The sequence below is a fragment of the Streptomyces sp. NPDC043878 genome, assembly GCF_056435735.1.
The window spans coordinates 1-57,006 of sequence record NZ_JBWKDW010000025.1; the positions used below are offsets into that span (position 1 = coordinate 1).

Genomic DNA, 57,006 nt, shown 5'->3' on the forward strand with positions numbered 1-57,006 from the left:
CCCCCCCCCCCCCCCCCTCCCCCCCCCCCCCCCCCCCCCCCCCCCCCCCCCCCCCCCCCCCCCCCCCCCCCCCCCCCCCCCCCCCCCCCCCCCCCGGGCCGCCGTTCAGGCCACCGTGGCGATCCGCGTCTTGATGTCGTCCGGCGACAGCGCCCCCTTGGCGATCACATGGTCCCCGGACGACTCGCCGCGCAGCCGGCGGCCGATCCACGGGACCAGGTACTCGCGCGCCCAGTGGACATCGTCCCGCCGGACGTCGAAGGTGCCGCGGGGCGGGAGCAACGGCCAGGGCTGCTCCGGGTCGGCCGGGATCTCCAGGCCGAGGGCCTGGCCGGCGCGCAGTGCCACGCGTGTGTGCCCCTCGGGCGACAGGTGGAGGCGGTCGCCGTCCCAGGCCCGGCGGTCCTGGATGGTCTTCAGGGACCACAGGTCGAGCACCGGACAGCCGTACCGGTCGGCCACGGCCCGCACATGGCCGTTGTAGGTGGCGATCTTGCCGCGCAGATGCCTGAGCACGGGGACGCCACGGGTGTCGAAGCCGGTGGTCACCATGACGGTGCCGGCGACCGCGGCGAGCCGGGCGACCGCCCGCTCGAAGCGCTCGGCGACCTCGTCGGGGTCGGTACCGGGTCGGATGATGTCGTTGCCGCCGGCACTGAACGACACCAGGTCCGGGGCCATGTCGACGGCCTGCGGAAGCTGGTCCTCGATGATCTGGTCGAGGAGCTTGCCGCGCACCGCGAGGTTCGTGTAATCGAAGTCGCCCTCGGGACGCCGGTCCGCGAGAAGCACCGCGAACCGGTCGGCCCAGCCGACGAAGGCCCCGTCGGGGCCCCGGTCACCGACGCCCTCGGTGAAGCTGTCCCCCAGCGCCACGTACGACCCGATCACTGATGTGTTGTCACTCTTCGAATCGTCTGCCACATCGGCCCATGATTCACCTTCGGATGTGACCTACGCGATCGTAGGAAGGGATTGACTACCGGTGAGATAAGCCACTCGTAAAGTGTTCCCCAAGCCCGGAATAGGCTGCCGGTCAGGGCTGTTGACGCGACGACCGCCACACCCGGAAGCCGCTGATCCGGAAATGGCTCCAGGTGGTCCGGAAGGCGAAGTGCCCACTCGTGTACGGCTCGGGGTCGCGGTAGTCGAAGACGAGCCGTCCGTTGTTCCACCATCGCACCGTGGAACCGTCGGACACGATCCGCACGTGGTGGGGCCGGTTCGCCACCAGCAGCGGCTCGGTGTAGTCGTAGACCAGCGGGCGCACGCCGGGTTCGCCGACATAGCGCCGCAGGCGGGTCGTGGTGTTGCCGTTGGCGCCGTAGCCGACGTAGTACGTCGTGAGGTGGTCGTACTCCGCGAGCGCCCCGCTCCTCGGAGTCGCGAAGAGGTCGCCGGGCGAGCGGACGTCGACCGCGTTCCAGAAGTTGTTGAGGTCGGAGACCCGGTCGTTGACCCCGCCCCACGCCACGGGCGTGGCCGTGTACTCGATGACATGGGGGCCTTCGAGTCGCTGCCGGAACCAGATCGTCGCCCCGGCGGGCACGTCGACCTCCAGGGTGCCGCGGGAGGCGGTGACGGTACCGCCCTGCTCCAGTTCGACGGCCCACCGGCCGAGCCCGTGGCGGAAGTCGTCGTGGGCGATCAGACGGTGGTGGCGCGGGGCGGCGCTCGCGTCCGCGGCGGGAGCGAGGGCGGCCAGGGCGGCCCCCGCGGTGAGGGCGCCGAAGGCTCTGCGCGTGGTCGTCACGGGGTACGGCTCCTTCGCTGGGCGGGGCGGTTGGCGGCTCCGGGACAGGGCGGCTCCCCATGCCGCCGGGATCGACAGGATGTCCGGCGACGGGGAGAAAGCGCTTGCCCCGCAACGGAGTTACTCTGTCCCGCGCGACCCCGCCTGTCGACACCGACGGGCGTCCTGCCACACGACCGCAACACGAACGATCACGGCCGCCGTCCGCCCGGGGCGACGCGGTGCGGACAGGCGGACAGGCGGACAGGCGGACATGCCGAAGGCCGGACCCAGGGGATAGGGGTCCGGCCTTCGGCAGCGTGTCAGTCAGGGATGGTGCGGGTGGTGCGGGTGGGTCAGCCGACAGCGACGCCGTGCGCGCGCAGGTAGGCGACGGGGTCCACGTCGGAGCCGTAGTCCGGCGTGGTGCGGATCTCGAAGTGCAGGTGAGGGCCGGTCACGTTGCCGGTCGCCCCGGAGAGGCCGACCTGCTGTCCGGCGCTGACGGTCTGGCCCGCCGAGACGGAGAGCTGGGACAGGTGGCCGTACTGCGCGTAGTAGCCGTCGGCGAGCTTGATGACGACCTGGTTGCCGTAGGCGCCGCCCCAGCCCGCGGAGACGACCGTGCCCGCGCCGACGGCCTTCAGCGAGGTGCCGGTCGGGACGACGAAGTCGACGCCGGTGTGGTAGCCGCTGGACCACATGCTGCCGGCCACGTGGTAACCGGTGCCGACGGCGCCACCGCTCACGGGGAGCGTGTAACCGCTGGAGGTGCCGGTGGACTCGGCGGCCTGGGTGGCGACCGTCGCCTTCGACGAGGACGAGGCGGACGACGAGGAGGACTTCGCGGTCGGCTTCGAGGACGACCGGGACTGCGTGGTGCCCGTCGTGCCGGCCGCCGCCTTCTTGCCGATGCTCAGCTTCAGGCCCGGGTGGATCAGCGAGGGGTCCTCGCCGACGGCCGTCCGGTTGTCCTGGTAGAGCTTGTGCCAGCCGCCGCCGACGTGCTGCGCGTCGGCGATCTTCGACAGGGAGTCGCCGGCCCGGACCGAGTAGGTCCGCGTGCCGGCGTCGTGCCGGGTGCTCTTCTTCGAAACGGCCTTCGCCCCGGCGGGAACGGACTGCGGGGCCTTTTCCGCCGCGTGCCGCGGAACCGACTGCGCGGTGGCCGCGTGGGCACCGGTGGCGCCGAGAAGCGGGAGGGCGAGCGCGGCGCCTCCGGTTCCGGCGACGGCGATCGTGCGGGTGAAACGCTGGGACTTGGGACGGCGGTGCTTACCCTTCGCGGGCATGGCGAATTCCTCTCCGGCGCCTGCGAGGTGAGCTGTCGGGTGCGGACTGGAGATGCCCGGCCGCGCCGAAACGCGGCTTTACCCCTAGCCGTTCCGGAGACCGGAACAGGCGGTTCTACCTGTGGGTCCCCCGCTCCTGCCGTGGACGGGTGAGTGTGCGGGCTCCGGGCGGCGGCAGGATTGGGCGTCCGTCCGGATCGGTGGTGAACGTAAGCGACCGGGACGCGAGGGAACAAGCGACGGTTCCTTCTGCATGTGTTTCGTTTGCGCGTTTCCGGGAATTAACGGTCACCCTCCGTCAATCCATGGGCGGTCGGTTCCCGCGAATACCCTTGCGACACATGCGAATTACGTGAGCATGACGGGCGACGCACGGTCACGAATATGACGCTGCTCACGCGCCTCCACCCAGGAGCCCCCATTCCAGGTGGAGTTGGAATGAAGGCTCCATAGGGCTCAATTGGGACAGAAGCATCAGATGCGGCGGAGTCGGAAGACCGCGGCGTCGAGGTCGCCTCGCAACCCCGTGCGCAGTCCGTGGTGCAACAGCACCGCCCCCCGGTGAACTTCGCCCGTTTCGCGGCATTCGTACGTACCTGTGGGATCCAGCCCGCGCAGCCGGAGCGCCGGTACGGGCTCACCGTGGTGCTGCGCCTGAAGGCAGGCGAGTACGACGGCCTCGTCACCGCGCACGTACTGCACGGCGCTCAGCCCGCCGTCCGGCGGGCGCAGCCGGTACTGGTCGCCGCGCTGCACCAGGGGCCTGATCTCCTTGTAGAGCTCCACCCACTCCCGGGCCTCCTCGAGTTCCTCCTCGCTCCACCGGGTGAGGTCTCCGCCGACCCCGAGCACGCCCGCCATCGCGCTCACGAACCGGAAGCGCAGCGAGCTGACCCGTCCGTTGAGCTGCGTGTTGGGGCTGTCGGTGACCCAGGCGGCCATCACGCGGGCGGGGTGGAGCTGGCTGAAACCGTGCTGGATGCCGAGCCGGTCGAGCGGGTCGGTGTTGTCGGAGGTCCACACCTGGTCGCTGCGGCCGAGGACACCGAGGTCGATCCGGCCGCCGCCGCCGGAGCAGGACTCGAAGGCGACCCCGGGGTGGGCCGCGCGCAGCCGGTCCAGCAGGGCGTACAGGGCCTGCACGTGGTCGACCCACAGGCGCTGCGGGTACGGCTCGCCGGGCCAGCCGGCGTCGGTGAAGCAGCGGTTGAAGTCCCACTTGACGTAGTCGACGGGGGCGCTGGAGAGGAGTCCGTGGAGTTTGTCCCAGAGGTGTTCCCGGACGTCCTCGCGGGCGAGGTTCAGGACGAGCTGGTTGCGCAGTTCCGTCCGCTTCCGTCCCGGCTGGAACTGCACCCAGTCCGGGTGGGCCCGGTACAGGTCGCTGTCCGGGTTGACCATCTCCGGCTCGACCCAGATGCCGAACTGCATGCCGAGCGCGTGCACATGGTCGGCCAGGGGGGTGAGGCCGCCGGGGAACCGGTCCGGGTTGGGCGTCCAGTCGCCGAGCCCGGCGCGGTCACTGGTGCGGGCCCCGAACCAGCCGTCGTCGACCACGAACAGCTCCACGCCGATCGACGCGGCCCGCCGCGCCAGCGTGCCCTGCTGCTCCTCGGAGATGTCGAACTCGGTCGCCTCCCAGGAGTTGAAGAGCACGGGCCGCTCCCGGTCGGCGTCCGGGATGACGTACGCGCGCTGGTAGGCGTGCCAGGCGCGGCTCGCCCCGCCGAAACCGCCGTCGCTCCACAGGCCGGCGAAGACCGGTGTGGTGAAGGACTCGCCGGCGTCCAGCCGGAGCAGTCCGGAGTCGTCGTAGCCCGCGCCGCCGCTGATCTGCACGCGCGCGTCGGGCAGTTGGGCCACCGCTATCCGCCAGGAACCCGACCAGCCGAGCGCGCAGCCGTAGACCTCGCCGCGCTCCTCGGTCGCGTCGGTGTCGAGCGCGACCCAGGGCAGGTGCTGGTGACCGGTGTGGCCGCGGCGGCTGCCGATGACCTTCTCGCCGTAGGTGAGCTCGCCGCGCACGAGCCGGGACTCGGCGGCCCAGCGGCCGTGCAGCTGGGACAGGCGCCAGCCGTCCCGGTCGGGCAGCGTCCAGGTCGCGGAGTCGGCGCGCAGCAGCTCCAGCGCGGGCCCCTCGTTGGCCAGCGTCACCCGGCGCTCCACGACGTCGTCGCGCATCCGGTAGTGCAGGGTGACGGCGAGGCCGCCGTCCCGGAAGCGCAGCCGCAGCTCCTCGTCCTCGACCTCGTGGCGTTCGAAGGTCCACTCGGTGCCGCGTCGCTCGTCGGTGCGCACGGACAGCGCGGGTCGCACGAAGCGGGGGCCGCCCTCGACCGGGTACTCCTCGCGGCCGTCGAGCGGGGACTCGAAGGGCCAGTAGTCGGGCAGCGGACGGACGGCCAGGGCCTCCGCGTCGGCGAGCGCGATCCGCGGACCCCAGTGCAGGTGCAGCAGCTCGTCGGCCTCGGTCAGGTGGACGGCGTAACTGCTGGCCGGCCCGGACAGCAGCCACGTACGGCCGTTTTCGGCGATCTCCAGCATCAAGCCCTCACAGATACGAACAGGTGCACTCAAGGACCGACATCATCAAGGGCCGTGGGCCTGCGAGGCAACGCCTGTGGACAACTCATTGCCCCGGGAACCCATGTCGTATGGTCGACACCGAGCCCGCCGGTGAGCCGCGTCGGCGGGGCCGACCGGGAGGAGTCCCCGTGACGCAGCAGGTCCCGTCCACCGAGCCCGAGCTGGCCGGTGTGCGCAACTTCCGTGACGTGGGCGGGCTGCCGACGGTGGACGGCCGCCGGGTGCGCCACGGCGTGCTGTTCCGCAGCGGTCACCTCGCGCACGCCACAGCGGAGGACGCGGCCTTCCTGGGCACCCTGGGCCTGCACACGGTCTTCGACTTCCGCAACGCGGCCGACCAGAAGCTGGAAGGCCCCGACGTCGAACTGCCGGGCGTGCGCAACGTGAACCTGCCGCTGAGCGACCCGGCCGACGGTGCCGAGTTCTGGAAGCTGGTGCGTGACGGAGAGATCGACCAGCTGCGGGCGATCCTCGACGACGGCAAGGCGGCGAACCGGATGATCAACTCGTATCGCGCGATCATCAGGGACCGCACCGCCGAGCACGCCCAGGTGCTGCGCTCGCTGGCCGAGGACAGCGTCCCGGCCCTGATGCACTGCGCGGCCGGCAAGGACCGCGCGGGTCTGTCCGTGGCGGTGACCCTGCTCGCGCTGGGCGTGGAGCGGGAGGCGATCGTCGCCGACTACCTGGAGTCCAACGCCAGGCACCGCCGCTACAAGGTGCGCCGCAGCGGCGGTTCCTCCTCGGCCTACTCCGCCGAGGTCATGGAGCTGCTGAGCCCCCTGTTCGACGCGCGCGCCGAGTACCTGGCGGCGGCCTTCGACACCATCGAGGAGACCTGGGGCGGCGTCGACGCCTACCTGGAACAGGGGCTGGGGATCACCCCGGAGATCCGCGAGCGCCTGCGGGAGCGGCTGCTCGACTGAGGCAGGCCCGGCCGGCCTGCGGCTACTTGGCGCCGACCGAGAACAGCAGGTAGATGAAGGCGGCGAAGAGGTGTCCCACCGCGATGTAGATGATCAGGCGCACCCACAGGGCGCGGGGGAACGTCTCCTCCATGTCGCGTTCGCTCATGGTGTCTCTCCGGTGACAGGGCCCAGGCACAGCGCGGCCGTGGGACTTTGCAGCAGGGTGTGGACGAACAGGAGGTCGACGCCGTCCGGGTCGACGGCGGCGATGCGGTGCGGGGTCAGCGAGTCGAAGTGCGCGCTGTCGCCCGGGTCGAGCCGGTGCGTGGCGTCTCCCAGGCGCAGCCGCAGTCGGCCGTGGAGGACGTACAGCCACTCCTCGCCGGGGTGCACGCGCACGATGTCGCCCTGCGAGCCGTCCGGGACGTGCACGCGCAGGGCCTGCATGCCGCGGCCCGGCGCGCCGGCCTGCCAGTAGGTCCAGCCACCCGCCTCGGTGGGTTCCATGGAGGTGGCGCGTACGACGGCGTCGCGTTCGGCGACCGTCTCGCCCAGCAGCTCGGAGACCGTCGTACCGTAGATTCGGGCGAGCGCCAACAGCATGGGCAGGGACGGCTGCCGCTGCCCCGTCTCCAGCCGGGAGAGGTGGGCGGGCGACAGGCCGGCGGCGCGGGCCGCGGCCTCCAGGGTGAGGGAGGCCCGGCGGCGCAGCGAGCGGAGCTGGGGGGCGACGGCGGGCAGATCGGTGACCGGCCCGGTCGGCGGCGGGGTGTCGGCTTCCGGAGGGCTCATGTACTCCATTGAGCCGCGGACTTGCCTCTGCGGCAAGTTTTTTGCCTCAGAGGCAAGAGGGCTGGGTCTACCGGTTGGCGACCGCCTGCTTGACGAGGGTCCGGCTGAAGTCCCACATCAGGCCGCCGCCGGTGTGCGCGTCGTCCATGACCGCCGTGAACGCGTCCACGAACCGGTCCACCTCCGGCTCCCCGATCACCAAGGGCGGGATCAGCTTGATCACTTCGAGGTGGTCGCCGGACACCTGGGTCAGGATGCGGTGCCGCTGGAGCAGCGGTACGACCACCATCTGCGCGAACAGTCCCTTGCGCGCGGCCTGCAGCATGGTCCAGCGGCTGCGCAGTTTCAGGGACCTGGGCCTGCCGAACTCGATGCCGATCATGAGGCCGCGGCCGCGGACGTCGGCCAGCAGCTCGTACGTGTCGGTCAGGGCCGCGAGCCGGGACCTGAGCAGGTCGCCCGTGCTGCGGGCGTTCGCGACGATCTGCTCGTTCTCCATGACGGACAGCACCGCCAGGCCCGCCGTCATGGCCTGCGCGTTGGACCCGAAGCTCGCCGAGTGGACCAGGACCCGGTCCATGGACGAGTAGACCTTCTTGAAGATCCAGTCCTTGCCGAGGGTCGCCCCGACCGGCACGTAGCCGCCCGAGAGCGCCTTCGCCACGCACACCAGGTCCGGTTCGACGCCCTCCTCGTGCTGGTAGGCGTAGAAGTCGCCGGTACGGCCCAGACCCGTCTGCACCTCGTCCGCGATGAGCAGGGCCTTGTGCCGGCGCAGCAGTTCCTGGGCGGCGCGCAGGTAGCCGGGCGGTGCCTCGTGCACGCCCTTGCCCTGGATCGGCTCGACGACCAGGGCGGCCACGTCGCCCTTCTTCAGCTCCCGCGCCAGGGCGTCGAGATCGCCGAGCGGCAGGGCCGTGTCGGGCAGCAGCGGGGCGAAGCCGTCCCGGAAGCCGTCCTCGCCGTTGACCGACAGCGCTCCGGTCGTCAGGCCGTGGAAGGCGTGCTCGCAGTACAGGATCCGGGGCCTGCCGGTGGCGTAGCGGGCGAACTTCAGCGCGGTCTCGACCGCCTCCGTACCGCTGTTGCCGAAGAACACCCGGTCCAGGTGCGGGCTGTGCGCGAGGAGCTTCTCGGCCAGCAGCCCGGGCAGCGGCTGGCAGTCGAAGCGGGTGAGGTCGGCGAGCTGGGCGTCGAGGACGTCGTGCAGCGCCTTGCGGACGACGGGGTGGTGACGGCCGAGGCCCATCACGCCGAACCCGGCGAGCATGTCCAGGTAGTCGTTGCCGTCCGCGTCCCAGAAGTGGGCGCCCTCGGCCCGCTCGTAGACCTTGTCGAAGCCGATGGTGTGCAGCATGCGCGGGAGCTGGTGGTTGAGGTACCGGGTGTGCAGCTCGTAGCGCTCGGCTCCCCGTTCGGCCAGCAGCGCGCCGAGGTCGAACTCCTTGGTCATTCGGCTTTCTCCTTGACTGGCGCGACGGCGACGGGCCGGGCGGTGGCCGACGCGGCGGCGTCCGGCTCTACGGCGTCCGTGGCGGTGGCGTCCGGCTCTACGGCGTCCGTGGCGGTGGCGTCCGGCTCTACGGCGTCCGTGGCGGCGGGAGCGTCCGGGCCGCTCCCGGTCTGCGCGCGGACCGCCAGACTGGCGCTGATCCGGCTCGCCACCTCGACGGGGGTGAGGCCGATGTCGGCGAGCACCTCCGCGCGTTTGGCGTGCGCGAGAAACTGTTCCGGGATGCCGAACCGCCGTACGGGTACGTCGACTTCGGCGTCGCCCAGGGCCAGCTCCACCGCGGCGCCGACCCCGGCCGCCCGGCTGTTGTCCTCCACGACGGCGACCAGCCGGTGGGCGGCGGCGAGGGCGGCGAGCGCCGGGTCGACGGGCTTGACCCAGCGGGGGTCGACGACCGTGCAGGGAATGCCGCGGGCCTCCAGCAGCTCGGCGGCCTGCAGGCACACCGGCGCCATCACGCCGACGGCGACCAGCAGGACCTGCGGCGGCCGCGGGGAGCGGTGCAGGACGTCCATGCCGCCGACCCGGTCGAGGGCCGGTATCCGGGGCCCCACCGACTCCTTCGGGAAGCGGACCAGGGTGGGCGCGTCGTCGACGGCGACCGCCTCCCGCAGCTGCGCCCGCAACTGGTCGGCGTCGCGGGGCGCGGCGATCCTGAGGCCCGGCACGACCTGGAGGATCGACAGGTCCCACATGCCGTTGTGGGAGGGGCCGTCGACCCCGGTGATCCCGGCGCGGTCCAGGACGAAGGTGACCCCGCAGCGGTGCAGCGCCACGTCCATCAGCAGCTGGTCGAAGGCGCGGTTGAGGAACGTGGCGTAGACGGCGACGATCGGGTGCAGTCCACCGGTCGCCAGGCCGGCCGCGGAGACCGCCGCGTGCTGTTCGGCGATGCCGACGTCCCACACCCGGTCGGGGAAGCGGGCGGCGAACCGGCCGAGACCCACCGGGTGCAGCATGGCCGCCGTGATCGCCACGACGTCCTCGCGTTCCTCCCCGATACGCACGATCTCCTCGCCGAACACGGAGGTCCAGGAGGGTCCGGCGGAGGGCACGAGGGGTTCGCAGGTCAGCGGGTCCATCACACCGACGGTGTGGAAGTGGTCCTCCTCGTGGGCGAGGGCGGGTTCGTAGCCGCGCCCCTTCTCCGTGAGGCAGTGCACGAGGACCGGGCCGTGGAAGCGCTTGGCGCGCCGCAGCGCCGACTCGACGGCGCCGACGTCGTGTCCGTCGATCGGGCCCACGTACTTCAGCCCCAGGTCCTCGAACATGCCCTGCGGCGCGAACGCGTCCTTGAACCCCTTCTTCGCGCCGTGCAGCGACTCGTAGACGGTGTGGCCGACGACCGGCGTCCGCAGCAGCACGTCCTTGCCCCAGGCGAGCACCTTCTCGTAGCCGTCGGTGGTCCGCAGGGTGGCCAGGTGGTTGGCGAGTCCGCCGATGGTCGGGGAGTACGACCGCTCGTTGTCGTTGACGACGATGATCAACGGACGGTCCCTGGCGGCCGCGATGTTGTTGAGGGCCTCCCAGGCCATGCCGCCGGTCAGCGCGCCGTCGCCGATCACCGCGACGACGTGGCCCTTCTCGCCCTGCACCTGGCGGGCCTTGGCGAGTCCGTCGGCCCAGCCGAGGACGGTGGAGGCGTGACTGTTCTCGATGACGTCGTGCTCTGACTCCTCGCGCGAGGGGTAGCCGGACAGGCCGCCCTTGCCCCGCAGCTTGGAGAAGTCCTGACGCCCCGTCAGGAGCTTGTGGACGTAGCTCTGGTGGCCGGTGTCCCACAGGATGCGGTCGACCGGCGACTCGAAGACCCGGTGGAGCGCGACGGACAGTTCCACCACCCCCAGGTTGGGTCCGAGGTGTCCGCCGGTCCTCGCGACCGCGTGCACCAGGAACTCCCGGATCTCCTCGGCCAGTTCACCGATCTCCGCCTCGGACAGCGCCTTCAGGTCGCGCGGCCCCCGGATGTTCTCCAGAATCGACACGCTCGGGCCCCCTCTCGGTCCGTGCCTTGTTTCACATCACTGTCACTGCCGGTGTCCCCGTGCCGCCGGGGGCGCCGGACCCGGCGCCGTCCCGCTCGATCCGTTCGGCCAGCTTCATGGCCTCCTCGATGAGGGTCTCCACGATCTTCGACTCGGGGACGGTCTTGATGACCTCGCCCCTGACGAAGATCTGCCCTTTGCCGTTGCCGGAGGCGACGCCGAGGTCGGCCTCGCGGGCCTCGCCGGGCCCGTTGACCACGCAGCCCATGACGGCCACCCGCAGCGGGACCTCCATGCCCTCCAGGCCCGCCGTCACCTCGTCGGCCAGCTTGTACACGTCGACCTGGGCCCGCCCGCAGGACGGGCACGAGACGATCTCCAGCCGGCGCTGCCTCAAACCCAGCGACTCCAGGATCTGGATGCCGACCTTGACCTCCTCCACGGGAGGCGCCGACAGGGAGACGCGGATCGTGTCGCCGATGCCCTGGGAGAGCAGCGCGCCGAAGGCGACAGCCGACTTGATGGTGCCCTGGAAGGCCGGGCCGGCCTCCGTCACCCCGAGGTGCAGCGGGTAGTCGCACCGGGCGGCGAGCTGACGGTACGCCTCGACCATCACGACCGGGTCGTTGTGCTTGACCGAGATCTTGAGGTCCCGGAAACCGTGCTCCTCGAACAGGGACGCCTCCCACAGGGCGCTCTCCACGAGCGCCTCGGGCGTCGCCCGGCCGTACTTCTTCAGCAGCCGCCGGTCCAGCGAACCGGCGTTGACGCCGATCCGGATCGGCGTGCCGTGGTCGCCGGCGGCCCGCGCGATCTCCCTCACCTTGTCGTCGAACTGCTTGATGTTGCCGGGGTTGACGCGCACCGCGGCGCAGCCGGCCTCGATCGCGGCGAAGACGTACTTCGGCTGGAAGTGGATGTCCGCGATGACGGGGATCTGCGACTTGCGGGCGATGGTCGCCAGCGCGTCCGCGTCGTCCTGGGTGGGGCAGGCCACCCGGACGATCTCACAGCCCGACGCGGTGAGTTCCGCGATCTGCTGGAGGGTCGCGCCGATGTCCGACGTACGGGTCGTCGTCATCGACTGCACCGACACCGGGGCCCCGCCCCCGACCGCCACCGGCCCGACCCGGAGGCCGCGCGACACACGCCGCTCGGCGACCGGCCGGACCGGTACCTCGGGAACGCCCAGGGAGACGGCGGTCACGACGTCACTCCCGGTTCCCGTTGACGGTCTCGCGCATGGCCCGCAGCGACTCCTTCAGGGAACCCATGGTGGCCAGGACGGCGGTGGGCTCGTAGCCGCAGTGCGCCATGCAGTTGGCGCAGCGCGGGTCCTTGCCGCGGCCGTACTTGTCCCAGTCGGTCTCCTCGATCAGCTCGCGGTACGTCGGGACGTATCCGTCGCTCATCAGGTAGCAGGGGCGCTGCCAGCCGAAGAGCGAGTAGTTCGGGATCGCCCACGCGGTGCAGGGGAAGTCGACCTTGCCCTCCAGGAAGTCCAGGAAGAGCGGGGAGTGGTTCAGCCGCCAGCGGCGCCGGTTGCCGCCCGCGAAAGCCTTCTTGAACAGCTCCCGGGTCTGCTCCACGCCGAGGAAGTGCTCCTGGTCGGGGGCCTTCTCGTAGGCGTAGGCGGGCGAGATCATCATCTCGTCGACCTTGAGGTCGTCGTTGAGGTAGTTGAGCACCTCGATGATGGTCTGCGGGGTGTCGGTGTTGAAGAAGGTGGAGTTGGTCGTCACCCGGAAGCCACGACGCTTGGCCTCCTTGATGGCCGCCACCGCCTCGTCGAACACCCCCTCCTTGGCGACGGACTCGTCGTGCCGCTCCCGCAGCCCGTCGATGTGCACCGCGAAGGCGAAGTAGGGGGAGGGCGTGAACTTGTCCATCTTCTTGCGCAGCAGCATGGCGTTGGTGCACAGGAAGACGTACTTCCGCTTCGCCACCAACTGCCGCACGATCTCGTCGATCTGAGGATGCATCAGGGGCTCGCCACCCGCGATCGACACCATGGGGGCACCGGACTCCAGCACCGCCCCCACGGCCTGCGCCACCGGCATGCGCTGCTTGAGCACCCCGGCCGGATGCTGGATCTTGCCGCAGCCCTCGCAGGCGAGGTTGCACGCGAAGAGGGGTTCCAGCTCGACGATCAACGGGAACTTGTCCCGCTTGCGGAGCTTCTGTTCAGCCAAGTATGTAGCGACCTTGATGGACTGGCGCAGCGGCATGGCCATCTGGCTCACCTCCTGGGGAGCAGCAAGGAACGGTGCCATTCGAAAAAAGCGGGCAGTACACAACGAAGAACACGGAAAGCTGATATTCCACCGCGTACCGTGCCGATCCGGACGAGTTCATGTTCAGGAGCGTCCACGACCACCCGGACGGCCGCAACCGGGCGCTCGCCCGCGCGGACGGCGCTCAGCAGCGTCGCCGCCGACTCCATGTCGACCGCGATCGCGCCGGTCGCGAGCAGGTCGGAGCGTTCCGGGCCGCGCACGACGTGGTCGGACCCGGTGAGCGGCCCGGTGTGGACGGTGCGCCCGGGCACGGCGCGCACCAGCTCCTTGACGAGCAGGTCGGTGGCCACGCAGGGGACGGTCCCCCGCGGGTCCCGGGTCTCCTCGGCGACGACCAGGTCGCCGGGGTGCATGCCGGGCGCCAGCCCCGCGCAGAAGCCGGTGGCCAGCACGGCGGCCCCGGCGAGCGCCGGGTCGGCCAGCAGCCCGGTGACCGAGCGCTCGGCCGCCCTGGGGCCCATGCCGGTACGCAGGACGGTGACCGGCCCGCCGGCACCGCCGCGGTCGCTCATGCGCAGGGCGAGGTGCTCGATGCCGAGCGCGCAGGCGATCAGCAGCGGGGCCGGGGCGGGCTGTGCGCTCATCAGCCCCCCTGCGCCTCGGTGGGCGGCTTCCCGGCGAAGGGCTCCCCGTGGACGTACCGGCCGAGCGCGGTGAGCGGGAACACCTGTCGGTAGAGGTGGTAGTTGATGGAGAAGTCCCAGGGGAACCCGGTGCCGGTGAAGTACGGCTCGTCCCAGGAGCCGTCCTCGCGCTGGGTGGCCGCGAGCCATTCGACCCCGCGCACGACGGCCTTGGAGTCCCGCTCCCCCGCCGCCAGCAGCGCCATCAGCGCCCACGCCGTCTGGGAGGCGGTCGAGGCGCCGCGGCCGCTCCACTCGGGCCTGCTGTAGGAACGCAGGTCCTCGCCCCAGCCGCCGTCCTCGTTCTGGACGGACTCCAGCCAGGTCACGGCCCGACGGATCGCCGGGTGCGAGGCGGGGATCCCGGCGGCGGTGAGCGCGGGCACCACCGACCCGGTGCCGTAGACGTAGTTGACGCCCCAGCGTCCGAACCACGAGCCGTCAGGCTCCTGTTCGGCCAGCAGCCACTCGATGCCGCGCCGGGTGCGCGGGTCGTGGGCGAGGCCCTCGACCGCCAGCATCTCCACGACGTGCGCGGTGACGTCCGCCGACGGCGGGTCGATGACCTCACCGAAGTCGCAGAACGGCAGCCGGTTGGGGAACGGGCTGGTGTTGTCGACGTCGAAGGCGCCCCAGCCGCCGTTCTTCGACTGCATGCCGAGGTTCCAGCGCACCCCGCGCCCGATCGCGTTGTCCACCCGCTCCGGGTCGTGGTGTCTGACCCGACGCAGGGCGAGCACCACCTCGGCGGTGTCGTCGATGTCGGGGTAGTTGTCGTTGTGGAACTCGAACGCCCAGCCGCCGGGCGGCAGTCCTGGCCGCTTGACCGACCAGTCGCCGGGCCGGACGATCTCCTCCCCGAGCATCCAGTCCGCCGCCTTCACCACCTGCGGGTGATCGGCGGGCACACCCGCGTCGACGAGCGCGATGGTGGCGAGACAGGTGTCCCACACCGGCGACTGGCAGGCCTCGACCATGCGGGCCCCGTCCTCGCGCCACACGGTGAACCGGTCCAGCGACTCCAACCCGGCGCGCATCACCGGGTGTTCGAGGTCGTATCCGAGCAGGTGCAGCGCGATGACGGAGTACACCGCCGGGGGCTGGATGCCGCCCCAGCAGCCGTCGTTCTCCTGCCGCTCGATGATCCAGCGGGCCGCGCTGTTCATCGCCGCCCTGCGCAGCCGGCGCGGGGCGATCCCGCGCAGGGCGTGCAGCACCTTGTCCAGGCGCTGGAAGGCGCCGTCCCAACTCACCACCGGGGCGAGGGGCTGGGCCGGATTGGGGTCGTCGGGGTCGGTGTGCAGTTCGTCCAGCGGGAAGGGCGCGGGCCGTACCGGGCGCTTGGCGGAGACGATCGTCAGCGGGACGATGGTCTGCCGGGCCCAGCACCCGAAGTCGTAGATGTTGAGCGGTGCCCACTTCGGGAAGTAGATGAGTTCCGGCGGGAGTTCGGGCAGGTCCTCCCACTTCCACCAGCCGAACAGGGCCAGCCAGATCCGGGTGAACACGCGCGCGGAGGCGATCCCGCCGCGCTCACGGACCCAGGCGGAGGCCCGCGCCATGTGCGGCGCGTCCGGCGCGTCGCCGGCCAGCCGCAGGGCGACGTAGGCTTCGATGGTGGTGGAGAGTTCCCCCGGTCCGCCGTGGAAGCTCGCCCAGGTGCCGTCCGCGCGCTGCTCGCCGCGGATGAAGAGACCGGCGGCGTGGGTCGTCGCCTCGTCGCGGATACCCAGGAACTGGCGGAGCAGCAGGTCCTCGGCGTCCATGGTGACGTTCGTCTCGAGGTCGCCCTTCCACCAGCCCTGGGCGTCCTGCAGGGAGAGCAGGAAGTCGGTGGCGCGTTGCACGGCGCGGACAGCGGCGTCGTGCACCCCGGCCGTGACGGGAGTGGTGAGGTGGGTTTCGCTGGCCGCGGCAGCGCGGGGCGGCAGTGCCCCGGTGCTTCCGTCGGTCGTCGCTGTCATGGCTTCCCCTTCGTGCAGTCGTACGAGTCGTGCTGCTGTGGGTCCGCCGTCGGCCGGTGCTCTGATCCCGCGACACCGGCCGGCGACCACGCGAGGGCTATTCGATCAATAGTGATCATCTCTTTCGTACGACGACGAAGTCGGCGAGTGCCACGAACCGCGCCCGCACCCGGTCGGGCATGTCGACGGCGTCCAGGGCCTCGACCGCGACGGCGTGCTGACGGCGTGCTTCCTCGGCGGTCCACTCGCGGCCGCCCGCCTCCTCGATGAGGGCGGCGCGGGCCGCGAACTCCTCCTCCGAGAAGTTCTCGAAGTCGCTGCTCTTGGCGTCGGCGGCGAGCAGTTCGCCGAGCCGCTCGGCGGCCGGACCGCTGGCCGCGAGCGCGGCCACGACCGGCAGGGACTTCTTGCGCTGGCGCAGGTCGCTCCAGGTCTGCTTGCCGGTCGACACCGGGTCACCCCAGATGCCGAGGAGGTCGTCGACGGCCTGGAAGGCGAGGCCGAGGTGGTGGCCGTACCTCTCCAGGGCGTCGGCGGTGCGGTCGTCGGCGCCGCCGAGCACGGCGCCGATGGAGCTGGCGCAGGCGAGCAGGGCGCCGGTCTTGTTGCCCTCCATCTCCAGGCACTCCTCGACGCTGACGCGGTCGCGGTGCTCGTAGGAGATGTCCTGCGCCTGGCCGTCGATCAGGGCGCGGGTGGCGCTGGTCAGGCGGCGGGTGGCGCGTCCGGCCTCGACGGTGCCGAGTTCCAGCAGCACCTCGTTGGCCAGGGCGAACAGGGCGTCACCGACCAGGATGGCCTGGGCGGGGCCGTGCACCTTCCAGACGGTGTCGCGGTGGCGGCGCTGTTCGTCGCCGTCCATCAGGTCGTCGTGCAGCAGCGAGAAGTTGTGGACCAGTTCCACGGCGACCGCGCCCGGGACGCCGACCTCCGGCCCGGCGCCGGTGACCTCCGCGGAGAGCACCGCGAGCGCCGGGCGGACGGCCTTGCCGCCGTCGCCGGCCGCGGGGTTGCCCTCGGCGTCGATCCAGCCGAAGTGGTACGCGGAGACGGTGTCCATGGGCGGCGCCAGGCGGTCGACGGCCGCCCGCAGCACCGGTGTGGCCAGGGTCCGGCCGCGCTCCAGGAGCGCGGTCACGTCCACCGCGTCGGCAGCCGTCTCGGCCGGGGGCACAGTGGGCACAGTCTCTCCTCTTGTTGCGGTACCGGGGGTGCGGGGGCCTGCCGCCTGCCGGTCGAGCATCAGGCCGCCTCCTCGAACTCGAAGAGGTGGCGCGGGCGGGGCCGGCCGAGGGCGGTGAGGGCGGCGTCGGCCGCGCTCACCCCGCTGCGGACCGCGCTCTCCATGGTCGCGGGCCACCCGGTGGCGGTCCACGCTCCGGCCAGGTACAGGCCGGGTGCCTCGGTGCGGGCGCCGGGCCGCAGCCGTCCGACGCCGGGGGTGGGGGCGAACGTCGCCGTGCGCTCCCGGGTCACGAAGAAGTCCTCCACCCGGGCACCGCGGGTGGCGGGCAGCAGGCGTTCCAGCTCGGGCAGGTACCGCTCGCGCAGGGCGGCGACGGGGGCGTCGATGTCGTCCTGCGCGGCCGACTGGGAGAGCGCGAGGTACTGGCCCCCGCTCAGCCCGGAGGCCGCGGTGCGGTCGAAGACCCACTGCACCGGGGTGCCGAGGGCCGCGAGGAAGGGCGTGCGCAGAACCGTGCGGTCGTAGACGACGTGGACGTTGAGGATCGGCGCGGTGCCGATCCGCAGCAGCCGCTCCGGGTCGTCGAGCGCGCCGCCCGGCAGCAGGCCGTGGGCCTCGCGCTGCGGTACGGCGAGGACGACCGCGTCGGCTTCGAGCGTCTCGCCGGGAACCTGAACGCTCCACCCGCCGTTCTTGTTGACACAGACGGAGGTGACGCGTGTACGGACCTCGGTACGCACACCCGCGGAGTCGAGCGCCTTGCGGGCGAGACGGTCGTGCAGTTCACCCAGCGGCACCCGGGCCCAGCCGATGTCGGCCGCGCCCGGGTCGGACAGCAGACCGGTCTTGAACACCATCGCGGCCAGCGCCAGCGAGCAGTCGCCGGCGACCGCGTTGAGGGTGGCGACCCCCACCAGGTCCCACAGTGCCTCGACGGCACGCGCCGACTGACCGTGCGCGGCCAGCCAGCTGCCGAAGTCCTGGGCGTCCAGCGCCGGGTCGGTGAGGTCCAGAGCTCTGAGCGCGAGCGCGGCACGGCCGACCTTCGCCCGCTCGGCCAGCGACAGGTGCGGATAGGCGGCGAGGCTGCGTCCCAGGTGCAGGGGCACCGGCAACGGGTCGCGCCTGAGTCTGCCGAGCCGTCGCCCTTCGGGTCGCGCCACGTCGATCACGGGCACGTCGAGACGATCCTGCAGGGGCGCGAGCTCGGTGGCGTCGATACGGTCGAGGAACCAGCGGTAGGCCGTGCAGCAGCGCAGGTACACGTGCTGTCCGTTGTCCACGGTCAGTGCGCCGCGCTGGAAGGAGAACGCGAGTCCGCCCAGGCGCGGGCGGCCTTCGAGCAGGGTCACGCGGACCCCGGCGTCGGCGAGCGCGAGCGCGGTGGTGACCCCGGCGAGCCCGCCGCCGACCACGACGGCATGCCGTGCCGTCCCCCTCGCGGATTCCGCGAGGGGCTCCCCGGCCCCCGTGTCCTCGCTCATCGTGCGCCCTCCCCCACGGGCCCGCCGTGCCGCTGGACGCGTGCACCGCGGGTCGTCGCAGTCAGGGACGCGTGGCCGCACCGGAGGGTTGCCTGCCGCTTTTCGGCGGCGGCATCACCTTGGACCGGATTGTCCATCAGGCGCGCCTCCTGACGGTCCGCCGGGTGACGTGCCGGCTGTCCAGACCGGACAGCCCGCGTACGGCGACGTACGCCTTCTCGCGTCCGGGCAGCGAGACCCGGCCGCGCAGCACGGCCTCCGGGTCCCGCTCGATGCGGTCCAGCAGCCGGCGGTAGATGCCGGCCATGGCGGCGACGCACGCGCCGCTGCGCCGGTCGAGCATGGGGAGCAGCCGGTAGCCCTCGGCGAAGAGGGCACGGGCCCGTCGCACCTCGAAGTGCACGAGGCCCGCGAAGTCCGAACCCTCCGGGGGTCTGGGCCCCTTGAACCCGGCCGAACAGCCGAACTTGGCCAGGTCGTCGGCGGGCAGGTAGGTGCGTCCGTTCTCCGCGTCCTCCCGGACGTCCCGCAGGATGTTCGTCAACTGGAGCGCGAGCCCGAGCGTGTCGGCATACTCCGGCGCGCGCTCGGCGCCACGCGCCCCGGTCTCGGTGCCGAACACGCCGAGCGAGAGCCGGCCGATGGCCCCCGCCACGCAGCGGCAGTAGACCTTCAGGTCGTCCCAGGTCTCGTAGGTCTCGCCGCGTACGTCCAGCAGGACGCCGTCGATGAGCTCGTCCAGGCCGCCGAGCGGGATCGGGAACGTTTCGGCGGCGTGGCTGAGGGCGACCGCCACGGGGTCGGTGTCGTCCTCGTCGACCGCGCCGTCACGGACCCGGGTGAGCAGCGCCCGGGTGTCCTCCAGTCGCGTCGTCTTGACGTCGTCGGCCAGCGCGCCGTCGCCGATGTCGTCGACTCGCCGGGAGAACGCGTAGAGCGCCGACATCGCGCGCCGCTTGGGCGCCGGCAGCAGTCTGATGCCGTACGCGAAGTTGCGGGCCTGCTGCCCGGTGACCGTCTCGCAGTAGCTGTAGGCGGCGAGTACCGGTGCGGACACGGGTGGCGAAGAGTCCACGGTGCGGATCACCCCTCTCCTCGCAGAGTCACGCCCACCTCACGCAGCAATCGGAGCTTGCCGGGCTTGGGCGGGCCCTGAAGTACGTCGTAATCGGCGGCGGCGACCGCGTGGATCGCCGCCCTTCCCCCCGCCACGAACCCTGCGAGCAGCAGCTTCAACCTGCCGTGGACGCTACCCACCAGGGGGGCGCCTTCATTCAGCAGATCGCGGGCGCGTTGCGCTTCGTATGCAACCAGTGCGCGCACCGATGCGCTCGTGATTTTCGTGGCGAGATCCGCCTCCTGGACGTGAAAGCGCTTCATGTCCTCGGCGGGCAGGTAGACCCGGTCGCGGGCGAGGTCCTCGGCGACGTCCTGGAGATGCTCGACGATCTGCAGCGCGGTGCAGATCGCGTCGGAGAGGCGGACCCGCTCGGGCGTCGAGGTGCCGGTGACGGACAGGACCAGGCGGCCGACGGGGTTGGCCGACAGCTCGCAGTAGGCCACGAGGTCGTCGAAGGTCTCGTACCGGGTGACCAGCTGGTCCTGGCGGTTGGCCGCGATCAGGCCGAGGAAGGGCTCGGGCGTCAGCCCGCGGCGGCGGACCGTGGGCTGGAGGCGGCGCAGCAGGGGGTGGCCCGGGGTCGAGTCGAAGACCCGGTTCAGGTCCGCCTCGAAGGCGTCCAGCAGGTGCAGCCGGTCCCCGGCCCGCTCCGGAGCCACGCCGAGCAGCCGGGCGTCGGCGCCGCCGGGGGCCAGGTCGCCGTCGCCGATGTCGTCGACGAGGCGGGCGAAGCCGTACACGGCCATGAGGTCGGCGCGCCAGTCCGCGGGCAGGAAGAAAGGGGCCACGGGGAAGTTCTCCGCCGCGGCCTTGGCGAGCGTGCCGCGCTCCGCGTCGGCGACACGCGCCGCGCCGCGTCCCGTCACCGCTGACTGCCCGGGGCGGGGACGGCACATGCTGCGTGAAGCAGGGGAGTCTCCGTAGCCATTGCCGTCACATCTCCCGTTCTACACTGCCGACCCAACGCACACTATTTCGGACACGCCGCCCGGCTCCGCGCACGGCCGCCCCGGCAGAGGGTGTCGCGCAGTATCGCCCCGATTGCCGCCTTTCGGGGCCGGTACAGTTTACGTTGTACAACGCAACCAGGTGTGCTGGGGTGTTCTGCACATCACAACAACACACCGATTGGCGCCAAGATTCCTAAGGCCGCCCGAAGTTGACGTTTCCTTTGCAGACGCGGGGCCCCGCCGGAACAGTTCCGGCGGGGCCCCGCGCGGTTGCGTCTACTTGCCGGTGAACTTCTCGTACTCCTTGAGCACCTCGTCGGTGGGGCCGTCCATGCGCAGCTCACCGCGCTCCAGCCACAGCACGCGGTCGCAGGTGTCCCGGATCGACTTGTTGTTGTGGCTGACCAGGAAGACCGTGCCGGCCTCCTTGCGCAGTTCCCGGATGCGCGCCTCGGAGCGCTTCTGGAAGTTGCGGTCGCCGGTGGCGAGGGCCTCGTCGATCATGAGGACGTCGTGGTCCTTGGCGGCGGCGATGGAGAAGCGCAGCCGGGCCGCCATGCCGGAGGAGTAGGTGCGCATCGGCAGGGTGATGAAGTCGCCCTTCTCGTTGATGCCGGAGAAGTCGACGATCTCCTGGTAGCGCTCCTTGATCTCCTCGCGGGACATGCCCATGGCCAGCCCGCCCAGGATGACGTTGCGCTCGCCGGTGAGGTCGTTCATCAGGGCCGCGTTGACGCCCAGGAGGGAGGGCTGGCCGTCGGTGTAGACCTTGCCCTTCTCGGCCGGCAGCAGGCCCGCGATGGCGCGCAGCAGGGTCGACTTGCCCGAGCCGTTGGAGCCGATCAGGCCGATCGCCTCGCCCCGGTAGGCCACGAAGGAGACGCCCTTGACGGCGTGCACCTTGCGCACACCGCGCTCCTCACCGCGCTTGAGGATGCGGCTGAGGGCGGCGGTGGCGCTGCCCTTGCCGGTCTTGGCGCCGTTGACGCGGTAGACGATGTGCAGCTCGTCCGCGATGACGGTGGGGATGTGCCCGTCGGTCCTGTCCTCAGCCACGGCCGTACCTCTCCTCAGCCTTCCAGAAGTACACGAACCCGCCGAGGGCGAACAGGACGGCCCAGCCCGCCGCCGCCGCCCAGACGTGCTCCGGCAGGTTCTCCGGGCCGTAGCCGTCGATGAGGGCGAAGCGCATCAGGTCCATGTAGATCGCGGCGGGGTTCCACTGCAGGACGTCCGCCAGCCACTGCGGCTTGTCCGCCAGCATGATCGGGATGGAGAACATCACTCCGGACGCGTACATCCAGGTACGCATCACGAACGGCATCAGCTGCGCCAGGTCCGGGGTCCTCGCACCCGCGCGGGCCATGATCAGCGCCAGCCCGGTGTTGAAGAGGAACTGCAGCACGAGCACCGGGACGATCAGCGCCCAGGACAGGTCCGGGTAGCTGCCGAAGCCGATCACCACGGCGAACAGCACGAGCATCGAGGCCAGCAGCTGCTGGAGCTGCTGGAGCGCGAAGGACACCGGCAGCGAGGCCCGCGGGAAGTGCAGGGCGCGGACCAGGCCGAGGTTGCCGGAGATCGCGCGTACGCCCGCCATGACCGAACTCTGCGTGAAGGTGAACACGAACACGCCCGTCACCAGGAAGGGGATGTACACGTCCTTCGACATGCCGCGGCTGGCGTTCAGGATGACGCCGAAGATGAAGAAGTACACGGCCGCGTTCAGCAGCGGGGTGGCCACCTGCCACAGCTGGCCGAGCTTGGCCTGGCTGTACTGGGCGGTCAGCTTCGCCCGGGAGAAGGCGAGGATGAAGTGACGCCGGTCCCAGAGCTGACGGACGTACGCGGTGAGGGACGGCCGGGCCCCGCTCACGGTCAGCCCGTACTTGGCGGCGAGCCGGCTCGCTGTGAGTCCCTCGTCGGGCGACGCGAACGCGTTCACCGCGACCGTGCCGTCGTGCGTTGTCTCACTCACTAGTGGAAACTTTCGTCTTCGAGATGCCCGGCCTGCGCGGACATGGCGTGAGCCTGGGGCCCTGGTGGGGCCCGCCTGCTCTCGGACACGAGCTTGTCAGATGACGGGGGGCCGGCCCAGCCGGGTCAGGCGCCACACGGTGCGCCACCTCATCGGGCGGCGCGGTCCGCACGGTGTGGTCCAGCCTTCCCGGAATCCGCCGAACCACGCCCGCAGGGCGGAGCGTGAGGGGCGGCGCAGCAGGGTGAGCAGCAGCCAGACGCCGAGGTAGACCGGGACCAGGAGCGCGGGGAGGTTGCGGCGGGCGAGCCAGACGCGGTTGCGGGCGACCATGCGGTGGTAGACCGCGTGCCGCGAGGGCGCCGTCGTGGGGTGGTACAGCACCATGTCGGACCGGTAGTCGATCATCCAGCCGGCGTCGAGGGCCCGCCAGGCGAGGTCGGTCTCCTCGTGGGCGTAGAAGAACTCGTCCGGGAGTCCGCCGACCTCCGCGAAGACCTTCGTACGGACGGCGTTGGCGCCGCCGAGGAAGGTGGTGACCCGGGAGGAGCGCATCGGGTCGGCGGCGCGCAGCCGGGGCACGTGGCGGCGCGCGGTGACCCCGGTGTCGGGGTCGGCGATGCGGAAGCTGATGATGCCGAGCCGCGGGTCGGCCTCGAAGGCCGAGCGGCACAGTTCGGCCGTGTCGTGCTGGGCGAGGAGTCCGTCGTCGTCGAGGAACAGGAGTATCTCGACGTCGCGACCGCCGGGGCCGAAGGCCTCGATGCCGACGTTACGGCCACCGGGGATGCCCAGGTTCTCCGGCAGCTCGACGGTGCGGACGCCCTCGGGGACGTCGGGGACGGGCGAGCCGTTGCCGACGACGACGACCTCGACCCTGTCGCCGTCCTGCTTGGCGATCGAGTCGAGCAGGGCGCGGAGTTCGTCGGGGCGGTTGCCCATGGTGATGACGACCGCGCCGACCTTCGTACGGGCGCTCATCGCAGCCTGCTCGAGGCCATGACGGACACCAGGTGCAGGACCGCCTGCAGCAGCGCGATGCCGGCCAGCACCGCGACACCGAGCCGGGTGAAGAACAGGTCGCCGCGCACCTGGTCCACGATCGCGAGGACCAGGATCAGCAGGGACGCCTCGATGCCGAGCACCAGGCGGTGGAACCTGAGCGCGGAGGCGGCCCTGCGGGCCAGCGCCATCCCGGAGGAGCGCGGCTCGGACGCCGCCTCCTTGACCGGGGGCAGCCCGACCTGGTGGCGGGCGACGCCCACCAGGTCGGTCTCGGCCTTGATCAGGATCGCGCCGAGCGCGGCGAGGGTGCCGAGGAAGGCCCACAGCCAGTCGATCCGGCCCGAGCCCCAGAGGTCGGCGGCGCGCAGCCCGAGACCGACGAGCACCGCCGCGTCGGTCAGGTAGGCGCCGACGCGGTCCAGGTAGACCCCGCCGAGCGAGAACTGCTGCCGCCAGCGGGCGATCTCGCCGTCCACGCAGTCGAGCAGCAGGTACAGCTGGACCATCACCACGCCGAGCACGGCGCCCGCGATCCCCGGCACCAGCAGGGCCGGGGCGGCGAGAACGCCGAAGACGGTCATCAGATACGTGAGCTGGTTGGGCGTGATCCTGGTGTCGACCAGGTAGCGGTCGATGCGCAGGGACACCTCACGCATGTAGAGGCGTCCCGCCCAGTGCTCACCGCTGCGCCGGTCCTTGACCCCCGCGGGGTGGACGACCGGTCGTAGTTCAGCTACCGATGGCCTTGACATAGTCGACGTAGATGTCCTTGATCTGTTCGGTCGTGAGGTCGAGGTGTTCGAGGATCGTGTAGCGGCCTGGGCGCGTCCGGGGGGCGTACTCCACGACCTGGACGAACTCGTCCGTCGTGAAGCCGATCTCCTCCGGCAGCACCGGCAGGCCGTGCCGACGCAGTACCCCGGCCATGTGGGCCGAGTCCTCGTGCGCCCCGCGCAGGTACATCGCGAAGGCCGCGCCCAGGCCGCACTGCTCGCCGTGGGCGGCCGCGCGCTTGGGGTGGAGCAGGTCGAACGCGTGGTTGATCTCGTGGCAGGCGCCGGAGCACGGACGGGAGTCGCCCGACACGGACATGGCGATGCCGCTGAGGACCAGCGCCTCGGCGAGCACCTGGAGGAAGTCGTTGTCGCCGACGCCGCCGGGGTGGCGCAGCACGGCCTCGCCGGCCTGCCGGGCCATCGCCGCCGCGAGGCCGTCGATCTTCTCGCCCTTGACGCGGTTGGCGAGCTCCCAGTCCGCGATCGCGGAGATGTTGGAGACGGCGTCGCCGATGCCGGCCCGCACGAAGCGGACCGGTGCCTCGCGGATGACGTCGAGGTCGATGACCACGGCGATCGGGTTGGGCACGCCGTAGGAGCCGCGGCCGGCGTCGTTGTCGAGGGTGGCGACCGGTGAGCACAGGCCGTCGTGCGCGAGGTTCGTCGGTACGGCGACCAGCGGCAGGCCGACGCGCGCCGCGGCGAACTTGGCACAGTCGATGATCTTGCCGCCGCCCAGGCCGACGACGGCGTCGTAGTGGCCGGCCTTCATGTCGCCGGCCAGCCGGATCGCGTCGTCGAGGGTGCCGCCGTCGACCTCGTACCAGGTGGCGCCGGGCAGCGAGGGGGCGAGGCGCTCGCGCAGTCTGGCTCCGGAGCCGCCGCTGACCGCGACGGCGAGCTTGCCGGAGTGCGAGACGCGCTCGTCGGCGAGCACCCCGGCCAGGTCGTCGAGGGCACCCGGGCGGATGTCGACGACGACCGGCGTGGGGATGAGCCTGGTCAGTACCGGCACGCGATCTCCCGTCCCCGGGCGAGGTCGTCGTGGTTGTCGATCTCGACCCACGTGACGTCACCGATCGGCGCCACGTCGATCCGGAAGCCCCGGTTCACCAGTTCCTGGTAGCCGTGCTCGTAGAACTGCTGCGGGTCGCTCTCCCAGACCGTCTTCAGCGCGTCGGCCAGTTCGGGGGCGGCGTCGCCCTCGATGAGGGTGACGCCGATGTACTCGCCGGTCGCCTCGGCGGGGTCCATCAGCTTGGTGATCCTCGTCATGCCCTTGGCGGGGTCGACGACGACCTTCATCTCCTCGTCCGCGAGGGGCTTGACGGTGTCGAGGGCGAGGATGATCCTCCTGCCCTCACCGCGGGCGGCGAGCAGCGTCTTCTCGACGGAGACCGGGTGCACGGTGTCGCCGTTGGCGAGGATCACACCGTCCTTGAGGGCGTCGCGGCCGCACCACAGGGAGTAGGCGTTGTTCCACTCCTCGGCCTTGTCGTTGTCGATCAGGGTGAGCTTGAGGCCGTACTTCTGCTCCAGGGCGGCCTTGCGCTCGTACACGGCCTCCTTGCGGTAGCCGACGATGATCGCGACCTCGGTCAGGCCGATCTCGGCGAAGTTGCCGAGGGTCAGGTCCAGGACCGTGATGCTGTCCTCTATACCCGCGGGCCCCACCGGCACCAGTGCCTTGGGAAGGCTGTCGGTGTAGGGGCGCAGACGCCGTCCGGCGCCGGCCGCCAGCACGAGGCCGATCATGCGGGTTCTCCTTCATCGTGTACGGCGGGTGCGCCGCCCTTGTGGGCGGACACCCAGAAGTGGATGCTCTCGACGAGCACCACCAGGGCGACGGCCACGGCGAGGACCGTGAGCGAGACCGTGAACTGCGCGGCGGTGAGTGCCGCGGCCAGGACGGTGACGACCAGCGTCCGTCCTTCGTGTCCCCCGATGGAACGCACCAGCCAGGCCGGCGGCGCTCCGGCGTTGCCGCGGATGCGGTACACCGTGTCGTAGTGATGGTAGGCGACGGCGGCCACCAGCCCGAAAGCCGCAGGAAGCGCCCCGTTCACGTCCGCTCGGGCTGCCAGTACCAGGACCGTGCCGTATTCGGCGGCCCGGAACAGCGGGGGAACCAGCCAGTCGAGGGCGCCCTTGAGGGGACGGTACAGCGCCTGGCCGGCGGTGACGGCGTAGACGACGGCGCCGGCGACGGGGGCCCAGGTCACGCCGGAGAAGAGGGCCACGGCGAGGACCGCCGTACCGGCGGCCGCCACCAGGAGCGGTGCACCGAGGCGGGCCCGGGTGACCCTCGCCACGGACGAGGCGAGGGGCCCGTTGTCCGCCAGGTCGGCCAGTGCCCGCGCCGCCCGGTCGGTGCGGGTGGCCCGGCGGGTCAGTGAGCGCAGGACACGGCCGGCCGTGGTGTACGTCGCGGCGAAGGCGCAGCCGGCGAGCAGCGCGTAGAAGGTGATGCGTGGGGTCGTGAACGCGGTGAGGACGGCGATCATCGCCCAGCGTTCGCCGATCGGCAGGACGATCATGCGGCGCAGCCAGACCGTCCAGCCGACGCTGTCGAGCCTGTCGGAGAGCGCGGCGGTGGGGCTGGTGTTGGCGGTGGCGTCGTGGTTGGCCTCGTTGAACGAGAAGTCGACGACGTGCCGGCAGGTCTGGAGGATCATCGCCCCGAGCGCGAGGGCCCACACGTCGTCGCCGCCCCGGGCCGCGCCCAGGGCGAGGCCGGCGTAGTAGGCGTACTCCTTGGCCCGGTCGAAGGTGGCGTCGAGCCAGGCGCCGAGCGTGGAGTACTGCAGGGAGTAGCGGGCGAGCTGTCCGTCGGTGCAGTCGAGCACGAACGAGGCGATCAGCAGGACGCCGGCGACGACGAACCCGGCGCGGGTGCCGGTGGCCGCGCAGCCCGCCGCGATCAGCGCGGTGAGCAGCGAGGCGGTGGTGACCTGGTTGGGGGTCAGTCCGCGCCGTGCGCACCAGCGGGCGAGGTAACGGGAGTACGGGCTGACGCAGTAGGTGGTGAAGAAGCCGTCGCGGGCCTTCACCGCCGACTTGAGGCGTACGGCCTCGTCGTCGACGTCGGCCACGGCCTGCCGTGCCTCGTTGCGGGCCTGCGGGTCATCGGGCACGGCGGCGACCAGGCTGCCCAGCTCGGGACGGTGCACGTCGGCGCCGTCGGCCTCCAGGGCGGTGACTATGCGGTCGGCGAGGCTGTCGACGGCGAGGGCCGTGCCCCCGCCCGCGGAGTTCTCCCGGGCCACGGCGCGGGTCAGCTCCTGCCGGCCCTCGGGCCGGGCGGTCACCGCGCCCGGCACCGCGGCGAGCGCGAAGCGGGGGTCGGTGATGCCGAGGCGCAGCGCGTGCAGGTGGCCGACGAAGCGGGCGTCGACGACGGCGACCCGTTCGTCGGCGGGCACCCGGGCGAGCAGTGCCTCCGCGTCGGCGGCGTCGACGGCGACCGTCACGTCGAAGCCGAGGGACCGCAGGTCACCCTCGATCGACGATCCGGGGACCGGCTGACCGGTGAGGATGGCGGTCGACAACCGAACTCACTCCCTGGGTGCCGACGCCTGGCGCCGGTCGTCTGCGTGGTGGGGCGCACCGTGCCGGTGACGGCCGGGCGGCATGTCGGCAGAGGCTATCGGATGCCCGGAAGCCCGTGTTCACCGCCTGTTCAGCGGTCCGATCGACGTGGTTCGCCCAAGCCCCTGCCGCGATCATCATCGGTGATCCGGGCCCCGGCCCACAAACCGCGCCCCCAAGCCCGGACATCCGGGGACATTGTGCCGGTCCCCGCGGCCTCGGCATAGGGTGGGCGACCATGACCTGGCTGATCACCGGCGGTGCCGGATACATCGGGGCCCATGTGGCGAGGGCCATGGCCGACGCCGGCGAGCGTGTCGTCGCCCTGGACGACCTGTCGGCGGGGATCGCCTCGCGGCTCCCGGCGCACGTCCCGCTCATCCACGGCTCCTCGCTCGACGGCGGCCTGCTGAAGCGGGTCCTGGCCGAGCACGCGGTGACCGGGGTGGTGCACCTCGCCGCGCGCAAGCAGGTCGCCGAGTCCGTGGCGCAGCCCACGCGCTACTACCGGGAGAACGTGGGCGGCCTCGCGACCCTGCTGGAGGCCGCGGCCGGGGCCGGGATCGAACGGTTCCTGTTCTCCTCGTCGGCGGCCGTCTACGGCAACCCCGACGTGGATCTCATCACGGAGGACACCCGCTGCGCGCCGGTCAACCCGTACGGCGAGACCAAGCTCGCCGGGGAGTGGCTGGTGCGGGCGGCGGGCCGGGCCCACGGCATCTCGACCGTGTGCCTGCGCTACTTCAACGTGGCCGGCGCGGCCGCCCCGGAACTGGCCGACACCGGTGTCTTCAACATCGTCCCGATGGTCTTCGACCGGCTCACCCGCGACGAGGCCCCGCGGATCTTCGGCGACGACTACCCGACGCCGGACGGCACCTGCGTCCGTGACTACATCCACGTCGCGGACCTGGCCGAGGCGCACCTCGCGGCGGCCAGGCGGCTGGCCGGCGGGGACGCCCGGGGCGACCTGACGGTGAACATCGGCCGCGGCGAGGGAGTGTCGGTACGCGAACTGGTGACCCTCATCGGCGAGGTCACCGGGGACCGGCGGCCCGCGCTGGTCGAGGGGCGCCGGCCCGGGGACGCGCCCCGCGCGGTCGCCTCGGCCGCCCGGGCCGCCGCGGAGCTCGGCTGGAGCGCCCGGCGCGGGGTGCCCGAGATGGTCCGTTCCGCCTGGCGGGGCTGGCAGTCGCGGCACGGCGGCTGACCCTTGTCGGCGCACCCGCGACGGCTCTGACCTGCCCGGTCGTTTCCGCAGGTCAGGGCACATGACAACGGTATTCAGTGCCGCGTTGCCCGATACCCCCCGGCCGTAGTTCACTGATCCGGGGCGACACAGGAGGCGGCTTTCATGGGGTCCGGTCACGATCACGGGCACGCGCACGGCCCGCCGGCCGGCGGTACGGCGACCGCGGCGTACCGCGGCCGGCTGCGGATCGCGCTGTCGATCACGCTCGGCGTCATGGTGGTGGAGATCGTCGGCGGTGTGGTCGCCGACTCGCTCGCCCTGGTCGCGGACGCGGCGCACATGGCGACCGACGCGCTGGGCCTCGGCATGGCGCTGCTCGCGATCCACTTCGCGAACCGGCCGCCGACCGGCAACCGCACCTTCGGGTACGCCCGGGCGGAGATCCTCGCCGCCCTCGCCAACTGCCTGCTGCTGCTGGTGGTCGGCGGTTACGTCCTCTACGAGGCGGTGCAGCGGTTCGTGACGCCCGCCGACACCGAGGGCGGGCTCATGATCGTGTTCGGGCTGATCGGCCTGGTCGCGAACATGGTGTCGCTGTCCCTGCTGGTGCGCGGCCAGAAGGACAGCCTGAACGTGCGGGCCGCGTTCCTGGAGGTGGCGGCGGACGCGCTGGGCTCGGTCGCGGTGCTGATCTCGGCGACGGTGATCCTCACCACCGGCTGGCAGGCCGCCGACCCGATCGCCTCGCTGGTCATCGGTCTGATGATCGTGCCGCGCACCGTCAAGCTGCTGCGCGAGACCCTGGACGTCCTGCTGGAGGCGGCGCCCCGGGACGTCGACATGGCGGACGTCCGGGCGCACATCCTGGCCCTGGACGGCGTCGAGGACGTCCACGACCTGCACGCCTGGACCATCACCTCCGGGATGCCGGTCCTGTCCGCCCATGTCGTGGTGCGCTCGGACGTGCTGAACGCGATCGGTCACGAGAAGATGCTGCACGAACTCCAGGGCTGCCTCGGCGACCACTTCGACGTGGAGCACTGCACCTTCCAGCTGGAACCGGGCGGGCACGCGGAACACGAGGCACGTCTGTGCCATTGAGGCAGGCGGGGCGCGGAACGCACCCGTCCGGCGCGCGGGCGCGTCCCTGAGCCCACGGCCCCGCCGCGGACGGTTCCCCGTGCGCCCCGCAGGGCACGATCACCTACCGGGCCGCCACCGCGCGTGCCCGGCCGGTGACGCGCTCGGGACATGCGGGCGCCGCGAAGTGCCGGGAGTGCCGGATTCGTACGGCAGACTTGGGGCGCGAAGACCGATGCGAAGGATGGGTATGCCGATCACACCTGCCACCGCGACGCACAGTTCGTCGAACGGCACCGTGGACGCGATTTTGCTGGAACTGGTCGACGAGAACGGTGTGACCGTCGGCACCGCCGAGAAGCTCGCCGCCCACCAGCCGCCGGGGCAGCTGCACCGCGCCTTCTCCGTGTTCCTCTTCGACGAGCGCGGCCGGCTGCTGCTCCAGCAGCGGGCGCTGGGCAAGTACCACTCCCCCGGTGTGTGGTCCAACACCTGCTGCGGCCACCCCTACCCGGGTGAGGCGCCCTTCGCGGCCGCGGCCCGGCGGACGTACGAGGAGCTGGGGGTCTCCCCCTCGCTGCTCGCCGAGGCCGGCACGGTCCGCTACAACCACCCGGACCCGGCCTCGGGCCTGGTCGAGCAGGAGTACAACCACCTCTACGTCGGACTCGTGCAGTCGCCGCCGCGGGCGGACCCGGAGGAGGTCGGCGCGACGGCGTTCGTGACCGCCGCCGAGCTCGCGGAGCGGCACGCGAAGGACACCTTCTCCGCGTGGTTCATGACCGTCCTGGACGCGGCCCGGCCCGCGGTCCGTGAGCTCACGGGGGCGTCGACCGGCTGGTGAGTCCTACCGGACGCGCGCGGAGCTGAGCGGCAGGGCGGCCCAGATCACCTTGCCGCCGCCCGACGTGTGTTCCACGTCGCACACCCCACCCGCCTCCCGGGTGATCTCGCGCACCAGCAGCAGGCCGCGGCCGCCGGTCCGGCCGTGGTCGGCCTCCAGAGCGGTGGGGCGGTAGGGGTGGTTGTCCTCGACGGACACCCGTACCCACTCGGCGCCCACGGCGACCTCCACGGCGAGCACCGGCGACAGCAGCGCCGCGTGCCGGACGGCGTTGGTGACCAGCTCCGAGACGATCAGCAGAATCCCCTGCGTCAGGTCCTCGGAGACCGGTACGCCCTGCCGGTGCAGCAGGTCCCGCACGGCGTGCCGGGCCTGCGGGACCGAGGCGTCGGCGGCGGGGGCGGTGAACCGCCACACACCCTCGTACGGCAGCGGCTCCGGTGGCGTCGGCGGGGCGGGCTCGGCTTCGCCACCTGCTGGGCGTGGGGCGGGCCCGCGCCCATGATCGTCCATTGTCCGTTCGCCACCCTCGCGCTCGATTGTCACCACACGTCGAGTGTTGGTAACGACCCGCTTCGCACCGGATGACTGAACAGAAGTCAGCAACTATCGAGCGCTTCCGACCAGAGCATTGCGAAGCGGTCGGCTTCGCGACCGCTCCTGTCCCCGCTTATGCCGATTCGGCGAACTATTCGGGTTGTACGGGTTTGGTGACTCCCTGGTCGACCGCGGTGCCCCCGCCCGGCGTGACCCCCTGGTCCGCCGTGGCGCCGCCCCGTTCCGGTACGGCCGGGGCGTCCTCGGCGGCGGCCAGCCGGTCGGTGACCATGCCGACGATGCGCCGGCCGCCGAACCCGGTCGCGATCAGGCCGAGCCCGTCGAAGAGCAGGGCGAGGGAGAAGAAGGAGCCGATGACGTACTGGCTGCTGCTCGGCCAGTCGGCCAGCACCAGGATGCCCAGCAGAAGGTCGAAGGCGCCCAGCATCAGGGTCCAGCCGAACTGGGAACCGCGCACCACCAGGCTGCCGACCAGGCGGAACAGACCGCCGGTGAGGAAGAGCAGGGCGGCGAACATGGTGAGCGTCTCCGCGGCCGCGTCGGGCCTGCTGATCACCACCACGCCCGCGGCGATGTTGAGGGCCGCGACGATGACACCGAGCCAGAAGAAGTTGCTGCCGCGGGCCTGGACGGCGTGCAGCAGGCCGACGGCGCCGCCGATCAGCAGCAGCCAGCCGAACAGCAGCATGGAGGTCAGGGTCGCGACCGCGGTGTAGACGAGCCCGACGAGACCGGCGAGGACCAGGACGATTCCCAGGGCCGCGAGCCAGCCGAAGCCGCGGTGCAGTTTCGCCGCCTCGTCCTCGGGCTTGGTGGACATCAGCGCCTCCTCGTCGTCGGGCCGGCACCTCCCTGGTGTCGGGCCGGCCCCTTCCGCTCGCTCCTAGTCCCCTCTGCCCGCTGTTCCGTAACTCTCACCGGCGGCTTCTTGATCGGCCACCGGGCGGGTGGAAGCATCCGGCGCATGGAGCCCCAGCTGCTGCACGGCGTCACCGACTCGGTGGCCACCGTCACCGTCCACCATCCGGCCAAGCGCAACGCCATGACGGCCGCGATGTGGCGGGCGCTGCCGCCGCTGCTCGACGCGCTGGCCGCCGATCCGGACGTCCGGGCGCTGGTGCTGACCGGGGAGGGGACGACGTTCTGCGCCGGGGCGGACATCTCCACGCTGCGGGGATCGCCGCGGGAGGCGCAGCGGCTGGCCGTGGACGCGGAGGAGGCGCTCGCCGCCTTCCCGAAGCCGGCGCTCGCGGCGATCCGCGGACACTGCGTGGGCGGCGGGTCCCAGCTCGCGGCGGCCTGCGATCTGCGGTTCGCGGAGGAGGGCGCGCTGTTCGGGGTGACCCCGGCCAAGCTCGGCATCGTGTATCCGGCGTCCTCGACCCGGCGGCTGGTGTCGCTGGTGGGTCCGGCCACCGCGAAGTACCTGCTGTTCTCCGGCGAGTTGATCGACTCGTCGCGGGCGCTCGCCACCGGTCTGGTGGACGAGGTGGTGCCCGCCGGCGGGCTGGCCGCGCGGGTCGCGGAGTTCACCCGGGTCCTGGTGTCCCGTTCGCAGCTGACGCAGGCGGCGGCGAAGGAGTTCGCCGACGGGCGCGCGGACCGCGACGCCTACTGGGCGGCTCAGGCCGCCGGCAGCGGCGACACGGCGGAGGGCGTGGGCGCGTTCCTGGAGCGACGGCGGCCCCGGTTCACCTGGACGGTTACCGACCAGTCGGTATCGTACGGGGCATGACTACCGCCGCTCTCGACCCGCGCTCCGGTCGCCGCTGCCACAACGCGCTCAACTCGCTGCACGCCACCCACTACTTCGCCCCCGAGCTGGGCGCCGAACTGGGTGCTCTCGGGGTCACCAGCCCCCGCGCCGTCAACTTCGCGGTGCGGTCGGCCGCCCTCGGACCGGTCGGCGCCGGGGCGGTGACGGCCACGTTCTACAACTACAAGTACGAGCTCGTGGCCCGGCACGTCCCCGCGGTGTGGGAGACCGCCGAGCCCCGGCAGGTGCTGGCGGCCCGTATCCGGGCCGTCGACGCCTCGCTGCGCCGCCTGCTCGGCGAGGAGACGGTGACCTGCCCGGAGATGGCCGAGGCCGCGGAACTGGCGTTGCGCGCGGCCGAGGCGTGCTCGCGCAGTGGGCGCCCGCTGTACGCCGCCCACGCCGACCTGCCGGTCCCCGAGGAGCCGCACCTCGCCTACTGGCACGCCACCACGCTGCTGCGTGAGCACCGCGGCGACGGGCATCTGGCCGCCCTGATCGCGGCGGACCTGGACGGTCTGGAAGCGGTGGTGACCCACACCGCGACCGGCAGGGGCATGACACCTAAGTGGGTCTTCGGCACCCGCGGCTGGAACCAGGAGGACTGGGACGCGGCGACCGGACGGCTGCGTGAGCGCGGGCTGCTCGACCAGGAGGGCGACCTCACGGAGGCGGGCCGCGCGCTGCGCGAGGAGATCGAGCACCGCACCGACGTACTCGACCGGGCTCCCTACGAGCACCTGGGGGCACCGGGCGTCGCCCGCCTGACGGACCTGGCCCGCTCCTTCGCGGGCACAGCCCTCGCGGCGGGCGCCTACCCGGTCGACCTGGTGGGGAAGGGCTGAGGTACGGGGGCGGCCGGGGGCGGTTGTCGGGCGCGGGCGTCCTGGCGCGGGCGAGGGTGTGCGAGCGCGGGCGCCCGGCGCGCGGGCGCGGGTGTGCGGGCGCGGGCATCCCGGGGTGGTTGACCTGGGCGGTGGCCGGTCGCCGTTGAGGGGGGCGGTGGCCGGAAGCCGTCGTCCGGCGCGGTGGCCGGAAGCCGTTGAGCGGGGCGAAGGGCGGTCGCCGGGGCGATGGCCGGACGCCGTTGTCCGGTTGTACGGCGGTGCCCCGGGCTCCGCGCGGACGCGGGGCCAACCCCGCCCACGCACCGCCGCCGGGTGCGCCCTGCCACGGCTGTCGGTGTCACCTGCCACAATTGCCGCGCAACCTCAGTGAGAAGGCGGTACGGGCGTGACGACACCCCTCGTAGGGTCCATCGAAGGCAGGATCGCCGCGGAACTCGGCGTCCGTGAGCGGCAGGTCAGGGCTGCCGTGGAGCTGCTCGACGGCGGTTCGACAGTGCCCTTCATCGCCCGCTACCGCAAGGAGGCCACCGAGCTGCTCGACGACGCGCAGCTGCGCACGCTGGAGGAGCGGCTGCGGTATCTGCGGGAGCTGGAGGACCGGCGTACCGCGATCCTCGACTCGGTGCGCGAGCAGGGCAAGCTCACCGAGGAGCTGGAGGGCCGGATCCGGGCCGCCGAGACCAAGGCGCGGCTGGAGGACATCTACCTGCCGTACAAGCCCAAGCGGCGCACGAAGGCGCAGATCGCGCGGGAGGCGGGGCTCGAACCGCTCGCCGAGGGCCTGCTCACCGACGCCTCGGTCGAGCCGCTCGCCGCGGCCGCCGCGTTCGTCGACGCGGACAGGGGCGTCGCGGACCCGCAGGCCGCGCTGGACGGCGCGCGGGCGATCCTCACCGAACGGTTCTCCGAGGACGCCGACCTGATCGGCGAGCTGCGTGAGCGGATGTGGGTACGGGGGCGGCTGGCCGCCAAGGTGCGCGAGGGCAAGGAGGAGGCGGGGGCGAAGTTCGCCGACTACTTCGACTTCGCCGAGGCGTTCACCGAGCTGCCCTCGCACCGGGTGCTCGCCATGCTGCGGGGTGAGAAGGAGGAGGTCCTCGACCTCGTTCTGGAACCCGAGGAGCCGACTGACGGTCCGTCCTCCTTCGAGGGAATCGTGGCGCACCGGTTCGGCATCGCCGAGCGCGGCCGTCCCGGCGACAAGTGGCTGAAGGACACGGTCCGCTGGGCATGGCGCACCCGCATCCTGGTGCACCTCGGTATCGACCTGCGGCTGCGGCTGCGCACGAAGGCGGAGGACGACGCGGTGGGCGTCTTCGCGACGAACCTGCGCGACCTGCTGCTCGCGGCGCCGGCCGGCACCCGCGCGACGCTGGGCCTGGACCCCGGTTTCCGTACCGGTGTGAAGGTCGCCGTGGTCGACGCGACCGGCAAGGTCGTCGCCACCGACGTCATCCACCCCCACGTCCCGGCCAACAGGTGGGACGAGGCGATCGCCCGGCTGGCGCGGCTGGCGAAGGAGCACGCGGTCGAGCTGATCGCGATCGGCAACGGCACGGCGTCCCGCGAGACGGACAAGCTCGCCGGTGAACTCATCGCCAAGCACCCGGAGCTGAACCTCACGAAGGTGATGGTGTCGGAGGCCGGCGCCTCCGTGTACTCGGCGTCCGCCTTCGCCTCGCAGGAACTGCCCGACATGGACGTGTCGTTGCGCGGCGCCGTCTCCATCGCGCGCCGGCTGCAGGACCCGCTCGCGGAACTGGTGAAGATCGACCCTAGGTCCATCGGCGTCGGCCAGTACCAGCACGACCTGTCCGAGCTCAAGCTGTCCCGCTCGCTGGACGCGGTCGTCGAGGACTGTGTGAACGGCGTGGGCGTGGACGTCAACACCGCCTCCGCCCCACTGCTGTCCCGGGTCTCCGGCATCACCTCCGGGCTCGCCGAGAACATCGTGGCGCACCGCGACGCCAACGGGCCGTTCCGGTCCCGCACCCAGCTGAAGAGCGTGGCGCGGCTCGGGCCGAAGGCCTACGAGCAGTGCGCGGGCTTCCTGCGCATCCGGGGCGGCGAGGACCCGCTCGACGCCTCCAGCGTGCACCCGGAGGCGTACCCGGTCGTACGGCGGATGGTGAAGACCTCCGGTCAGGAGGTGGCCTCGCTCGTCGGCAACACGGGCGTGCTGCGCTCGCTGCGGGCCGAGAACTTCGTGGACGAGAAGTTCGGTCTGCCGACCGTGACCGACATCCTGAAGGAGTTGGAGAAGCCGGGGCGTGACCCGCGGCCCGCCTTCAAGACGGCCACCTTCAAGGACGGCGTGGAGAAGATCTCCGACCTGGCCTCCGGCATGGTGCTGGAGGGCGTCGTCACCAATGTGGCCGCCTTCGGCGCGTTCGTGGACGTCGGCGTCCACCAGGACGGACTCGTGCACGTCTCCGCGATGTCGAAGACGTTCGTGAAGGATCCCCGGGACGTGGTGAAGTCCGGGGACATCGTCAAGGTCAAGGTGCTGGAGGTCGACATCCCGCGCAAGCGGATCTCGCTGACCCTGCGCCTGGACGACGAGGCGCAGCCTGCGGAGAAGCAGCAGGGCGGCGGAGGCGAGCGCAGGCAGCGCGGCGGACGGCCGCCCCAGCAGCGGCAGGGCCGGCCCGCGGGCGGCGGTGGCGCGAGCGGCGGGGGTGGCGGCGGTGGCTCCCGTCAGGCTGCGGCGCCGGCCAACGGGGCGATGGCCGACGCACTGCGCCGGGCGGGTCTGCTGGACCCGAAGAAGGGCAAGCGCTGAGCGGTGCGGTCCGGGGCGGCCGGGCCGCGTGGACGCCGGCACGCTGCGGCGGGCGTCCCCCGGCCCACCCGCCGCAGCGGCGACCCGGCGGGCCCGGCCGCATACCGCACCGGGCGCCGTGAGCCACTCCCGTACGCCCAGGTGACAGCACGCCGACCCGGCGGGCCCGGCGGGGAATCCAGCGCGCGTACAGCGGTTCGGTGGCGCTCGCGGGGTGCGCGCTGCTGCTCCGCCATGCTGCCGGGCCGCTCCGGCGCGACCGGCACGCCCGGCCGCCCCGGAGCGGCCCGACCACACGAGTGACGGCACCTCGACCGTGGGCGCCCCGAACAGACGCCCACGGAGCCACCGGCGGGCCCCGGCGGCATCCGGTACGGGTTCTCGGCGGCGCCCGGCGCGGGACGCCCGACGCGGCGCGGGGGTCCCCGGGTCGGCACGGGAGTGCCCAACGCGGGGCGGGAGTCCCCGACGCGGTGCGGGGGTCCCCCACGCGGCGCAGGAGTGCCCGGCGCGGCGCGGGGCCCCCGACACGGCGCGAGGGTGCTTCCGGGTGGGGTGCTGTCGGTCGCGACGCGATCCCGTGCCTAGCGTTCGGTCACCTTGCCGTCCGCGACCTCCAGGCGGCGGGTGACGCTCACCGCGTCGAGCATCCGCCGGTCGTGGGTGACCAGCAGCAGCGTGCCCTCGTAGGTGTCGAGGGCCGCCTCCAGCTGTTCGATCGCCGGCAGGTCGAGGTGGTTGGTCGGCTCGTCGAGGACCAGCAGGTTGACGCCCCTGCCCTGGAGCAGGGCCAGCGCGGCCCGGGTGCGTTCGCCCGGGGAGAGGGTGGCCGCCGGGCGCAGGACGTGGTTCGCCTTGAGGCCGAACTTGGCGAGCAGGGTGCGTACTTCGGCCGGCTCGGTGTCCGGCACCGCCGCGCCGAAGGCGTCCAGCAGGGACTCGGAGCCGTAGAAGAGCGCGCGGGCCTGATCGACCTCCCCGACCAGGACCCCGGAGCCGAGGGCGGCCGTACCGGCGGTGAGGGGGACGCGTCCGAGGAGGGCGCCGAGCAGGGTCGACTTGCCGGCGCCGTTGGCTCCCGTCACCGCCACCCGGTCCGCCCAGTCGATCTGGAGCGAGACCGGGCCGAGCACGAAGTCGCCGTGCCGCACCTCGGCGTCGCGCAGGGTCGCGACCACCGCGCCGGATCGCGGTGCCGCCGCGATCTCCATGCGCAGCTCCCACTCCTTGCGGGGCTCCTCGACGACGTCGAGGCGTTCGATCATGCGCTGGGTCTGGCGCGCCTTCGCGGCCTGCTTCTCGCTGGCCTCACTGCGGAACTTGCGGCCGATCTTGTCGTTGTCGTTGTTCGCCTTGCGGCGGGCGTTCTTGACGCCCTTGTCCATCCACGAGCGCTGCATCTGGGCCCGGTCCTGGAGGGCGCCCTTCTTGCCCTCGTACTCCTCGTAGTCGTCGCGGGCGTGCCGGCGGGCGACCTCCCGCTCCTCCAGATAGGCCGCGTAGCCGCCGCCGTAGAGGTTGATCTCGCCCTGGGCGAGGTCGAGTTCGAGGACCTTGGTGACGGTGCGGAGGAGGAACTCGCGGTCGTGGCTGACGACGACCGTGCCGGCGCGCAGGCCGCTCACGAAGCGTTCGAGGCGTTCCAGGCCGTCCAGGTCGAGGTCGTTGGTCGGCTCGTCCAGCAGGAAGACGTCGTAGCGGGACAGCAGCAGCGAGGCGAGTTGGGCCCGGGCGGCCTGACCGCCGGAGAGCGAGGTCATCGGCTGCTCCAGGCCGACGGCCAGGCCCAGCGAGGCGGCCACCTCCTCGGCGCGTTCGTCGAGGTCGGCGCCGCCCAGGTCGAGCCACCGCTCCAGGCTCGTCGCGTAGGCGTCGTCGGCGCCGGGCGCGCCGTCGACGAGGGCCTGGGTGGCCTCGTCCATCGTCCGCTGCGCCTCGGCGACGCCGGTACGGCGGGCGAGGAAGTCCCGCACGGTCTCGCCCGGTCGGCGTTCCGGCTCCTGCGGGAGGTGGCCGACGGTGGCCGTCGGCGGGGAGAGCCGCAGCTCACCCTCCTCCGGGGTGCTCAGGCCGGCGAGCAGCCGCAGCAGCGTGGACTTGCCGGCGCCGTTGGCTCCGACCAGCCCGATGACGTCGCCGGGCGCGACGACGAGGTCGAGGCCGGTGAACAGGGAGCGGTCGCCGTGGCCGGCGGCGAGGTTCTTCGCGACGAGGGTGGCAGTCATCAGACCGCCGATCCTAACGGCCCCGCCGGGTGGCCCGCGTCCGGGTTTTCAGCGGGCCACGGCCGCCACCAGCACGCTTTCCGAGGTGCGCGCCACCAGGAACGACCGGCCGGGCACCGCCTTCCCGCGCAGGGCGACGCGGTGGCGGCCCGGTTCCAGCACGCCGTCGAAGACGTCGTGGTCGTGGGCGCGGGCGAGACGGCCGGGCCGGTACACGGTGAGGTGGACCCGGCACGCGGAGGTGACCTCGACGACCGCCGTGCCGTCGGCCGCCGCCAGCCGGGTCAGCCGGCGCCGCTGCGGGGGGCTCGGGTCAAGCGCCTGTTCGACCTGGGCGACGAGCAGCGGGACGATCGGCGCGAGGCAGTCGGCGTATCCCACGTCGAGTCCGGCGCGCGCGAAGCGGCGGCGTACGGCGGCGCGTTCCCGCGGGGGTACGGCGCGGTCGAAGGCGACGGCGCGGTAGGCGCGCAGTTCCTCGGTGGGCACGTCGTCGGTGTCGGGGGCGATGTCGACCCCGATGCCGATCGTCCGCAGGGCGGCGGCGAGCCTCCCGAGGGCGGCCGCGCGGGGGCCGACGAGCAGGACCCGGCGGCGGGCCGCTGGGGAGCCGCCGTCCACGCCGTCGAGCTGGGTGTCCAGTGCCGCGCGGTAGCCCGTGCCGTCGAAGCGGAACGGGCCGATCCCGGGCAGGGCGTCGAGCCGCGGGGCGGCGTGGGCGCCGGTCTGCCAGGCGAAGTCACGCCACACGTAGTCGTCGCCGCTGCGCGCGATGACGGCGGTGACGGCGCCGCAGGCCAGGTCCTGGCAGTCGGGGCAGCGGTAGAGGGGGTGGCGGCCGCCGGGCAGCGGGGCGTCGGCTTCGAGGAGCAGGCCGCGGATCCGGGCGGTGAGGACCGCGGGCGGGACGTCGGAGGTGAGCGGGGAGACGGCGTCCAGGTCGGACAGCCGGAACAGCAGCGGCCGTCCGTCGACGACGAAGTCCGTGAAGTCGCGGTGGAACCGGTGGTCGCCGTTGCCGAGCACGGCACCGGCACGCGTCGCCGGTGCCAGGGCGAAGGTCGCGTATGCGCCAGACATGGGGGGAGTATCCCCACCCGGGGGACGGTCCGAGGCCGGGGACGCTTTCCGTCGGACGGGCCTATCGTCCCACTATGGACAGTGAGCCGGACGACGAGGTCGTCGTGATCGGGGCCGGGGTGATCGGACTGACGACGGCCGTCGTGCTGGCCGAGCGCGGCCGCCGGGTGCGGGTGTGGACGCGGGACCCGGTCGGGCGGACGACGTCGGCCGTCGCGGGGGCGCTGTGGTGGCCGTACCGCATCGAGCCGGTGGCACTCGCCCGCGCGTGGGCGCTGCGCTCACTGGAGGTGTACGAGGAGCTGGCGGCGCACCCCGCGCGGACCGGCGTACGCATGGTCGAGGGGGTACTGGGTGAGGCCGGCCTGGACGGCGCTCGGGCGTGGGTCGGTCACCGGGTGCCGGGGCTGCGGGCGGCGACGGCCGACGAGTACCGCGGGTCGGGGGTGTGGGCACGGCTGCCGCTGATCGACATGCCGGCCCATCTGGCGTGGCTGCGGGAGCGGTTGCTGCGGGCCGGCGGCCGGGTCGAGGAGCGTACGGTGTCCGGCCTCGCCGAGGCCGGCGCGCCGGTGGTGGTCAACTGCACGGGGCTCGGGGCCCGCGAGCTGGTGCCGGACGGATCCGTGCGCCCGGTGCGCGGACAGCTGGTCGTCGTGGAGAACCCCGGCATCCGCACCTGGACCGTCTCCACCGACGCCTCCGGAGAGCTCGCGTACGTCTTCCCGCAGCCCGGCCGGATCCTGCTGGGCGGCACCGCGGAGGAGGGCGCGTGGTCGTCGGCGCCGGACCCGGCGGTCGCCGAGGCGATCGTACGGCGGTGTACCGCGCTGAGGCCCGAGATCGCCGGGGCGCGGGTCCTTGAGCACCGGGTGGGACTGCGTCCGGCCCGGGACACGGTCCGGCTGGAACGCGAACCTCTGCCGGACGGACGGGTGTTGGTGCACAACTACGGCCACGGCGGCGCGGGTGTGACCGTGGCCTGGGGTTGCGCGGAGGAGGCGGCGACGCTGGCCGCCACCGCCCCTTCCGGCTGAGCCGGCCTACGTCCGGTGCGGGGTTCACCGCCCGCGGTGGCATGGGGCGCCCGCCCGTACCTGCGGGCCGCCCACGAAGCGTCACCCGCTGAGCCGCCGACCGCGCCCCGAGACCGGTCGGGCGCAGTCGCGCCGGACCGGTCGCGCATGGTGCGCGGCTCACGCACCGCGACCCCTCGGACGCAGGCGCGCCGGACCTCCGCGCACGGTGCGCGGCTCACGCACCGCGACCGGGCGGGCGCGTGCGCGCCGGACCTCCGCACACCGGTACGCGGCTCACGCACCGCGACCCGTCTGGCGCGGGCTCGTTATCCGTTGATCCGCGGGTCGGTCCCCTCAGGTGCGGGGGACGCGGGCCCGCGGAGGTGTCACCGCCGGAGCCCGGCTCGCCACCCGCGCCCCCGGGATCCGGAGGGCGCGGGCGAGTGGCGGCCGTCAGGTGGTTTCGTCGGGGACCCGGTGTGTGGTGGGTGGGGTCCGGACGCCGTGGAGGGTCGTGGGCGCCGGGGTGGTGGCCGTCGAGCCCCCGGTGGCGCGGGCGAAGGCGGCCGCGCCGCCGACCAGCGGGACGCGGGCCGAGGTGCGGGACAGGTCGAGGGTGAGCGTGGGGGTGCTCGACGGGGGGTCGATGAGGTCCTTGTCGGTGCCGGCGACGATCAGGGCCAGGCGATGGCCGGCCGGGACGACGTGGTCGGTGGCCGCGAGGTCGAGGGTGATGGTGTAGGCCCGGCCGGGGGTGAGCGGCACTCCCCTGCGGTCGGACGCGTGGTTGCCGAGGTCCGCCCAGCCGCGGCTGACGACCGTCTGGCCGACGTCGGCGGTGCGGGCCCGCGTCTGCAGGAAGCAGGCGCTGTCACCCGCGGTGCTCGCTCCCCAGCAGGTGCGGTCGGCGAGGGTGGTGATGCCCTCCCCGCTCGCGCCGTAGTCGCGGATGGTGTCGGGGCCGAGGTCGACCAGGACGGCGGAGAGGTGGGCCGTCGAGGTGGTCGGCGTGGCGGTGACGGTGACCCGGGAGGAGCCGGACACGCGCAGGTCGCGGGTGAGCGGGCCGGTGGTGAAGGCGGCCTTCTCGGGCGTGGGGGTGTCGGCGTGCGCGGCCCAGTCGGTCTCACCGAGCGCGGGGTCGTCGGTGAAGGCGGCCGTGCCGTGGCCCCGGCTCGTGCCGAGGGTGCCGACGCCGGGTTGCCGGCCCGCGTCGGGGCGCAGGGTCGTGGTGGCCGTGCCGCGCGGCGGCCAGGCCGTGGAGGTGACCCACTGGTCGGGGTGGCGCTCGATGTCGGCGACGGGCTCACGGTCGATGCCGTTGTCGTAGCCGAGGAGTTCGTGGTCGAACCAGCGGTGCAGGGTGTCGACCCAGGCGGCGCGGCGGAAGTCGAAGGGGTCGACGTGACCGGTCTGGGAGAGCCAGATCTTGCGCTCGACGCCGTGCCGGGCGAGGGCGTCCCACCACTGGCCGAGGTGCTTGGTGCGGACGTTGAGGTCCTGCATCCCGTGGACGAGGAAGACGCTGGCCCGCACCTTGGCGGCGTCCTTCACGTAGTCGCGTTCGGTCCACAGCGGGGTCAGGTCGCCGGTGCGGGGTGCCCCGTCCACCAGCTTCCGCTGCACGGCGGCGCACTTGGCGCGGGCGTCGGGACTGTCGACGTAGTCGGAGAGCCAGTCGGGGCCGGAGTCGTAGAGCGGGGCGCCCTTGGCGAAGTAGTAGTCGTACCAGGAGGAGATGGCGCTGATCGGCACGATGGTCTTCAGGCCCCGCACGCCGGTGGCGGCGACGCCGTTGGCGATGGTGCCGTCCCAGCTCTTGCCGATCATGCCGGTCTTCCCGTTGGTCCAGCCGGCCCTGGCGCGTTCGGTGCCGGTGCGGCTGGTGTAGGCCCTGGCGCGGCCGTTGAGCCAGTCGACGACGGCTTTCGCGGACTGGATGTCGGAGCGGCCGCCGACGTCGACGCAGCCGTCGGAGCGGTTGGTGCCGGCGAGGTCGACGCCGACGAAGGCGTAGCCGCGGGGCACGAAGTAGTTGTCGTAGAACAGCGGCATCCGCACGATGTCGCCGTTCGCGTCGTACGTCTTCAGCTGGCTCTCGTTGCCGCGCCCGCAGCAGGAGTAGTACGGGCTGGCGTCCATGATGACGGGCACCTTGCGGCCCTGCCGGGCGGGTTCGCTCGGGCGGACGATGTCGACGGCGACCCGGTCGGTGCGTCCGTCGGCGTCGCCGTCGAGGCCGGTGTCCACCCAGACCGCCTCGCGGACGGCGTTCTCGTAGGAGTAGACGGGACGGCTTTCGCGTGGGGAGCCGTGGGCCGCCGCCGGGGTGAGGAAGGCGGCCGTCAGGACGGCGATGACCACGGTGGCCAGCGGTCTCCAGGTCGTGAAGCGTATGCGAGTCGGCATGCGCGGGACGGTACAGGGGTCAACTCCTGTGCAGAAGACGGCAATCGGACGTGTGCGTGAAAGACGGAGCGGGCGGGGCCGCGGGAGCCCGCGGGGCGGGCGGCTCGTGGCGGCCGAATGGCGATCGTGTGACAGGGGTGGCCGTGGACACCCGCGGGGCCGCAGGGTCTCAATATCCTCGAACGGATCTGCTGCCCCTACGACTTGGAGCTTTCGTGCACCGCAGAATCATCGCGCCGGGCGCACTCGCCGCAGTCTCCCTGTTACTGGCGATCCCGGCATCGGCCGCGGGCGGCTCCCCCGGCGCGCCCGGCATCGGGGACCCCTACTACCCGGCCTACGGCAACGGCGGATACGACGTCTCCCACTACGACCTCCGGCTGAAGTACCAGCCGGCCACCGACGAGCTGGAGGGCACCGCGACCCTGCTGGCCCGCACCACGCAGGACCTGTCGCGGTTCGACCTCGACTTCCTGCTGGACGTCGGCGAGGTACGGGTCAACGGCGTGCCGGCGTCGTTCGCGACCTCCGGCCAGCACGAACTGGAGATCACCCCGAAGACGCCCCTGCCCGCGGGCACCCCGCTCACGGTGGTCGTCCGCTACAGCGGAGTGCCGTCCAGCAAGAGCGCGTACGGCTTCTCCACCTGGCACCGCACCCCGGACGGCGCGGTCGCGGCGGACGAGCCCGAGTCGGCCTGGTGGTGGTTCCCGAGCAACGACCACCCGCTCGACAAGGCGACCTACGACGTGTCGGTGGCCGTGCCGGACGGCACCCAGGCCCTCTCCAACGGCACGCTCCAGTCGACGAGTTCGAAGCTCGGCTGGACGCGCTACAACTGGCGCGAGAACAAGCCGCAGGCGACGTATCTGACCACGCTGGCGGTCGGCCGGTTCGACATCACGACCGGGACGTCCGAGGGCGGGGTGCCGGTCGTCAACGCGTACAGCAGGGACCTCGGTGACAACGACGGGGCCGCGCGGGCGAGCGTGGAACGCACCGGCGAGCTCGTCGACTGGCTGAGCGGCTGGTTCGGGCCGTATCCCTTCGGCTCGGCCGGCGGGTACGTCCCCAACACCACCACCGGGTACGCGCTGGAGACTCAGACCCGGGTGTACTACAGCCCGCGGCAGTTCGCGAACGGCTCGAACACGTCGGTGGTCGTGCACGAGCTGGCGCACCAGTGGTACGGCGACGACGTGTCGCTGAAGGGCTGGAAGGACATCTGGATCAACGAGGGGTTCGCGCGGTACGCGCAGTGGCTGTGGTCCGAGCACGAGGGCGAGGGCACCACGCAGGAACTCGCGGACTACGTGTACGCCTCGCACCCGGCCGACGACCCCTTCTGGACCGTCCGGCCGGGCGACCCGGGACCGGACGACCAGTTCGACACCGCCGTCTACGACCGGGGCGCGCTGGCCGTGCAGGCACTGCGCAACGCCGTGGGCGACGACGCGTTCTTCGCCGTCCTCAAGGGCTGGCCGCGGAAGTACGCCTACGGCAACGCCTCCGTCGCCGACTTCCGCGCGTACGCCGAGGAGGTGTCCGGCAGGTCGCTGGGAACGCTGTTCGACACCTGGCTCTTCCAGCCGGTGAAACCCGCGGCACCCGCGGCGCGCGGCGCGGGCCTCGCCAAGGCGTCGCAGACACCCGCGCGGCCGAAGTCCTGGCAGAAGATCGCCGCGACGAACGACGTCCACACCGGCTGACCCCGGGGCGCCGGGCGCGGTCGCGGGCGGGGCGCGCTCCGGGCCGTACGACCGCGTACCGAAGCCGTCGCCGTACGCCCGCGTACCGAAGCCGTCGCCGTGCGGTCCGCACACCGTACGGCGACGGCGGCGCCGCGTCCCGGTCACCGCCCGCGGTGCCCGGTCACCCGCCGAGGCCGGCCGGCTCCCGGTCCTCGGCGGCGGCCACGCGGCGGCGGACGCCGAACCAGCCGCCGACCAGGAGCAGCCCGATCAGCGGGACCAGGAGCAGGGTCCGGCGGCCGACCTCGGGGTCGTCCCACATCAGGCCGAGAACGGCCACGAGGAACGCGATGGTGACGGTCTCCGTGACCGGGCTGCCCGGCAGCCGGAAGGAGGGCCGGGTGACCAGGCCCCGGCGGGCGCGGCGCACGAAGACCAGATGACAGACCATGATGATCACCCAGGTGCTGATGACGCCGAGAGCGGCCACGTTCAGCACGATCTCGAACGCCTGGCTGGGCACGAGGTAGTTCAGGCCGACGCCGAGCACGCACACCGCGCAGGTCAGCAGGATGCCGCCGTAGGGGACCTGACTGCTGTTCATGCGGGCGGTGAAGCGCGGTGCCGAGCCCGCCATGGCCATGGAACGCAGGATGCGGCCGGTGGAGTACAGGCCGGAGTTGAGGGACGACATGGCGGCGGTCAGGACGACGAGGTTCATCACGTCGCCGGCCGCCGGGATGCCGACCTTCGACAGCACCGTCACGAACGGGCTCTCGTCGGCCGAGTAGACCGCACCGGGCAGCAGCAGGGCCAGCAGGACGACCGAGCCGACGTAGAACACGGCCACGCGCCACATGATCGAGTTCACCGCGCGCGGGACGACCTTCTGCGGCTCGGCGGTCTCGCCCGCGGCGACTCCGACCAGTTCCAGGGCCGCGTACGCGAAGATCACGCCCTGCACGACGAGGACGACGGGCATCAGACCGTGCGGGAGGACGCCACCGTTGTCCGTGATCAGGCCCGGGCCCGGGGTCGCGCCGTCCACGTCGTGCCGGGTGGCGAGGAGGAAGACGCCGATCAGCATGAAGCCGACGAGGGTGGCGACCTTGACGATGGCGAACCAGAACTCCATCTCGCCGAAGATCCGCACCGAGATCAGGTTCACCGCCAGGACGACCGCCAGCGCGATCAGGGCGAGCGTCCACTGCGGGACGGCGGTGAACAGGCTCCAGTAGTGGGTGTAGAGCGCGATCGCGGTGATGTCGGCGATACCGGTCGTCGACCAGTTCAGGAAGTACATCCAGCCGGCGACGTAGGCGCCCTTCTCGCCGAGGAACTCGCGGGCGTACGACACGAAGGAGCCCGAGGACGGGCGGTACAGGACCAGTTCACCGAGCGCCCGCACCACGAAGAAGGCGAAGAGGCCGCAGACGAGGTAGGCCAGCGCGAGCGCGGGACCCGCGTCGTGGAGCCGGCCGCCGGCGCCCAGGAAGAGACCGGTGCCGATCGCGCCGCCGATGGCGATCATGTTGACGTGGCGGGCCTTGAGGTCCTTGCTGTAGCCGGCGTCGCCCGCGTCGGTCGGCGGCGCGGGCGCCCCGGCGCGGGGAGAGGCGGTCCTGGCCGGGTCCACGGCGTTCTTGCTCACGGGTGGTTCCACTCTCTGGTGCGCCCGGGCGGGTCCCGCCGGGTGGTCCGGATGTGCGTCGGCCGCGCCCCTGTCGACGGCGCGGACCCAGGGGCCCGCCTTCCCCACCGGCCGCAGCGCACGCGGTGGGGTACGTCACAGCGGCTGCCGTCCCGGGTGAGCGGCGAACGGGTGCGGCGGGGGCCTCACGGAAGGTGCGGCGCGGGCTGCGCGGATGGGGCGGCAGAGGTTTCACACCACTGGTGGGACAGCGATACTGCTGCACATGACGACCGAGACCGGGGAGCCGACCCTCACGATCGACGAGCTGGCCGCGCGCGCGGGCGTCACGGTCCGCACGGTCCGCTTCTACGCCACCCGGGGTCTGCTGCCACCGCCGGTGATCGGTCCGCGCCGGGTGGGGCACTACGGCCGCGGGCACCTGGCGCGACTGGAACTGATCGAGGAACTCCAGCACCAGGGCATGACGCTGGCGGCCATCGAGCGCTATCTGCAGCAGCTCCCGGCCGGCCTGAGCGCCCGCGACCTCGCCGTCCAGCGCGCCGTGGTGGCGTCCTGGGCCCCGGAGTCCGTGGAGACGCTGGGGCGGGCCGACCTGGAGCGGCGGGCGGGGCGGGCGCTGGGCGAGGAGGACCTGGAACGGCTGGGCGCGATGGGCGTGGTGCGGCAGGAGGACGACGCCTACCGTGTCGACCTCGGGCTGCTCCGGCTGGGGGTACGGCTCCTGGACGTCCCCCTGTCGCAGGAGGCGATCTCCGCGGCGCGCGCGGTGCTCATCGAGCACTCACGGGCGGCGGCCCATGAGCTGTCGCTGCTCTTCCGCGGCGAGGTCGGGCAGCGGGACGCCCAGGACGTGAAGTCCCTGTCGGCCCACATGCACCCGCTGGTGATACAGGCCCTGCTGACGACCTTCCAGCGGTCCCTGAAGGAGGAACTGCACGAGTGGCTGGACGGGACACCCGCCCCGGGGGCGTCCTCCGTAGGACCCGCGCAGGGGGTGTCCTCCGTGGGGTGACCGGGCGGGGCGGGGCCGAGGCCGCCGCTCCGGGGACGGGCGCAGGCGGGCACCCGGTCCCGTCCCCCGGAGCGGGTCGCTCAGCGCGCGTCGGTGAAGCGCTCGCCCTTCTCCGCCTTCTCGACCAGCAGCGCCGGCGGCGTGAACCGTTCGCCGTAGCGTTCGGCGAGTTCCCGCGCGCGTGCCACGAACCCGGGCAGGCCGCCCTCGTAGCCGTTGACGTACTGCAGGACTCCCCCGGTCCAGCCCGGGAAGCCGATGCCGAGGATCGAGCCGATGTTGGCGTCGGCGACGGACGTCAGGACGCCCTCCTCCAGCAGCCTGACGGTGTCGAGCGCCTCCGAGAAGAGCATGCGCTCCTGCATGTCCACGAAGGGGATCCCGGCGTCCGCGCGCGTGAAGTGCTCCCGCAGGCCCGGCCACAGGGAGGTGCGCTTCCCGTCGGCGTAGTCGTAGAAGCCGGCCCCGCCGCTGCGCCCGGTGCGGCCGAACTCGTCGACCATGCGGTCGATGACGGCCTCCGCGGGGTGTGCGGTCCAGGTGCCGCCGGCCTCCTCGACGGCCCGCCTGGACTCGGCCCTGATCCTGCGCGGCAGGGTGAGCGTCAGCTCGTCCATGAGGGAGAGGACCTTGGCCGGGTAACCCGCCTGCGCGGCCGCCTGCTCGACGGACGCCGGCTCGATGCCCTCGCCGACCATGGCCACACCCTCGTTGATGAACTGCCCGATGACCCGGGAGGTGAAGAAGCCGCGCGAGTCGTTGACGACGATCGGCGTCTTGTTGATCTGCCGGACCAGGTCGAAGGCGCGGGCCAGCGCCTCCTCGCCGGTCCGCTCGCCCTTGATGATCTCGACGAGCGGCATCTTGTCGACGGGCGAGAAGAAGTGCAGCCCGATGAAGTCGTCCTGCCGCTCCACGCCCTCGGCGAGCACCGTGATGGGCAGGGTCGAGGTGTTGGAGCAGAGCAGGGCGTCGGGGCCGACGACCTCCTGGATCTCCTGGAACACCTTGTGCTTGAGGGCGACGTCCTCGAAGACGGCCTCGATGACCGCGTCGCAGCCGGCCAGGTCCTGCGGGTCGGCGGTGGGGGTGATGCGGGCGAGCAGCGCGTCCGCCTGCTCCTGGGTGCTGCGGCCCCGGGAGACGGCCTTGGCGCACAGCTTCTCGGAGTAGCCCTTGCCCTTGACGGCGGCCTCCAGCGACACGTCCTTCAGTACGACGTCGATGCCGGCGCGGGCGCAGGAGTAGGCGATGCCCGCGCCCATCATCCCCGCGCCGAGGACGGCGGCCCTGTGGACGGTGCGCGGCTCGACGCCCGCCGGGCGGTTGGCGCCGGAGTTGACGGCCTGGAGGTCGAAGAAGAACGCCTGGATCATGTTCTTGGAGGTCTGGCCGGCCGCCAGTTCCACGAAGTAGCGGGCCTCGATGACCTGCGCGGTCTCGAAGTCGACCTGGGAGCCCTCGACCGCGGCGGCGAGGATGTTGCGGGGGGCGGGGTAGGGCGCGCCGTTGGTCTGCTTGCGCAGGTTGGCGGGGAAGGCGGGCAGGTTCGCCGCGAACCTCGGGTTGGCGGGCGTGCCGCCCGGGATCCGGTACCCGGGCTTGTCCCAGGGCTGCTGGGAGACGGGGTTGGCGTCGATGTAGGCGCGGGCCTTGGCGATCAACTCCTCCGGGGTGGCGGCCACTTCGTGGACGAGGCCGTTCTCCTGGGCGCGCCGGGGGCTGTACTGGGTGCCCTGGAGCAGCACCTTCAGCAGCGCGTCGGCGATGCCCAGCAGGCGGACGGTGCGGACGACGCCGCCGCCCCCGGGGAGCAGGCCGAGCGTGACCTCGGGGCAGCCGATCCTGGAGCCGGGCGCGTCGAGGGCGACGCGGTGGTGGCAGGCCAGGGCGAGTTCGTAACCGCCGCCCAGGGCAGCGCCGTTGATGGCGGCGACGACCGGCTTGCCGAGGGTCTCGATACGGCGCAGGTCGCGCTTGACGGCGAGGCCGCCGTCGAACAGCTCCCGCGCGGTGTCGGGGGTGACGCGGATCAGGTCGCGCAGGTCGCCGCCGGCGAAGAAGGTCTTCTTGGCCGAGGTGAGGATGATGCCGCGGACCGCGTCGGGGTCGGCCTCGACGGCCGCCTCCAGGCGGTCCGCGATCACGGTGAGGGAGTCGCGGAACGCCCGGTTCATGGTGTTCGCGGACTGGTCGGGGTCGTCGAGGACGAGGGTGACGACACCGGTGTCGTCCTGTTCCCAGCGGATGGTGGTGCTCTCGGTCATGACAGGGTCTCCGTAGAAGTCGCTCGGGTCCGGATTCCGCCGGGTGTCAGATGCGTTCGACGATCGTCGCCACGCCCATGCCGCCGCCCACGCACAGGGTGGCGAGGCCGTACCGCTTGTCCTGGCGCTCCAGTTCGTCGACGAGGGTGCCGAGGATGATGGCGCCGGTGGCGCCGAGCGGGTGGCCCAGGGCGATCGCGCCGCCGTTGACGTTGACCTTGTCCAGGGACAGGCCCATGTCCCGCACGAAACGCAGGACGACCGCCGCGAACGCCTCGTTGATCTCCACCAGGTCGATGTCGTCGATGGTGAGTCCGGCCTTGGCGAGCGCCTTGCGGGTGGCGGGCGCGGGGCCGGTGAGCATGATGGTGGGTTCGGAGCCGGAGACGGCCGCGGAGACGATCCGGGCGCGCGGGGTGAGTCCGTAGCGGTCGCCGACCTCCCTGGAGCCGATCGCGACCAGGGAGGCGCCGTCGACGATGCCGGAGGAGTTGCCGGCGTGGTGGACGTGGTCGATCCTCTCGACCCAGTGGTACTTCTGCAGGGCCACGGCGTCGAAGCCGCCCAGTTCGCCGATGTCGGCGAAGGACGGCTTGAGCCTGCCGAGGGAGTCGGCGGTGGTGCCGGGGCGCGGGTGCTCGTCGTGGTCGAGGACGACGAGGCCGGCGCGGTCGAGGACCGGTACGACGGACCGCTCGAAGCGGCCCTCCTTCCAGGCGGTGGCGGCCCGCTCCTGGGAGAGGGCGGCGTACTCGTCGACGTCGCGGCGGGTGAAGCCCTCGATGGTGGCGATCAGGTCGGCGCCGATGCCCTGCGGGACGAAGTCGACGGCGAGGTTGGTCATCGGGTCGTTGAACCAGGCGCCGCCGTCGGAGGCCATCGGCACCCGGGACATGGACTCGACGCCGCCCGCGAGGACGAGGTCCTCCCAGCCCGAACGGACCTTGGCGGCGGCCATGTTGACGGCTTCCAGGCCGGAGGCGCAGAAGCGGTTCTCCTGGACGCCGGCCACCGTGTCGGGCAGTCCGGCGGCGATCGCCGCGATCCGGGCGATGTCCGAGCCCTGGTCGCCGACCGGTCCCACGACGCCGAGCACGATGTCGTCGATCGCGGCCGGGTCGAGGCCGGGGAAACGGGCGCGGATCTCGTGGATGAGTCCGACGACCAGGTCGATGGGCTTGGTGCCGTGCAGGGAGCCGTTCGCCTTGCCGCGTCCGCGCGGGGTGCGGATCGCGTCGTACACATACGCCTCGGTGGTCACTGGAACGCCTTTCGGGGAGGGTTAGCCGAGCAGGGAACGGCCGATGATCTCCTTCATGATCTCGGTGGTCCCGCCGTAGATGGTCTGGATGCGGCCGTCGGTGTAGGCCCGGGCCACGGGGTGTTCGCTCATATAGCCGTAGCCGCCGTGCAGTTGCAGGCAGCGGTCGGCGACGCGCTTCTGCAGCTCGGTCGCCCACCACTTGGCCATGGAGGCGTGCACCGCGTCGAGTTCGCCGTCCACGTGATCCTCCACGCAGCGGTCGAGGAAGGCGCGGGTGACGGCGCACTCGGTGGCCATCTCGGCGATCTCGAAGCGTATGTGCTGGAGCCGGGCGAGCGGCCGGCCGAAGGCCTCGCGCTCCTTCACGTACCGGGTGGTGATCTCCACGAGGTGTTCCGCCGCGGCGATCGCGGAGACGGCGATGCTGAGGCGTTCCTGGGCGAGGTTGGTCATCAGGTGCCCGAAGGCGCCGTCGCGTTCACCGAGCAGGTTCTCCTTGGGCACGCGGACGTCGTGGAAGGACAACTCGGCGGTGTCCTGTGCCTTCTGGCCGATCTTGTCGAGGTTGCGGCCCCGCTCGAAGCCCTCGGCGCCGCGTTCCACGACGAGCAGTGACAGGCCGTGCGCGCCGCCATGCGGGGTCGTCCTGGCCACGACGACGACCAGGTCGGCGAGGATGCCGTTGGAGATGAACGTCTTCGAGCCGTTGAGCAGCCAGTGGTCACCGCGGTCCGCAGCGTGGGTGCGGATGCCCTGGAGGTCGGAGCCGGCGCCGGGTTCGGTCATGGCGATGGCCGTGATCAGCGAGCCGTCGCAGAAGCCGGGCAGCCAGCGGCGTTTCTGCTCCTCGGTGCCGAGTCCGGTGAGGTAGGGGCCGACGATGTCGTTGTGCAGGCCGAGGGCGAGGCCGGCGGCGCCGGCCCGGGTGAACTCCTCGGTGAGCACGGCGCTGTGGCGGAAGTCGGGGGTGCCGCCGCCCCCGTACTCCTCGGGGACGGCGAGGCCGAGCAGGCCCTGCTTGCCGGCCGCCCGCCAGGCGTCCCGGGAGACGATGCCGTCCCTCTCCCACTGCTCGTAGTGGGGCAGCACCTCCCGGTCGAGGAAGCTGCGCACGGTGGCGCGGAACGCGTCGTGCTCGGGGGTGAGGATCCGCCGCTTCATCCGAGGTCCTTCGTGAGGTCGGGTACGTCCCAGTCGCGGGCCACGTCTGCCGCGGCCGCGCCCGGCAGCGCGGGCCCGGTGCGGACGGTGGTGGGGGTCGCGGAGAAGCGGGGTGCGGGGGCGGGCTGGGTGAGGCCGCCGTGGTCGGTGAAGGTGCCGCGGGCCGCGAGGTGCGGGTGGTGCGGTGCCTCGCGCAGCGTCAGGACGGGCGCCACGCACGCGTCGGAGTCCTCGAAGACGGCCGTCCACTCGTCCCTGGTGCGGGTTCTGAAGCGGGCCGCGACCGCCTCGCGCAGCTCTCCCCAGCGGGTCCAGTCGGTGCGGGCCCCGGCCTGGTCCTCGATGCCGAGCAGACGCAGGAACTCCGCGTAGAACAGCGGCTCCAGGGCGCCCACCGCCATGTACCGGCCGTCGGCGGTCTCGTAGGTGCCGTAGTAGGGGCAGCCGCCGTCGAGGAGGTTGGCCGAGCGCCGGTCCTGCCAGCCGCCCGCGGCGAGCATGCCGTGGATCATGGCGGACAGGTGCGAGGTGCCGTCGACGATGGCCGCGTCGACGACCTGGCCGGTGCCGGTGGCGCGCGCGTGGTGGAGCGCGGCGAGCACGCCGACGACGAGGTAGAGCGAGCCGCCCGCGAAGTCGCCGAGCAGGTTGGCCGGCACGGCCGGCGGGCGGTCGGGCGACCCGATCATGCCGAGGGCGCCGGTGAGCGCGATGTAGGTGACGTCGTGTCCGGCGCGTCCGGCGAGGGGGCCGTCCTGGCCCCAGCCGGTCATCCGGCCGTAGACCAGCCGCGGGTTGCGGGCATGGCAGGCCGCGGGGCCGACGCCGAGCCGCTCGGCGACGCCGGGGCGGTTGCCCTCGATGAGGATGTCGGCGCGTTCGGCGAGGTCGAGGACGCGGGCGGCGCCGTCCGGTGACTTCAGGTCGACGATCACGGAGCGCTTGTTGCGGTTGGTGATGTCGTGCTCGGGGGCGATGGCCAGCCCCGGGCCGCCGGGCCGGTCGACGCGGACGACGTCGGCGCCCAGGTCGGCCAGGAGCATGGCGGCGAACGGGCCGGGCCCGATGCCGGCCAGCTCCACCACGCGTACGCCGGTGAGCGGACCGTGTCCTGGCGTCCTTGCCGCTGCCATGCAGCCCCCATGGGTCGTGACACAACTGCTGTAACACCGATGATGCTAGGAACGTGTTCCACCGGGCACAAGGGCTGGGCGAGCAAGCGCTTGGCCAACACCCGGTGCCACCGGCCAGGGCCCGGCCCGGCGACCGCCGTGCCGGGGTCCGGCTCAGCGACCGCCGAGCGCCGCTATCGGGCGCGTGGAGGTGACCACCCCGAGCGCCGCTATCGGGCGCGTGGGGGTGACCAGCCGGTGGGTCTCGGCCAGCCGGGCGGCAGGCGGCGCGGCGGCCGGGTCGCCCTTTCCGGTCGAGGGGACCGGCACGCGCCCGGCTCCGGCGGACCCGCACCCGGCGAGGCCGCGGCCGGTCTTCGCGGCGGTCTCCCCCCAGCGGAACGGCTCGGTGGCGCCCGGCAGGCCGGGGGCGACGGCAGACGTCTTCTCGCGTTTCGTCAGGACGTTTCCGGACACGGCCATCGCGCACCTCCCACCTCGTCGTCGGACCACGCACCCCTCACGCTAGCCTCGGCCACCGACAACGGCGCGTGCTGCTGGACCGAGGGGTGTCATGAGCAGGCTGAACAGGACCGACCGTCCCTACGACATCGTGCTCTTCGGAGCCACCGGCTTCGTCGGGACGCTCACCGCGGAGTACCTCGCCGCCCATGCGCCGGACGGACTGCGCTGGGCGATCGCGGGACGCAGCGAGGAGAAACTGGAACGGTTGCGCGAACGGCTGCCCGGCGGTGCGGAGCCCGGCGTACTGCGCGCGGACGTGTCCGATCCGGCCTCGCTGCGCGCCCTCGCGGAGCAGGCGCGCGTGGTGGCCACGACGGTGGGCCCGTACGTGACCTACGGCGAGGAGCTCGTCGCCGCCTGCGCGGACACCGGCGCGGACTACCTCGACCTCACCGGGGAGCCGGAGTTCGTGGACCTGACGTACGTCCGGCACGACGCCCGCGCGCGCGAGACCGGCGCCCGGCTGGTGCACGCCTGCGGGTTCGACTCGGTACCGCACGACCTGGGCGTCTACTTCACGGTCCAACAGCTCCCGGAGGGCGTGCCGCTGACGGTGGACGGGTTCGTGACCGCGGACGCCGCCTTCTCCGGCGGTACGTTCGCCTCTGCGCTCGGCCAGTTCTCACGCGGGCGACAGGTGCTGGCCGCCGCGCGGGAGCGGCGCCGGCACGAGCCGCGGGTGCTGGGCCGGCGGGCCTCCGCCCCGACGGGCGCGCCGCGCTTCGCCCCCGAGGTGGGCGCCTGGGCGCTGCCCCTGCCGACCATCGACCCGCAGATCGTACGGCGCTCCGCGAAGGCCCTGGAGCGCTACGGCCCCGACTTCCGCTACCGGCACTACGCGGCAGTCAGGCGGCTGCCGGTGGCGGTGGGCGGCGCCGCGGGCGTGGGCGCACTCGTGGCGGCAGCGCAGCTTCCGTTCGTGCGCCGCCGGTTGTCCGACCGGCTCAGGCCCGGGGACGGACCGAGCGCCGAGAAGCGCGCGAAGAGCTGGTTCCGGGTGCGTTTCGTGGGTCAGGGCGGCGGCCGCCGGGTGTTCACGGAGGTCTCCGGCGGCGACCCCGGCTACGACGAGACGGCGAAGATGTTCGCCGAGTCCGCGCTGTCCCTGGCCCTGGACGAACTGCCGCCGACGGCGGGTCAGGTCACCACGGCCCAGGCGATGGGCGAGGCGCTGACCGGGCGGCTGCGCCGGGCGGGGATCACCTTCCGGGTGGCCGCGAGCCGCTGAGAGCCGCGGGGAGCCGCTCAGAGCCGCTGAGAGCGCGGGGAGCCGTGAGAGCCGCTGGGAGCGGCTGAGAACTGCTACAGCGGCCACTGCGCCACGGTGTGGATCACCCGCAGATCCAGGCGAACCCCGCCGGAGCGGCCAGGACCAGGCCGCCGTCACGGCGCGCTCGACGGGGCGCTCGACGGGGCGCTCGGGGTCGGCGAGCGGCTTGGGCGATCGGTGCGTCGTCATACGGCACAGCCTGCCGACGGCGGCGGCGCACCCGTACCCGTACCCGTACCCGTACCCGTAGGGGTACTCGGTTCCCGTACTCGGCCCGCCCGTCGGACCCGGGGCCTCTCGTTCGGATCAGGCCGGGCTCGCGGGGTCCGGTGCCGCGCCGCGCCGCGTCGTCGTCAAAGCGGGCCGGCCGGCGCGTCCGGCGGCAGGTCGTCCCCCAGTGCGCCGGCGATCCGGTCCCGGGCGGCCGGATCGCGCGCCACGGCGGCCAGGCGCACGGCGAGCGGGCCGATGGACCAGCCCGCGTGATGGTCGAAGAACGGGGGCGGTCCCGCCCTGTTGTGCGCGAGTTTCCCGACCAGTTCCGCCAGGCGCAGCAGCAGTCGCCGCTCCTCCGGCACCTGGCCGCCGTCCGCCGCCCCGGCCGCGCGTACCAGGTCGAACACCTCCCTGCCCCGGCTCCACCGGTCGCGGTCGCGCGCCAGGTCCAGCGCGGCCACGATCTCCGGTGGCCGGCTCCCCGGCTCCCCCGCCGCCGCCTCCAGCACGCGGCCGGCCCAGGTCACGGGGTCGCGCCGCGCCTCGAACAGGGTGCGCCCCCAGCTCTCGGTACGGTCCGCCGCCGCCCGCCGGAGCGGTTCTTCCGGCTACCGGGTCGTCTCCCGCAGTGCACGTCGGCACAGGGAGTCCGCCCTGCGGGTCGTCTCCGGAAGGCGGAACTCGGGGGTGAGGGCGAGGGTGTGGGCGCAGGCGGTGGACAGGCTGACGCGGTGGCCGACGGAGACGAAGACCGGCTTCACGGACGCGCGGGTGCGCAGCGCGCGGCCGACCTCCTCGTCGCCCGCCAGCAGCGGCGAGGACGCGCCGCGGCCGGGGGCCGGATCGTCGTAGGTGAACGTGAAGGGGTTCTTGGCGACGCCGATGGTGGGCAGCCCGGTGAGGACGCCGAGGTGGCTCGCGAGGCCGAAGCGGCGCGGGTGGGCCAGACCGTAGCCGTCGCAGACCACCAGGCCGGGGGGACACGGCAGGGCCCGGAGGGCGGCGAGGACCGCGGGGATCTCGCGGAAGGCGAGCAGTCCGGGGACGTACGGGAAGGAGACCCCGCCGACGGCGGTGGCCTCGGCGACGACGTCGAGGGTCTCCGCGTCCAGGACGACCGCCGCGGCGGCGACCACGTCGAGCTCGTCGTCGTAGGCGACGTCGACACCCGTCACGTGTCCCGTCCCGGGCGGCGGGCCCGGCTCGTCGAGCACCACCCGCCGCCGCAGCTCGTCCTGGACGGCTCGGGCCTCTTCCCCGCT

The 57,006-nt window shown here is 72.5% G+C and carries 48 protein-coding genes and 1 riboswitch (1 of these 49 only partly in view); of the genes, 11 read left to right on the forward strand and 37 right to left on the reverse strand.

Annotation, left to right across the window (positions count from 1 at the left end):
• Positions 1-105: 105 nt before the first annotated feature.
• The 4 genes from AC07AZ_RS29285 to AC07AZ_RS29300 form a co-directional block, all read right to left on the reverse strand.
• A complete protein-coding gene (locus AC07AZ_RS29285; RefSeq protein ID WP_478853189.1) occupies positions 106-891 on the reverse strand; it encodes an SGNH/GDSL hydrolase family protein in 786 nt (261 codons plus the stop codon).
• Positions 892-1,036: 145 nt separating this feature from the next.
• A complete protein-coding gene (locus AC07AZ_RS29290) occupies positions 1,037-1,753 on the reverse strand; it encodes a DUF6250 domain-containing protein (protein ID WP_478852954.1) in 717 nt (238 codons plus the stop codon).
• A gap of 335 nt (positions 1,754-2,088) precedes the next feature.
• On the reverse strand, positions 2,089-3,024 hold the full coding sequence (locus AC07AZ_RS29295) for a M23 family metallopeptidase (RefSeq protein ID WP_478852956.1): 936 nt from the start codon (positions 3,022-3,024) through the stop codon (positions 2,089-2,091).
• A 4-nt stretch (positions 3,025-3,028) separates the two neighbouring features.
• Positions 3,029-3,186, reverse strand: a riboswitch (cyclic di-AMP (ydaO/yuaA leader).
• A gap of 312 nt (positions 3,187-3,498) precedes the next feature.
• Positions 3,499-5,568 (reverse strand): alpha-galactosidase, encoded by a 2,070-nt coding sequence (locus AC07AZ_RS29300; protein WP_478853191.1) that lies wholly within the window; start codon positions 5,566-5,568, stop codon positions 3,499-3,501.
• A 170-nt stretch (positions 5,569-5,738) separates the two neighbouring features.
• Here AC07AZ_RS29300 and AC07AZ_RS29305 point away from each other — a divergent pair, with 170 nt between their 5' ends.
• Positions 5,739-6,536, forward strand: a complete 798-nt coding sequence (locus AC07AZ_RS29305; protein WP_478852958.1) for a tyrosine-protein phosphatase — start codon at positions 5,739-5,741, stop codon at positions 6,534-6,536.
• 22 nt (positions 6,537-6,558) lie between these two features.
• Here the strand turns inward: AC07AZ_RS29305 and AC07AZ_RS29310 are convergent, their stop codons facing one another.
• The 20 genes from AC07AZ_RS29310 to AC07AZ_RS29405 form a co-directional block, all read right to left on the reverse strand.
• Positions 6,559-6,684: a DUF6126 family protein gene (locus tag AC07AZ_RS29310; protein WP_478852960.1), complete on the reverse strand. Its 126-nt coding sequence runs from the start codon at positions 6,682-6,684 to the stop codon at positions 6,559-6,561.
• Positions 6,681-7,310 carry a helix-turn-helix domain-containing protein gene (locus AC07AZ_RS29315; RefSeq protein WP_478852962.1) on the reverse strand — a complete coding sequence of 210 codons (630 nt, stop codon included), beginning with the start codon at positions 7,308-7,310 and terminating at the stop codon, positions 6,681-6,683. The genes AC07AZ_RS29310 and AC07AZ_RS29315 overlap by 4 nt, the downstream gene beginning before the upstream one ends.
• 67 nt (positions 7,311-7,377) lie before the next feature.
• Positions 7,378-8,763, reverse strand: a complete 1,386-nt coding sequence (locus AC07AZ_RS29320; protein WP_478852964.1) for an aspartate aminotransferase family protein — start codon at positions 8,761-8,763, stop codon at positions 7,378-7,380.
• Entirely contained in the window at positions 8,760-10,808 is a 2,049-nt protein-coding gene (dxs, locus tag AC07AZ_RS29325) for a 1-deoxy-D-xylulose-5-phosphate synthase (RefSeq protein WP_478852966.1), read from the reverse strand. Before dxs ends, AC07AZ_RS29320 begins: the two co-directional genes overlap by 4 nt.
• A 31-nt stretch (positions 10,809-10,839) precedes the next feature.
• The gene (ispG, locus tag AC07AZ_RS29330; protein WP_478852968.1) at positions 10,840-12,015 is read right to left on the reverse strand and encodes a flavodoxin-dependent (E)-4-hydroxy-3-methylbut-2-enyl-diphosphate synthase; all 1,176 of its coding nucleotides are present in this window, start codon (positions 12,013-12,015) and stop codon (positions 10,840-10,842) included.
• A 4-nt stretch (positions 12,016-12,019) separates the two neighbouring features.
• On the reverse strand, positions 12,020-13,042 hold the full coding sequence (gene hpnH / locus AC07AZ_RS29335; protein ID WP_478852970.1) for an adenosyl-hopene transferase HpnH: 1,023 nt from the start codon (positions 13,040-13,042) through the stop codon (positions 12,020-12,022).
• 5 nt (positions 13,043-13,047) lie between these two features.
• Positions 13,048-13,689, reverse strand: a complete 642-nt coding sequence (locus tag AC07AZ_RS29340) for a phosphorylase family protein (protein ID WP_478852972.1) — start codon at positions 13,687-13,689, stop codon at positions 13,048-13,050.
• Positions 13,689-15,692, reverse strand: a complete 2,004-nt coding sequence (shc, locus tag AC07AZ_RS29345) for a squalene--hopene cyclase (protein ID WP_478852974.1) — start codon at positions 15,690-15,692, stop codon at positions 13,689-13,691. Before shc ends, AC07AZ_RS29340 begins: the two co-directional genes overlap by 1 nt.
• A 115-nt stretch (positions 15,693-15,807) precedes the next feature.
• Positions 15,808-16,935 carry a polyprenyl synthetase family protein gene (locus AC07AZ_RS29350; RefSeq protein WP_478852976.1) on the reverse strand — a complete coding sequence of 376 codons (1,128 nt, stop codon included), beginning with the start codon at positions 16,933-16,935 and terminating at the stop codon, positions 15,808-15,810.
• Positions 16,935-18,362 carry a hydroxysqualene dehydroxylase HpnE gene (gene hpnE / locus AC07AZ_RS29355; protein WP_478852978.1) on the reverse strand — a complete coding sequence of 476 codons (1,428 nt, stop codon included), beginning with the start codon at positions 18,360-18,362 and terminating at the stop codon, positions 16,935-16,937. The genes AC07AZ_RS29350 and hpnE overlap by 1 nt, the downstream gene beginning before the upstream one ends.
• Positions 18,359-18,499, reverse strand: a complete 141-nt coding sequence (locus AC07AZ_RS29360; protein ID WP_478852980.1) for a DUF6380 family protein — start codon at positions 18,497-18,499, stop codon at positions 18,359-18,361. Before AC07AZ_RS29360 ends, hpnE begins: the two co-directional genes overlap by 4 nt.
• Positions 18,499-19,449: a presqualene diphosphate synthase HpnD gene (gene hpnD / locus AC07AZ_RS29365; RefSeq protein WP_478852982.1), complete on the reverse strand. Its 951-nt coding sequence runs from the start codon at positions 19,447-19,449 to the stop codon at positions 18,499-18,501. Before hpnD ends, AC07AZ_RS29360 begins: the two co-directional genes overlap by 1 nt.
• On the reverse strand, positions 19,446-20,348 hold the full coding sequence (hpnC, locus tag AC07AZ_RS29370) for a squalene synthase HpnC (RefSeq protein WP_478852984.1): 903 nt from the start codon (positions 20,346-20,348) through the stop codon (positions 19,446-19,448). The genes hpnD and hpnC overlap by 4 nt, the downstream gene beginning before the upstream one ends.
• A 360-nt stretch (positions 20,349-20,708) precedes the next feature.
• Positions 20,709-21,488: an ABC transporter ATP-binding protein gene (locus AC07AZ_RS29375; protein WP_478852986.1), complete on the reverse strand. Its 780-nt coding sequence runs from the start codon at positions 21,486-21,488 to the stop codon at positions 20,709-20,711.
• Positions 21,481-22,410, reverse strand: a complete 930-nt coding sequence (locus AC07AZ_RS29380) for an ABC transporter permease (protein ID WP_478852988.1) — start codon at positions 22,408-22,410, stop codon at positions 21,481-21,483. Before AC07AZ_RS29380 ends, AC07AZ_RS29375 begins: the two co-directional genes overlap by 8 nt.
• A 96-nt stretch (positions 22,411-22,506) precedes the next feature.
• Positions 22,507-23,391 (reverse strand): glycosyltransferase family 2 protein, encoded by an 885-nt coding sequence (locus AC07AZ_RS29385; protein WP_478852990.1) that lies wholly within the window; start codon positions 23,389-23,391, stop codon positions 22,507-22,509.
• On the reverse strand, positions 23,388-24,167 hold the full coding sequence (locus AC07AZ_RS29390) for a CDP-alcohol phosphatidyltransferase family protein (protein ID WP_478852992.1): 780 nt from the start codon (positions 24,165-24,167) through the stop codon (positions 23,388-23,390). The genes AC07AZ_RS29385 and AC07AZ_RS29390 overlap by 4 nt, the downstream gene beginning before the upstream one ends.
• Positions 24,145-25,206: an iron-containing alcohol dehydrogenase family protein gene (locus AC07AZ_RS29395; protein ID WP_478852994.1), complete on the reverse strand. Its 1,062-nt coding sequence runs from the start codon at positions 25,204-25,206 to the stop codon at positions 24,145-24,147. The genes AC07AZ_RS29390 and AC07AZ_RS29395 overlap by 23 nt, the downstream gene beginning before the upstream one ends.
• On the reverse strand, positions 25,194-25,946 hold the full coding sequence (locus tag AC07AZ_RS29400) for a phosphocholine cytidylyltransferase family protein (protein ID WP_478852996.1): 753 nt from the start codon (positions 25,944-25,946) through the stop codon (positions 25,194-25,196). The genes AC07AZ_RS29395 and AC07AZ_RS29400 overlap by 13 nt, the downstream gene beginning before the upstream one ends.
• Positions 25,943-27,739, reverse strand: coding sequence for a DUF5941 domain-containing protein (locus tag AC07AZ_RS29405; RefSeq protein WP_478852998.1), 1,797 nt, complete (start codon positions 27,737-27,739; stop codon positions 25,943-25,945). Before AC07AZ_RS29405 ends, AC07AZ_RS29400 begins: the two co-directional genes overlap by 4 nt.
• A 278-nt stretch (positions 27,740-28,017) precedes the next feature.
• Between AC07AZ_RS29405 and galE the strand changes: the two genes are divergently transcribed.
• The 3 genes from galE to idi all read left to right on the forward strand — a co-directional run bounded on the left by galE (position 28,018) and on the right by idi (position 30,895).
• Positions 28,018-28,989 carry a UDP-glucose 4-epimerase GalE gene (gene galE / locus AC07AZ_RS29410; protein ID WP_478853000.1) on the forward strand — a complete coding sequence of 324 codons (972 nt, stop codon included), beginning with the start codon at positions 28,018-28,020 and terminating at the stop codon, positions 28,987-28,989.
• 144 nt (positions 28,990-29,133) lie between these two features.
• Positions 29,134-30,072 (forward strand): cation diffusion facilitator family transporter, encoded by a 939-nt coding sequence (locus tag AC07AZ_RS29415; protein ID WP_478853002.1) that lies wholly within the window; start codon positions 29,134-29,136, stop codon positions 30,070-30,072.
• Positions 30,073-30,301: 229 nt separating this feature from the next.
• On the forward strand, positions 30,302-30,895 hold the full coding sequence (gene idi, locus AC07AZ_RS29420; RefSeq protein WP_478853004.1) for an isopentenyl-diphosphate Delta-isomerase: 594 nt from the start codon (positions 30,302-30,304) through the stop codon (positions 30,893-30,895).
• 3 nt (positions 30,896-30,898) lie between these two features.
• Here the strand turns inward: idi and AC07AZ_RS29425 are convergent, their stop codons facing one another.
• The gene (locus AC07AZ_RS29425) at positions 30,899-31,408 is read right to left on the reverse strand and encodes an ATP-binding protein (RefSeq protein ID WP_478853006.1); all 510 of its coding nucleotides are present in this window, start codon (positions 31,406-31,408) and stop codon (positions 30,899-30,901) included.
• Positions 31,409-31,583: 175 nt separating this feature from the next.
• Positions 31,584-32,273 (reverse strand): HdeD family acid-resistance protein, encoded by a 690-nt coding sequence (locus tag AC07AZ_RS29430; RefSeq protein ID WP_478853008.1) that lies wholly within the window; start codon positions 32,271-32,273, stop codon positions 31,584-31,586.
• A 144-nt stretch (positions 32,274-32,417) separates the two neighbouring features.
• On the opposite strand from AC07AZ_RS29430, the gene AC07AZ_RS29435 reads away from it, so the two are divergent.
• From AC07AZ_RS29435 to AC07AZ_RS29445, 3 genes are all read left to right on the forward strand, one after another.
• Entirely contained in the window at positions 32,418-33,188 is a 771-nt protein-coding gene (locus AC07AZ_RS29435) for an enoyl-CoA hydratase/isomerase family protein (protein ID WP_478853010.1), read from the forward strand.
• Entirely contained in the window at positions 33,185-34,054 is an 870-nt protein-coding gene (locus AC07AZ_RS29440; RefSeq protein ID WP_478853012.1) for an SCO6745 family protein, read from the forward strand. The genes AC07AZ_RS29435 and AC07AZ_RS29440 overlap by 4 nt, the downstream gene beginning before the upstream one ends.
• Positions 34,055-34,442: 388 nt before the next feature.
• Positions 34,443-36,839, forward strand: a complete 2,397-nt coding sequence (locus AC07AZ_RS29445; RefSeq protein WP_478853014.1) for a Tex family protein — start codon at positions 34,443-34,445, stop codon at positions 36,837-36,839.
• Between the two features lie 584 nt (positions 36,840-37,423).
• Here the strand turns inward: AC07AZ_RS29445 and AC07AZ_RS29450 are convergent.
• Both AC07AZ_RS29450 and AC07AZ_RS29455 read right to left on the reverse strand, forming a co-directional pair.
• On the reverse strand, positions 37,424-39,064 hold the full coding sequence (locus AC07AZ_RS29450) for an ABC-F family ATP-binding cassette domain-containing protein (protein ID WP_478853016.1): 1,641 nt from the start codon (positions 39,062-39,064) through the stop codon (positions 37,424-37,426).
• Positions 39,065-39,112: 48 nt separating this feature from the next.
• Positions 39,113-40,144, reverse strand: coding sequence for an oxidoreductase (locus AC07AZ_RS29455; protein ID WP_478853018.1), 1,032 nt, complete (start codon positions 40,142-40,144; stop codon positions 39,113-39,115).
• 74 nt (positions 40,145-40,218) lie between these two features.
• Here AC07AZ_RS29455 and AC07AZ_RS29460 point away from each other — a divergent pair, with 74 nt between their 5' ends.
• Complete coding sequence (locus AC07AZ_RS29460) at positions 40,219-41,181, forward strand: FAD-dependent oxidoreductase (protein ID WP_478853020.1); 963 nt, start codon at positions 40,219-40,221, stop codon at positions 41,179-41,181.
• Positions 41,182-41,616: 435 nt separating this feature from the next.
• Here the strand turns inward: AC07AZ_RS29460 and AC07AZ_RS29465 are convergent, their stop codons facing one another.
• Positions 41,617-43,572, reverse strand: a complete 1,956-nt coding sequence (locus AC07AZ_RS29465; protein WP_478853022.1) for a Xaa-Pro dipeptidyl-peptidase — start codon at positions 43,570-43,572, stop codon at positions 41,617-41,619.
• Between the two features lie 215 nt (positions 43,573-43,787).
• On the opposite strand from AC07AZ_RS29465, the gene AC07AZ_RS29470 reads away from it, so the two are divergent.
• Positions 43,788-45,281 (forward strand): M1 family metallopeptidase, encoded by a 1,494-nt coding sequence (locus AC07AZ_RS29470; RefSeq protein ID WP_478853024.1) that lies wholly within the window; start codon positions 43,788-43,790, stop codon positions 45,279-45,281.
• A gap of 163 nt (positions 45,282-45,444) precedes the next feature.
• Here AC07AZ_RS29470 and AC07AZ_RS29475 read toward each other — a convergent pair whose 3' ends face one another.
• The gene (locus tag AC07AZ_RS29475) at positions 45,445-46,914 is read right to left on the reverse strand and encodes an amino acid permease (RefSeq protein ID WP_478853026.1); all 1,470 of its coding nucleotides are present in this window, start codon (positions 46,912-46,914) and stop codon (positions 45,445-45,447) included.
• 265 nt (positions 46,915-47,179) lie between these two features.
• On the opposite strand from AC07AZ_RS29475, the gene AC07AZ_RS29480 reads away from it, so the two are divergent.
• Positions 47,180-47,929 (forward strand): MerR family transcriptional regulator, encoded by a 750-nt coding sequence (locus AC07AZ_RS29480; protein WP_478853028.1) that lies wholly within the window; start codon positions 47,180-47,182, stop codon positions 47,927-47,929.
• Between the two features lie 80 nt (positions 47,930-48,009).
• Here the strand turns inward: AC07AZ_RS29480 and AC07AZ_RS29485 are convergent, their stop codons facing one another.
• The 5 genes from AC07AZ_RS29485 to AC07AZ_RS29505 all read right to left on the reverse strand — a co-directional run bounded on the left by AC07AZ_RS29485 (position 48,010) and on the right by AC07AZ_RS29505 (position 54,216).
• On the reverse strand, positions 48,010-50,196 hold the full coding sequence (locus tag AC07AZ_RS29485; RefSeq protein WP_478853030.1) for a 3-hydroxyacyl-CoA dehydrogenase NAD-binding domain-containing protein: 2,187 nt from the start codon (positions 50,194-50,196) through the stop codon (positions 48,010-48,012).
• A gap of 46 nt (positions 50,197-50,242) precedes the next feature.
• Entirely contained in the window at positions 50,243-51,457 is a 1,215-nt protein-coding gene (locus AC07AZ_RS29490) for an acetyl-CoA C-acetyltransferase (RefSeq protein WP_478853032.1), read from the reverse strand.
• Between the two features lie 21 nt (positions 51,458-51,478).
• The gene (locus AC07AZ_RS29495) at positions 51,479-52,621 is read right to left on the reverse strand and encodes an acyl-CoA dehydrogenase family protein (RefSeq protein ID WP_478853034.1); all 1,143 of its coding nucleotides are present in this window, start codon (positions 52,619-52,621) and stop codon (positions 51,479-51,481) included.
• On the reverse strand, positions 52,618-53,754 hold the full coding sequence (locus AC07AZ_RS29500; RefSeq protein WP_478853036.1) for a CaiB/BaiF CoA transferase family protein: 1,137 nt from the start codon (positions 53,752-53,754) through the stop codon (positions 52,618-52,620). Before AC07AZ_RS29500 ends, AC07AZ_RS29495 begins: the two co-directional genes overlap by 4 nt.
• A 153-nt stretch (positions 53,755-53,907) precedes the next feature.
• Complete coding sequence (locus tag AC07AZ_RS29505) at positions 53,908-54,216, reverse strand: hypothetical protein (RefSeq protein WP_478853038.1); 309 nt, start codon at positions 54,214-54,216, stop codon at positions 53,908-53,910.
• 91 nt (positions 54,217-54,307) lie between these two features.
• On the opposite strand from AC07AZ_RS29505, the gene AC07AZ_RS29510 reads away from it, so the two are divergent.
• Positions 54,308-55,486, forward strand: coding sequence for a saccharopine dehydrogenase family protein (locus AC07AZ_RS29510; protein WP_478853040.1), 1,179 nt, complete (start codon positions 54,308-54,310; stop codon positions 55,484-55,486).
• A gap of 395 nt (positions 55,487-55,881) precedes the next feature.
• Here the strand turns inward: AC07AZ_RS29510 and AC07AZ_RS29515 are convergent, their stop codons facing one another.
• Positions 55,882-56,271, reverse strand: coding sequence for a hypothetical protein (locus tag AC07AZ_RS29515; protein ID WP_478853042.1), 390 nt, complete (start codon positions 56,269-56,271; stop codon positions 55,882-55,884).
• Between the two features lie 81 nt (positions 56,272-56,352).
• Positions 56,353-57,006, reverse strand: partial view of an endonuclease V gene (locus AC07AZ_RS29520; protein WP_478853044.1) — the 3' portion only. The gene runs 39 nt beyond the window's last position; the window shows 654 of its 693 coding nt (coding positions 40-693); its start codon lies beyond the right edge, outside the window; it ends in the stop codon at positions 56,353-56,355.

Bases quoted from the DNA above. Each gene is read 5' to 3' on its own strand.
- AC07AZ_RS29480 (WP_478853028.1), top strand. From the start codon at position 47,180: ATGACGACCGAGACCGGGGAGCCGACCCTCACGATCGACGAGCTGGCC.
- AC07AZ_RS29485 (WP_478853030.1), bottom strand. From the start codon at position 50,196: ATGACCGAGAGCACCACCATCCGCTGGGAACAGGACGACACCGGTGTC.
- AC07AZ_RS29300 (WP_478853191.1), bottom strand. From the start codon at position 5,568: ATGCTGGAGATCGCCGAAAACGGCCGTACGTGGCTGCTGTCCGGGCCG.
- AC07AZ_RS29315 (WP_478852962.1), bottom strand. From the start codon at position 7,310: ATGAGCCCTCCGGAAGCCGACACCCCGCCGCCGACCGGGCCGGTCACC.
- AC07AZ_RS29510 (WP_478853040.1), top strand. From the start codon at position 54,308: ATGAGCAGGCTGAACAGGACCGACCGTCCCTACGACATCGTGCTCTTC.
- AC07AZ_RS29310 (WP_478852960.1), bottom strand. From the start codon at position 6,684: ATGAGCGAACGCGACATGGAGGAGACGTTCCCCCGCGCCCTGTGGGTG.
- AC07AZ_RS29495 (WP_478853034.1), bottom strand. From the start codon at position 52,621: ATGAAGCGGCGGATCCTCACCCCCGAGCACGACGCGTTCCGCGCCACC.
- AC07AZ_RS29360 (WP_478852980.1), bottom strand. From the start codon at position 18,499: ATGGACAATCCGGTCCAAGGTGATGCCGCCGCCGAAAAGCGGCAGGCA.
- AC07AZ_RS29440 (WP_478853012.1), top strand. From the start codon at position 33,185: ATGACTACCGCCGCTCTCGACCCGCGCTCCGGTCGCCGCTGCCACAAC.
- AC07AZ_RS29320 (WP_478852964.1), bottom strand. From the start codon at position 8,763: ATGACCAAGGAGTTCGACCTCGGCGCGCTGCTGGCCGAACGGGGAGCC.
- AC07AZ_RS29385 (WP_478852990.1), bottom strand. From the start codon at position 23,391: ATGAGCGCCCGTACGAAGGTCGGCGCGGTCGTCATCACCATGGGCAAC.
- AC07AZ_RS29340 (WP_478852972.1), bottom strand. From the start codon at position 13,689: ATGAGCGCACAGCCCGCCCCGGCCCCGCTGCTGATCGCCTGCGCGCTC.
- AC07AZ_RS29505 (WP_478853038.1), bottom strand. From the start codon at position 54,216: ATGGCCGTGTCCGGAAACGTCCTGACGAAACGCGAGAAGACGTCTGCC.
- AC07AZ_RS29415 (WP_478853002.1), top strand. From the start codon at position 29,134: ATGGGGTCCGGTCACGATCACGGGCACGCGCACGGCCCGCCGGCCGGC.
- idi (WP_478853004.1), top strand. From the start codon at position 30,302: ATGCCGATCACACCTGCCACCGCGACGCACAGTTCGTCGAACGGCACC.
- AC07AZ_RS29465 (WP_478853022.1), bottom strand. From the start codon at position 43,572: ATGCCGACTCGCATACGCTTCACGACCTGGAGACCGCTGGCCACCGTG.
- galE (WP_478853000.1), top strand. From the start codon at position 28,018: ATGACCTGGCTGATCACCGGCGGTGCCGGATACATCGGGGCCCATGTG.
- shc (WP_478852974.1), bottom strand. From the start codon at position 15,692: ATGACAGCGACGACCGACGGAAGCACCGGGGCACTGCCGCCCCGCGCT.
- AC07AZ_RS29435 (WP_478853010.1), top strand. From the start codon at position 32,418: ATGGAGCCCCAGCTGCTGCACGGCGTCACCGACTCGGTGGCCACCGTC.
- hpnH (WP_478852970.1), bottom strand. From the start codon at position 13,042: ATGGCCATGCCGCTGCGCCAGTCCATCAAGGTCGCTACATACTTGGCT.
- AC07AZ_RS29295 (WP_478852956.1), bottom strand. From the start codon at position 3,024: ATGCCCGCGAAGGGTAAGCACCGCCGTCCCAAGTCCCAGCGTTTCACC.
- hpnE (WP_478852978.1), bottom strand. From the start codon at position 18,362: ATGAGCGAGGACACGGGGGCCGGGGAGCCCCTCGCGGAATCCGCGAGG.
- AC07AZ_RS29350 (WP_478852976.1), bottom strand. From the start codon at position 16,935: ATGCTCGACCGGCAGGCGGCAGGCCCCCGCACCCCCGGTACCGCAACA.
- AC07AZ_RS29390 (WP_478852992.1), bottom strand. From the start codon at position 24,167: ATGTCAAGGCCATCGGTAGCTGAACTACGACCGGTCGTCCACCCCGCG.
- AC07AZ_RS29400 (WP_478852996.1), bottom strand. From the start codon at position 25,946: ATGATCGGCCTCGTGCTGGCGGCCGGCGCCGGACGGCGTCTGCGCCCC.
- AC07AZ_RS29500 (WP_478853036.1), bottom strand. From the start codon at position 53,754: ATGGCAGCGGCAAGGACGCCAGGACACGGTCCGCTCACCGGCGTACGC.
- AC07AZ_RS29460 (WP_478853020.1), top strand. From the start codon at position 40,219: ATGGACAGTGAGCCGGACGACGAGGTCGTCGTGATCGGGGCCGGGGTG.
- AC07AZ_RS29425 (WP_478853006.1), bottom strand. From the start codon at position 31,408: ATGGACGATCATGGGCGCGGGCCCGCCCCACGCCCAGCAGGTGGCGAA.
- AC07AZ_RS29455 (WP_478853018.1), bottom strand. From the start codon at position 40,144: ATGTCTGGCGCATACGCGACCTTCGCCCTGGCACCGGCGACGCGTGCC.
- AC07AZ_RS29450 (WP_478853016.1), bottom strand. From the start codon at position 39,064: ATGACTGCCACCCTCGTCGCGAAGAACCTCGCCGCCGGCCACGGCGAC.
- AC07AZ_RS29430 (WP_478853008.1), bottom strand. From the start codon at position 32,273: ATGTCCACCAAGCCCGAGGACGAGGCGGCGAAACTGCACCGCGGCTTC.